This window comes from Natronococcus sp. CG52 (assembly GCF_023913515.1).
In the GTDB taxonomy this organism is placed as follows: domain Archaea; phylum Halobacteriota; class Halobacteria; order Halobacteriales; family Natrialbaceae; genus Natronococcus; species Natronococcus zhouii.
This window is the reverse complement of sequence record NZ_CP099392.1, coordinates 173,015-230,685: the sequence shown is the minus strand read 5'-3', so window position 1 is coordinate 230,685 and position 57,671 is coordinate 173,015. Positions and strand designations below refer to the sequence as shown.

Annotated in this window: 45 protein-coding genes and 7 pseudogenes (2 of these 52 running past the window's edge); 36 read left to right on the top strand and 16 right to left on the bottom strand. The window is 54.7% G+C overall.

Translation table 11 applies throughout. The features are described from left to right. Window positions 1-344 carry the 5' portion of a hypothetical protein gene (locus NED97_RS20720; RefSeq protein ID WP_252490699.1) on the bottom strand. 448 nt of this gene lie to the left of the window's left edge, so only the first 344 of its 792 coding nucleotides appear in the window; it begins with the start codon at window positions 342-344; the stop codon falls past the left edge of the window. A 247-nt stretch (window positions 345-591) separates the two neighbouring features. Here NED97_RS20720 and NED97_RS20715 point away from each other — a divergent pair, with 247 nt between their 5' ends. Next, the gene (locus NED97_RS20715) at window positions 592-1,602 is read left to right on the top strand and encodes an aromatic ring-hydroxylating oxygenase subunit alpha (RefSeq protein ID WP_252490698.1); all 1,011 of its coding nucleotides are present in this window, start codon (window positions 592-594) and stop codon (window positions 1,600-1,602) included. 83 nt (window positions 1,603-1,685) lie between these two features. Here NED97_RS20715 and NED97_RS20710 read toward each other — a convergent pair. Further along, window positions 1,686-1,850: pseudogene (locus tag NED97_RS20710) on the bottom strand (integrase core domain-containing protein); the annotation flags it as partial. Window positions 1,851-1,907: 57 nt separating this feature from the next. On the opposite strand from NED97_RS20710, the pseudogene NED97_RS20705 reads away from it, so the two are divergent. Both NED97_RS20705 and NED97_RS20700 read left to right on the top strand, forming a co-directional pair. Continuing rightward, a pseudogene (locus NED97_RS20705) lies at window positions 1,908-2,790 on the top strand (IS1595 family transposase). A gap of 628 nt (window positions 2,791-3,418) precedes the next feature. Next, window positions 3,419-3,745 carry a hypothetical protein gene (locus NED97_RS20700; protein ID WP_252490697.1) on the top strand — a complete coding sequence of 109 codons (327 nt, stop codon included), beginning with the start codon at window positions 3,419-3,421 and terminating at the stop codon, window positions 3,743-3,745. 412 nt (window positions 3,746-4,157) lie between these two features. Here the strand turns inward: NED97_RS20700 and NED97_RS20695 are convergent, their stop codons facing one another. The 3 genes from NED97_RS20695 to NED97_RS20685 all read right to left on the bottom strand — a co-directional run bounded on the left by NED97_RS20695 (window position 4,158) and on the right by NED97_RS20685 (window position 8,868). After that, window positions 4,158-5,489, bottom strand: a complete 1,332-nt coding sequence (locus tag NED97_RS20695) for a sulfatase-like hydrolase/transferase (protein ID WP_252490696.1) — start codon at window positions 5,487-5,489, stop codon at window positions 4,158-4,160. A gap of 224 nt (window positions 5,490-5,713) precedes the next feature. Beyond that, a complete protein-coding gene (locus NED97_RS20690) occupies window positions 5,714-6,829 on the bottom strand; it encodes a tyrosine-type recombinase/integrase (RefSeq protein ID WP_252490695.1) in 1,116 nt (371 codons plus the stop codon). A gap of 365 nt (window positions 6,830-7,194) precedes the next feature. Beyond that, on the bottom strand, window positions 7,195-8,868 hold the full coding sequence (locus NED97_RS20685; RefSeq protein ID WP_252490694.1) for a transposase: 1,674 nt from the start codon (window positions 8,866-8,868) through the stop codon (window positions 7,195-7,197). A 131-nt stretch (window positions 8,869-8,999) separates the two neighbouring features. Between NED97_RS20685 and NED97_RS20680 the strand changes: the two genes are divergently transcribed. Continuing rightward, complete coding sequence (locus NED97_RS20680; protein WP_252490693.1) at window positions 9,000-9,221, top strand: hypothetical protein; 222 nt, start codon at window positions 9,000-9,002, stop codon at window positions 9,219-9,221. 329 nt (window positions 9,222-9,550) lie between these two features. Here the strand turns inward: NED97_RS20680 and NED97_RS20675 are convergent, their stop codons facing one another. Then, window positions 9,551-9,700, bottom strand: a complete 150-nt coding sequence (locus NED97_RS20675; protein ID WP_252490692.1) for a hypothetical protein — start codon at window positions 9,698-9,700, stop codon at window positions 9,551-9,553. A 93-nt stretch (window positions 9,701-9,793) separates the two neighbouring features. Beyond that, complete coding sequence (locus tag NED97_RS20670; protein WP_252490691.1) at window positions 9,794-10,747, bottom strand: hypothetical protein; 954 nt, start codon at window positions 10,745-10,747, stop codon at window positions 9,794-9,796. 141 nt (window positions 10,748-10,888) lie between these two features. Between NED97_RS20670 and NED97_RS20665 the strand changes: the two genes are divergently transcribed. From NED97_RS20665 to NED97_RS20655, 3 genes are all read left to right on the top strand, one after another. After that, window positions 10,889-12,040 (top strand): RNA ligase family protein, encoded by a 1,152-nt coding sequence (locus NED97_RS20665; RefSeq protein WP_252490690.1) that lies wholly within the window; start codon window positions 10,889-10,891, stop codon window positions 12,038-12,040. Window positions 12,041-12,055: 15 nt separating this feature from the next. Then, complete coding sequence (locus NED97_RS20660; RefSeq protein WP_252490689.1) at window positions 12,056-12,337, top strand: hypothetical protein; 282 nt, start codon at window positions 12,056-12,058, stop codon at window positions 12,335-12,337. A 192-nt stretch (window positions 12,338-12,529) separates the two neighbouring features. Further along, window positions 12,530-13,624, top strand: a complete 1,095-nt coding sequence (locus NED97_RS20655; protein ID WP_252490688.1) for a hypothetical protein — start codon at window positions 12,530-12,532, stop codon at window positions 13,622-13,624. 119 nt (window positions 13,625-13,743) lie between these two features. On the opposite strand, the gene NED97_RS20650 is transcribed toward NED97_RS20655, so the two are convergent. Further along, window positions 13,744-14,277: a hypothetical protein gene (locus NED97_RS20650; RefSeq protein ID WP_252490687.1), complete on the bottom strand. Its 534-nt coding sequence runs from the start codon at window positions 14,275-14,277 to the stop codon at window positions 13,744-13,746. 936 nt (window positions 14,278-15,213) lie between these two features. Here NED97_RS20650 and NED97_RS20645 point away from each other — a divergent pair. Continuing rightward, window positions 15,214-16,488 (top strand): IS4 family transposase, encoded by a 1,275-nt coding sequence (locus NED97_RS20645; protein WP_252490948.1) that lies wholly within the window; start codon window positions 15,214-15,216, stop codon window positions 16,486-16,488. 31 nt (window positions 16,489-16,519) lie between these two features. Here the strand turns inward: NED97_RS20645 and NED97_RS20640 are convergent, their stop codons facing one another. Then, the gene (locus NED97_RS20640) at window positions 16,520-17,272 is read right to left on the bottom strand and encodes a hypothetical protein (RefSeq protein WP_252490686.1); all 753 of its coding nucleotides are present in this window, start codon (window positions 17,270-17,272) and stop codon (window positions 16,520-16,522) included. 448 nt (window positions 17,273-17,720) lie between these two features. Between NED97_RS20640 and NED97_RS23170 the strand changes: the two genes are divergently transcribed. The 4 genes and pseudogenes from NED97_RS23170 (at window position 17,721) to NED97_RS20625 (ending at window position 22,585) form a co-directional block, all read left to right on the top strand. After that, window positions 17,721-17,855, top strand: coding sequence for a hypothetical protein (locus NED97_RS23170; protein WP_256493425.1), 135 nt, complete (start codon window positions 17,721-17,723; stop codon window positions 17,853-17,855). A gap of 246 nt (window positions 17,856-18,101) precedes the next feature. After that, window positions 18,102-18,846, top strand: a pseudogene (locus tag NED97_RS20635) (IS6 family transposase). 357 nt (window positions 18,847-19,203) lie between these two features. After that, window positions 19,204-20,715, top strand: a complete 1,512-nt coding sequence (locus tag NED97_RS20630; protein ID WP_252490685.1) for an ATP-binding protein — start codon at window positions 19,204-19,206, stop codon at window positions 20,713-20,715. A 325-nt stretch (window positions 20,716-21,040) separates the two neighbouring features. Then, window positions 21,041-22,585 carry a glycosyltransferase family 39 protein gene (locus NED97_RS20625; protein ID WP_252490684.1) on the top strand — a complete coding sequence of 515 codons (1,545 nt, stop codon included), beginning with the start codon at window positions 21,041-21,043 and terminating at the stop codon, window positions 22,583-22,585. A 102-nt stretch (window positions 22,586-22,687) separates the two neighbouring features. Here the strand turns inward: NED97_RS20625 and NED97_RS20620 are convergent, their stop codons facing one another. Beyond that, window positions 22,688-22,963 (bottom strand): hypothetical protein, encoded by a 276-nt coding sequence (locus NED97_RS20620; protein ID WP_252490683.1) that lies wholly within the window; start codon window positions 22,961-22,963, stop codon window positions 22,688-22,690. Here NED97_RS20620 and NED97_RS20615 point away from each other — a divergent pair. From NED97_RS20615 to NED97_RS20605, 3 genes are read left to right on the top strand one after another with little or no spacing between them, the layout of a single operon-like run. Next, window positions 22,944-23,960, top strand: a complete 1,017-nt coding sequence (locus tag NED97_RS20615; RefSeq protein ID WP_345781244.1) for a UbiA prenyltransferase family protein — start codon at window positions 22,944-22,946, stop codon at window positions 23,958-23,960. The genes NED97_RS20620 and NED97_RS20615 overlap by 20 nt on opposite strands. After that, window positions 23,957-24,595: a PHP domain-containing protein gene (locus NED97_RS20610; protein ID WP_252490682.1), complete on the top strand. Its 639-nt coding sequence runs from the start codon at window positions 23,957-23,959 to the stop codon at window positions 24,593-24,595. The genes NED97_RS20615 and NED97_RS20610 overlap by 4 nt, the downstream gene beginning before the upstream one ends. Further along, window positions 24,592-25,572 carry a lysylphosphatidylglycerol synthase transmembrane domain-containing protein gene (locus NED97_RS20605; protein ID WP_252490681.1) on the top strand — a complete coding sequence of 327 codons (981 nt, stop codon included), beginning with the start codon at window positions 24,592-24,594 and terminating at the stop codon, window positions 25,570-25,572. The genes NED97_RS20610 and NED97_RS20605 overlap by 4 nt, the downstream gene beginning before the upstream one ends. A gap of 56 nt (window positions 25,573-25,628) precedes the next feature. Here NED97_RS20605 and NED97_RS20600 read toward each other — a convergent pair whose 3' ends face one another. Both NED97_RS20600 and NED97_RS20595 read right to left on the bottom strand, forming a co-directional pair. Next, entirely contained in the window at window positions 25,629-26,990 is a 1,362-nt protein-coding gene (locus tag NED97_RS20600; protein WP_252490680.1) for a DolP-mannose mannosyltransferase, read from the bottom strand. Window positions 26,991-27,175: 185 nt separating this feature from the next. Beyond that, window positions 27,176-28,264, bottom strand: a complete 1,089-nt coding sequence (locus NED97_RS20595; protein WP_252490679.1) for an NAD-dependent epimerase/dehydratase family protein — start codon at window positions 28,262-28,264, stop codon at window positions 27,176-27,178. A gap of 266 nt (window positions 28,265-28,530) precedes the next feature. On the opposite strand from NED97_RS20595, the pseudogene NED97_RS20590 reads away from it, so the two are divergent. The 5 genes and pseudogenes from NED97_RS20590 to NED97_RS20570 form a co-directional block, all read left to right on the top strand. Next, window positions 28,531-29,084, top strand: a pseudogene (locus NED97_RS20590) (malic enzyme-like NAD(P)-binding protein); the annotation flags it as partial. A 275-nt stretch (window positions 29,085-29,359) separates the two neighbouring features. Then, on the top strand, window positions 29,360-30,583 hold the full coding sequence (locus NED97_RS20585; protein WP_252490678.1) for a sulfotransferase: 1,224 nt from the start codon (window positions 29,360-29,362) through the stop codon (window positions 30,581-30,583). 240 nt (window positions 30,584-30,823) lie between these two features. After that, complete coding sequence (gene cysC, locus NED97_RS20580; protein WP_252490677.1) at window positions 30,824-31,681, top strand: adenylyl-sulfate kinase; 858 nt, start codon at window positions 30,824-30,826, stop codon at window positions 31,679-31,681. 25 nt (window positions 31,682-31,706) lie between these two features. Next, window positions 31,707-32,459, top strand: coding sequence for a YqcI/YcgG family protein (locus NED97_RS20575; RefSeq protein ID WP_252490676.1), 753 nt, complete (start codon window positions 31,707-31,709; stop codon window positions 32,457-32,459). Between the two features lie 172 nt (window positions 32,460-32,631). Beyond that, a pseudogene (locus tag NED97_RS20570) lies at window positions 32,632-32,973 on the top strand (ABC transporter substrate-binding protein); the annotation flags it as partial. Here NED97_RS20570 and NED97_RS20565 read toward each other — a convergent pair. Further along, complete coding sequence (locus tag NED97_RS20565) at window positions 32,938-33,093, bottom strand: hypothetical protein (protein WP_252490954.1); 156 nt, start codon at window positions 33,091-33,093, stop codon at window positions 32,938-32,940. The pseudogene NED97_RS20570 and the gene NED97_RS20565 sit on opposite strands and share 36 nt — an antisense overlap. On the opposite strand from NED97_RS20565, the gene NED97_RS20560 reads away from it, so the two are divergent. Then, window positions 33,083-33,406, top strand: coding sequence for a hypothetical protein (locus NED97_RS20560; protein ID WP_252490953.1), 324 nt, complete (start codon window positions 33,083-33,085; stop codon window positions 33,404-33,406). The genes NED97_RS20565 and NED97_RS20560 overlap by 11 nt on opposite strands. A gap of 91 nt (window positions 33,407-33,497) precedes the next feature. Here NED97_RS20560 and NED97_RS20555 read toward each other — a convergent pair whose 3' ends face one another. Beyond that, window positions 33,498-34,487 carry an asparaginase gene (locus NED97_RS20555; RefSeq protein ID WP_252490941.1) on the bottom strand — a complete coding sequence of 330 codons (990 nt, stop codon included), beginning with the start codon at window positions 34,485-34,487 and terminating at the stop codon, window positions 33,498-33,500. Between the two features lie 167 nt (window positions 34,488-34,654). Then, a pseudogene (locus NED97_RS20550) lies at window positions 34,655-35,651 on the bottom strand (IS630 family transposase). A 559-nt stretch (window positions 35,652-36,210) separates the two neighbouring features. On the opposite strand from NED97_RS20550, the gene NED97_RS20545 reads away from it, so the two are divergent. The 15 genes and pseudogenes from NED97_RS20545 to NED97_RS20475 all read left to right on the top strand — a co-directional run bounded on the left by NED97_RS20545 (window position 36,211) and on the right by NED97_RS20475 (window position 57,046). After that, window positions 36,211-36,669, top strand: a complete 459-nt coding sequence (locus NED97_RS20545) for a GAF domain-containing protein (protein ID WP_252490940.1) — start codon at window positions 36,211-36,213, stop codon at window positions 36,667-36,669. 193 nt (window positions 36,670-36,862) lie between these two features. After that, window positions 36,863-37,597: pseudogene (locus NED97_RS20540) on the top strand (IS6 family transposase). Between the two features lie 625 nt (window positions 37,598-38,222). Then, the gene (locus NED97_RS20535) at window positions 38,223-39,002 is read left to right on the top strand and encodes a TatD family hydrolase (protein WP_252490946.1); all 780 of its coding nucleotides are present in this window, start codon (window positions 38,223-38,225) and stop codon (window positions 39,000-39,002) included. Between the two features lie 2 nt (window positions 39,003-39,004). Then, the gene (locus tag NED97_RS20530) at window positions 39,005-39,880 is read left to right on the top strand and encodes a sugar phosphate isomerase/epimerase family protein (protein WP_252490939.1); all 876 of its coding nucleotides are present in this window, start codon (window positions 39,005-39,007) and stop codon (window positions 39,878-39,880) included. A 34-nt stretch (window positions 39,881-39,914) separates the two neighbouring features. Further along, window positions 39,915-40,838: a UbiA family prenyltransferase gene (locus NED97_RS20525; RefSeq protein ID WP_252490938.1), complete on the top strand. Its 924-nt coding sequence runs from the start codon at window positions 39,915-39,917 to the stop codon at window positions 40,836-40,838. A 110-nt stretch (window positions 40,839-40,948) separates the two neighbouring features. Next, window positions 40,949-41,800 (top strand): sugar phosphate isomerase/epimerase family protein, encoded by an 852-nt coding sequence (locus tag NED97_RS20520; RefSeq protein WP_252490937.1) that lies wholly within the window; start codon window positions 40,949-40,951, stop codon window positions 41,798-41,800. A gap of 478 nt (window positions 41,801-42,278) precedes the next feature. Beyond that, entirely contained in the window at window positions 42,279-43,466 is a 1,188-nt protein-coding gene (locus NED97_RS20515) for an inositol-3-phosphate synthase (protein WP_252490936.1), read from the top strand. A gap of 14 nt (window positions 43,467-43,480) precedes the next feature. Further along, complete coding sequence (locus tag NED97_RS20510; RefSeq protein ID WP_252490935.1) at window positions 43,481-44,896, top strand: alkaline phosphatase family protein; 1,416 nt, start codon at window positions 43,481-43,483, stop codon at window positions 44,894-44,896. Between the two features lie 921 nt (window positions 44,897-45,817). After that, window positions 45,818-46,819 (top strand): sugar phosphate isomerase/epimerase family protein, encoded by a 1,002-nt coding sequence (locus NED97_RS20505; protein ID WP_252490934.1) that lies wholly within the window; start codon window positions 45,818-45,820, stop codon window positions 46,817-46,819. Window positions 46,820-46,851: 32 nt separating this feature from the next. Further along, window positions 46,852-49,515 carry a PQQ-dependent sugar dehydrogenase gene (locus NED97_RS20500; protein ID WP_252490933.1) on the top strand — a complete coding sequence of 888 codons (2,664 nt, stop codon included), beginning with the start codon at window positions 46,852-46,854 and terminating at the stop codon, window positions 49,513-49,515. Between the two features lie 327 nt (window positions 49,516-49,842). Beyond that, window positions 49,843-50,937, top strand: a complete 1,095-nt coding sequence (locus tag NED97_RS20495; RefSeq protein ID WP_252490932.1) for a substrate-binding domain-containing protein — start codon at window positions 49,843-49,845, stop codon at window positions 50,935-50,937. Between the two features lie 49 nt (window positions 50,938-50,986). Continuing rightward, window positions 50,987-52,573: an ABC transporter ATP-binding protein gene (locus NED97_RS20490; protein WP_252490931.1), complete on the top strand. Its 1,587-nt coding sequence runs from the start codon at window positions 50,987-50,989 to the stop codon at window positions 52,571-52,573. Beyond that, entirely contained in the window at window positions 52,570-53,703 is a 1,134-nt protein-coding gene (locus tag NED97_RS20485) for an ABC transporter permease (RefSeq protein WP_252490930.1), read from the top strand. Before NED97_RS20490 ends, NED97_RS20485 begins: the two co-directional genes overlap by 4 nt. Then, window positions 53,700-54,755: an ABC transporter permease gene (locus NED97_RS20480; protein WP_252490929.1), complete on the top strand. Its 1,056-nt coding sequence runs from the start codon at window positions 53,700-53,702 to the stop codon at window positions 54,753-54,755. The genes NED97_RS20485 and NED97_RS20480 overlap by 4 nt, the downstream gene beginning before the upstream one ends. Before the next feature lie 302 nt (window positions 54,756-55,057). Continuing rightward, window positions 55,058-57,046 carry a multicopper oxidase domain-containing protein gene (locus NED97_RS20475; protein WP_252490928.1) on the top strand — a complete coding sequence of 663 codons (1,989 nt, stop codon included), beginning with the start codon at window positions 55,058-55,060 and terminating at the stop codon, window positions 57,044-57,046. Window positions 57,047-57,448: 402 nt separating this feature from the next. Here NED97_RS20475 and NED97_RS20470 read toward each other — a convergent pair whose 3' ends face one another. Further along, on the bottom strand, window positions 57,449-57,671 hold the 3' end of the coding sequence (locus NED97_RS20470; RefSeq protein ID WP_256493433.1) for a family 16 glycoside hydrolase. 2,075 nt of this gene lie beyond the right edge of the window; 223 of the gene's 2,298 nt are visible here — the last part of the coding sequence; its start codon lies beyond the right edge, outside the window — the gene reads right to left on this strand; its stop codon occupies window positions 57,449-57,451.

The following is a 57,671-nucleotide window of genomic DNA, read 5'->3' as shown; positions in this document are numbered from 1 at the left end:
TCGCGGGCCAGTTCCTCGTAGCGACTCACCACGAGTGCGACCTCGTGGCCGGCGCGAAGGTCCTCGACGACGTAGAGGTTGATCCGATCCCAGAAGTTCCAGGCGTACCCCGAGCGGACCAGTTCCCAGGCGGCCCACGCCGCGGTCTCCTCGTCCGATCGGCGAACCGCCTTCTGGAGTAGACTGGAGACCACGTACCGGTTCGCCCCCGACTTCGTCTCGTTTTCGCCGAGGTCGTCGCCGAAGTCGGTGCGTGCGTCGTCCGTATCCGACGATGCAGCGTCGTCGTCTTCGGTCTGTAGCTCTCCGCCGGATCCGAACGTGGCCTGCTTTCTGTCGCCCATATTCGCTTCTCGTGGCGGTCGATGGAAATAGCTGACTCCTCCGACCTGGAGGGACGCATAGCCGTCCGACGATGAGAGCCCTTCCTGCTTCGAGGTCGGGACCGCGGCCGGTCGAACGCGTGGCCCTCTCCGTTCGATCGCTAGACTCCTCTGGGTCTTCTTTCGGGAACGAAGTCCCCCCGGTATATAATGGGATTCTATATAACTGGTTAACCCTTTTTGCGAACTCTATCAATCGTGTTACTGTATGACGGAGTGGAACCACACTCAGGCGAAGCCAGTGAGTCCAGACATCACGGAGAAATCGAACGCGTTACCGGCCAAGTACTTCACCGAACCGGACACCTTCGAGATGGAGAAGGAGAAGGTCTTCGGCCAGTACTGGGTCTACGCGGGTCACGAGAACTGCATCAAGGAACCGGGTGAGTTCTTCACCCGGACCGTCGGCGGCCGCGGCCTGATCGTCGCCCGCACCGAAGACGGTTCGGTACGCGCGTTCGAGAACTTCTCGGCTCGAGCGGGATCGTCAGTGGTCCCCGAGACGCCGATGACTGACCCCGGGCGCGTCGATCCGGACGAACTCGAGCACGCCGAGGGCGTCCGCGTCGATAGCATCGGTCCGCTGGTCTTCGTGAACCTGAGCGAGGACCCGATGCCGCTGGCCGAGCAGGCCGGCGTGATGAAGGATCGCCTCGAGGCGCTCCCGCTCGGCGAGTACGAACACGCCTGTCGGATCAGTTCCGAGGTCGAGTGTAACTGGAAGGTCTTCGCCAGCAACTACTCGGAGTGCGATCACTGCCAGGCCAATCATCAGGACTGGATCAAGGGAATCTCGCTCGACGAGTCCGAACTCGAGGTCAACGACTACCACTGGGTGCTCCACTACACCCACGCGCAGGACGTCGACGACGAGATGCGGATCCACGACGAACACGAGGCGCAGTTCCACTACCTCTGGCCGAACTTCACGGTCAACATGTACGGCACCGCCGACGGCTACGGCACCTACATCATCGATCCGATCGATACGGGTCGATTCCGGCTCATTGCGGACTACTACTTCCGGGACTCCGAACTGTCCGACGAAGAGCGGGAGTTCGTCCGAACGAGTCGGCAGCTTCAGGAGGAGGATTTCGAACTGGTCGAACGCCAGTGGGACGGGCTCAAAACCGGCGCACTGGCTCAGGCTCAGCTCGGTCCGAACGAACACACCGTCCACAAGCTCCACCAGCTCGCCCAGGAGGCCTACGACTCGTAACTACCAGTCGCTCCTCATCGACAATCTGATATATGAACGATAATGTGGGTTATGTTACGATGGAATCACTGTTCCTGCACTGTCTAGTTTAGCACCTCCCGGCTGGTGTCTTCCATCGAGCGATTGATGCGGTCTCCGGCGGTTGTAGTAATGCACAAACTGTTCAATCTATTCGCGTGCGCTCGACCGACTGCGACCCACGAGTTACGGAAACGGTCGATGCGCATTTTGAGGGTGTAAAACAATTTCGCTCATCTCGATAAGCCGTAACATCCATTTGGTGGCGAATTAATGACCAGTCAACGATGGATGAGAAGTCCGCTTAGGTCTTCCTTCCGTCACGTGAACGGTGTTTTGAACGTCTCCGTCTCGCCCGATTCGGCGAGACGGTGACGTGTCTTCACTGCGGAAATGATAGCGTCCTCAAACGAGGAACAACGGGAAAAGACGCTCAGCAGTACTGGTACAAGAACTGCGAGATGTACTTCAACGACCTCACGGACACGATTTTCGGCCAGCACCGATTCGCTCTCGAAGAGATGTTCTACATCGTCAAGGAGATGCGATCTGAGTCGACCGCTCAGATCGCTCGTGACCTTGACCGTGACTACGAAGCCGTCCTCAACTTCGTCCACGAAGTCCAAGGCGCGAGTGGTGAAATCGACGAGTTCGAACTCTCCGAGGTGTGTGATGCCGACGAGATCTACGTGACTGCTGGTGAGAAGGGCGCGAAGATGAGGAATCGAGCCTGCGCGAGCGCGGACTCTCAAAAAGGGGCGCGGAGACTTCGACTCAGACAAACCACCAGTGCTGACACTCGTCCGTCATCCCGACGGACGAGTTCGGTTTCTCGTCTGTAAGGACCTGGAAGACGCTGACGAGGACACCGCTGAGTACGGCGATGACAGTGTCATCCTCTGTACCGACGATTATTCGATCTATGACGGAATCGAGGACAAGGAGGGGGTTGACGGCCATCTGGCCGTCACCCACTCCGACTCCTACGTCATCGGCGACGCTCACACAAACACCTGCGAGAACCGCCACAGCTTCCTTCGTCAGTGGCTGGCGAAGTTCAGAGGTGTCTCGAAGCATCATCTCCAGAAATATCTCGACCTTCCGTCACTAAAACTCAACTCACCTGACAACTGGTTCGAAAAACTCCTCTGTTACAATGTATCGGGATGAGCGCGAGACATTTCCATCTCGTCTCAGCGTCCCTGCCAGCTACCGCTACCCCGCGATTGGCACTCCTCGCGGATCTGCCACCGTTCGATCTGAGGAACAACCCGTCCAGCCCGACGGCAGCGCGAGTAAGCCCGGCCCACGCCTCGATGTCGGACACCCCGCCTGCGGCCCACAAGTTCGTAGACGGCACCGCTTCCGGAGCTAGGAACTCCGAACCACAAGCCAATCGATCACAGCAGACGTACAGCGGCGCATATCGCTCGCTCATCAAGTTTTTGCGACCACCAAGTCAAGATGGTCCACTGACAGCGACGACGCACAGTCTACCACCATTCAGACGCTGACAAACGAACTCCACGAGCTTCGCACGCGAATCGAGATCCTTGAGACCGAAAACCAGAACCTCAAACGCTAGGTCGAAACACAATCCGAACGGATCGCCGACCTCGAGGAGCGCATCGACAAGAACGACCAGATCCGAAAGGACCTCACAAAGAACGCCACCCAAGCAAAATCGGAAGCGGAACAGGCGAGGGAGATCGCCCGCTCTGCGAGCGCGAAAGCCTGCCAGGTCGAAGCCACCCTCGAAGAGGATACAACGAGAAACGGGTGTGAGGGGACGCCACAGTTGCCCGGCGACGTCGAGTCTTCCACGAGTCCGCTTGACTTCTTCGCGAACTGCCGTCAGTACAAGGTCAAGAAACGCTTTGTCGATGAGCGGAGCGAGCAGAACACCTACCGCGCGTTGCTTGTCGCCAAACGCGGGGAGGAGTTCGCGACCAAACGCACTACTGGCGACGGCGTCTTCTTCACCCGCGATGACGTGCGGGCGGCGTTGACCGCGATTATGGGCGAACAACCTCATGAGACGACCATCACACGAGTCTGGGAGTCAATGAAAAGGCTTGGTGGCGCCGACCTCGAAGAACGAACGCGCCAGGAGAGTCCGAAGTAATCCGCGAAGCAGATCTTGTCGATGGACCTCGAGACGGCGACCGGCCTACTCGAGGATCGGTACTGCCATTTGGATATCCTTGAGGAAGGTTCAGCGAGTGCTGGCGGTGTCACACCCGTTGTGACCCAGTCAACCGTCAGAACCGCGTGAGAACGACGAGAAAGACACCAACAAGATAGAAACACGGACATAAAGGGGCTTAGTCATCGACTCTCCGGTCGACGTCGCTGTCTATACTAGTGACACCTCTGAGAAGAACCCACCCCATTCAGAAGTAGTAGCAGTATGAGTAACGCAGGTTCGGCGGTTGGGCTTGTGGTGTCTCTCACAACGGGTGTGACTATACCTACACTGTAGAACGCAGGCTCCGTCTAAATGAAAACGTCACAACGCGTTTTGTCTGGACAGAGCTTCAAAAATAGCCGAGCTCCTCTAATCTCGCTTGGACTTCCTCTGAAACGTCTACAGTTGATTGCTGAGTGGCAGCTGGTCTTCCGATCGATTCCGTTATCTCCTGTAATTGTGTCTGTGCTTCTTCCGGTGTTGACGATCCATACTCTTTCCATCCTTCAAGCGTTTCGTACCCGTAGTAGTCATTCGGCCCAGCCAACCCTCGTAGTGGCCGGTCATACAGATTAACCAATTTGGAAGGATACTCCTTGTACATTCTTTCTAGACGAGTCGATCGGAGACCTTCATATTCGACAAGATATGATCGGTCATCAATCTCATCAAGTAAATTTTGGCCGCGAGAACCGTCGCTCAAGTCTAAAAGATCAAGGAGTGTTTGATGGATATCGAGGATGCTTACTGCCTTCTGACAATTTCCAGACATCCCGTTTCCGGAAATGACTAGTGGGATGTGCGTTAATTCGGGGTAAACACCATGCAGATGGCGCCAGCTACCGTGTTCGCCAAAGAGTTCCCCGTGATCGCTAAGCGTGATTACGTACTCGAATCGCTCTGTTAGTTCCGCGAAGATACGCTGATACTGATCAGCAAGGTAGTGGACCGAGCTGTCATATGCGTCGCGAACCGTCTGTCCGTCCGGTTCGCTGGTAGTCAACGTAGCAGCTACCTCATCGTATAATGCATTTGTCTCACGATACGGTACCGGGGGTGAATACGGGGCGTGGGCCTCCATCAAGTTTACAAAGAGAAAATCTGCATCGCGATACTGATTCTGCCGAAGAGATGCTAAGAACGTTGCTGCACCATCATCCTGGAGTGCACTTCCAAGAAGTGGTCCAGTCGACCAGTTTCCAAAACGCTTTCTCAGACCAGCCTTGATCGAGGGAAGGATCCGATAGTGGCCAGCAGGGGTCCCCTTCAGCAATGTTCTGTATTTTGCTATTCCAGAGCACCCGTTGTGAAGAAGCTCTCGCCATCCAGTGATCCCCTTACTGTTGACATTTATGCGCCATGTTCCCTCGAACGAGTCGAATCCACGATCAAACTCAAAAACTGGTGAGACTATGAGATTCGCACTGAACGCATGGGTCGTAAACCCAGCATCAGACAGAAGTTCAGCAAGAGCGGGTTCAGAGCAATCAAGTCCTTCAGACTTCGCATTCACACCAACCTCGCTCGCGTATTTGCCAGTGAACAGGGAGGCATGGGCGGGCATCGTCCATTTTGCAGTTGACCACGCTTGCTCGAAGCGGTAGCCGGGAAGCCAAGAAAAGTATTGCTCAAATGCGTCCTTTCGTAGTGTGTCAAGCACAACGAGTGCGACGCGGGTCATTGATTACTGCTATCTATTGTGTTGACCAAGAAGGGTAGCCCAATAGACCATGAGATACTCATAACTGTCAAATATGAGATTGATGAGAATACGCTCTATTCGACAGGTCCAGCGCTTATTGGACGTACCGGCCGCTGAAGCGCCGTTTTACACCAGAGTCTCTTAACTAGACAGTGCCGTTGAATTAGTAGGGTCAATAACGGTGAACTAGTAAACCGAGCAGATCACTCGTTCTCGAAGACCTCAGCCGTCTCTTCGGCCAACTCACTGGCTTCGATATGCGCGTACATCTGTGATGTTGTCCGCGGGTCGGCGTGCCGGAGCACTCGTTGTGCTGCCGCCGCGCCGTGCTCGCGATAGACAGCTTCACCGACGCCACGCCTCGCGCCGTGCGGTTTCAGGTAATCGCCGTCGACGTCGATCTCGGCGTCGTCGCACAGCCGTTTCAGGACGGACCGGCCGCCGTTCGTCGAGAGTGACGGCGGGACCACGCCGTGTTTCCGCTGTAACTCCAAGGGTTCACCCTCCGAGGGATCTGCGTCGTCTGGAAGGTTACTGTACAGCGAGGGCGCGTGACTCGTCACGAAGACCGGCCACTCCGGCGACGCCGGCTCGAGGGCTTGCTCGAGGCGTTCGATCGGGCTGTGAGCAAGCGGTGGGAGTTGGACTTCCTCGCGCTGCTGGTTCTTTCCGAGGACGTGTAGCTGGTTGTTCTCGAGGTCGACGTCCTTCCATCGAAGCCCGTTCCGTCGGTCGTCGCGTGGATCGCTCAGAACTTCGCCGCCACGAACCCCGGAGTATGCGAGGACGTACACGAGCGCGCGATCGCGAAGTTCCTCGAGGGCGTCGAAGCCTTTCTCGTCGACGGCCTCGTGAGCTCGACGGTCGGCGTACCGAACCAGTGCCGTCCGATCTTCGGGCGACCAGAACTGTTGGTCGCCGCTCTTTTTCTTCGGCCTCGGCGGCAGCTCGTCGAGTGCGATTCCTTTCTGTGCCGGATTCTCTTCAAGGTAGTCCCATCGGACACAGTAGGAGAGAAACGCCGAGACGTAGTCGTAGTACGTCCAGGCCGTCGCCGCAGAGATCCCGCCGTTAGCTTCGCGGCTCTTGCTAGCGTCAACGCGACGAGAGAGGTACTGCGCGTAGTTGGCCATGCTCCGTTTGCCGACTCGATCGACTGTTTCGACGCCGCGATCTTCGAGGTACTGTCGCCACTGAGTAAGCACCCGCTCGAGTGCGTCGCGGTAGTTCCCTGATTTGTTGCCAGACTCGAGAAAGTCGCCAATGGCCGTTTTGAGGGTGCTTCCCCCGGTATTAGCCCCGGAATCAGTGTGTTCCATCTGGTTGGATCACCGTACAGTGTGGACCCTCATAAATTCACAGTACATTACTGGACTAACGCACAGTAGAGTGTTAGTTCGATAATTCCGGTGTTTTCGGTGGTCTCGGGTAGTCTACCCTTCTAATCTGTGTTCTATAAATTTCATGTCGCTATACAGAATACGGCCGTCTGGAAGTTGAGACTACAGCGGGTTTAGCGGGCCTGTGATGCGGATATTTGATCGAATCAGTAAGATGGAACTGGTTCAGATCAGCTCTCAAGCATCAATTTTCGTTGGCCCAGGAACTATTTCGACGATATTCCGAGACTGGGACCAGCGTTGCCACTCGAAAACACGGCGTTTGACCGGACTGAGTGGGCGTTCTACCCGATTCCTGTCTCTTTCCTCAGCAACGTCAGCGTGTTATCGGCTGTTACAATTGGCGAATGCTCATACTCACCGGTCAGTTCGACCTGCACGAGCAGGTCGACGGCCCGCCAGATCGAGTACAGGAGGCACGCGAACGCGAAATAGAAGAACCGCAGCCCGAAATCTTTTGACGTTGTCGCGGCCATGAACCGCTTAATGGATTTGTAGCCACTCTCAATCTCCCACCGATACCCGTACTCAGTGATGAACCCGCTACGATTCGACATGAACACCGAATACTGGCGATAATCATCGTGTTCGGAGTTCTCTTTCCGACGGTAGATGAGCGTTGTCTCGTGCCACTCGTTGTTGCCTAGATGGAGTTTGCGGTCGGTTGTGTATCGATCCTGACCGCGTTTGAGAAGGCGCTTGGCCTGGGCTTTCTCGCTGGTCTGCATTCGCTTCGGAACGACGTACGAGAGTCCACGCTGGCTGATCATCTCCAGTATATGCTGACTATCGAATTCTCGGTCCATTAGCACGTTATCGACATGGACCATTTCCTGGGTTGAATTCAGGAGATCCTCAACGATTTCCTTTCGCGTCTCGCCTCGCCGGACCGGGCGAGCATCCAGCACGATTGGAACGGCGTTTCCGACCAGCTGCACCGTTGCCCACTGGTGGGCGTACTCGTCGGTAGCTTCTTTCGTCCCGATGATCTCATTTTTGTGGCCTGTCCTGTCTCCTGTGAACGGCGTATCTTCAGTGATGTCGATAGCGACGATCCCAGCCGGAAAGAACTTCTCTGTCTCCGCAGTCTCGTCCAAAAGTCTCCCTACTGCTTGCCGGTACATTGCTCGAATCTCCGGAATTGAGAGCTCCCGAAGGTGCTCGCGATGGGCGTGACCTAACGGCGTCCGGTCACGGGTTGATTCGTAGATGAAGCTGCGAGCCCCCTCGTTGGCAGCGAGACTCTCTCGAAGTCCGAGGTAGGTCTGTAAGTCCCAGTAGGCATTCTCGTGGATTTCACAGCCCTCTCCTCGGTCAAGCGAAAAGGCAGGGTAGACGATGCGACTAATGTGATTTGTGATCTGTTCCGCCTGTTCCAGCACTGTCTGGGTATCTAGATCCGGTTCTTCAGTGTCGTTATCTCGACGAGGAAATTTTCGATCTGGATCCCGCGGGACTGGGACACCAGCGTTCTGAGCTTTGATAAGGATCGTTCGTGCAACACTCTCGATTGTCTCACGAAGATCTGCGGTGAGTCGGTTGTGCCAGCTGCGCCACAGCGTCGACTGGTTCGGAATCGGCTTCAGACCCAATCGCTCGCAGAGATCTGGGCGGCGATCAAGGTACTCAACGAGTGCCGTCTCGTGGTCCCACCCGTGGAGTTCCTTCAGGACGAACATCCGAAAGAGCGTGTCCATCTCATACTGTGCCGAGCCCGTATAACAGTCGTGAGGATCGAAGCAAAAGTATGCCAATGGGAGTGAGCAAACGAGCTGATCGACCGAGTTGTGCTCGTCATGGGTGAACCACGGTTTCGAAACGACGCGAACATCTTCTTTCAATCCTCCAAGAGAGGTTCGATCGTACAGCGGTGTCGAGTCATATGCTGGCCACTCAACGTATGACCGTTGTGCGATCCGTCGAAAGATTGCGCGTCGAGACTCATACGTCGAAGTCACTACGAGATGCTGGCCACGACACGGTCAAGAATCCGTCTAACAGATCAGTGCAGATGAGGAACATATCGCTATTGTCTCGTTCTGCGGGTTCTCTGCGAAACGCTTTCCGAGGGCTGCCTCGTAATACAGATATGTCTACGACTGTTTCAACACCCGATCTAGACGAGAAATGTGCATACTGTGAGTCGCGTATTTTCTCTCACGACCCAATCTGTGTTCGTGACTGTACTGATGATTGTGGATCGCCAGCATACTTTTGTAACTATGCATGTCTCTCGGCGTATATCGACGACAACAGCCTTATGATGGACAATGCGTGTGATTGGACACCCGACGATGACGATTGTTGCTAATCGGTAATTGCGTTAGGTTCGCACTCTCCATGTATCGGCTATTCCAGTGAGAACCTCCTGAAACGAAGTGACGGAAGAAGTGCTACCTCATATGCATTGAGCGCAGCGGTCTCAACTCCTGCGGCCGTACCTATCCGAGAAACGCGATTTCTAACCGTAGGTAGACCAGTCTTTTCCAATAGACACTAATTGCAAGAAAGCCACTCGAAAACGAGCCTGTCGAAAGTGACGGTTACAAGAGTAGTTAAAGGGTAACAAACGAAAAAGAGAGTGCGACGAACACAGTCGGTACTAGCCGGTCAGCGGGCGTCGGGGAGGAACAGCGGGCGTTAGTCGATCGGACGAAGGAAGTTCGCCACGATCACGGCGAAGGTCTTCGCCTTCAGCTGGGGTTTGGATTCGTACTTGATCCCCTTCCGCTCCTTGATCGTCCGATCGACGAGCATCCAGCAGTTGAACAGAAGGGACGCGTACAGCATGTAGAAGAGCCGAACGCCTGGGTGTCCGGATTTCGTGAACGCGAGGAAGTCCTTGACCTTCTGGAAGCCGTTCTCGATGACCCAGCGATTACCCTAGCCGCGATCGAGCCGGGCTCTCCGTTTGGCTTCCTCGCTCTCGCACATCTCTGGGTCTGGCCCTTGGAGAATCGTTCTGACGTTGGTGGCGTTGATGTCCAGCCGATTCGTACAGAACGCGACGCGGTCTTTAACAGGATCTTCGACTACGTCAACTCCGCGTTTCGGGAGGGCCACCAGGCTGGTCTCGCCCCATCCGTGATCCTGGTTGTGTTGTTTGAATCCCGTGATGATAGTGGCGTCCTTGTCGTTCTCGCCCATCCTCGTGACGAAGTCACCGTGCCCGGGCTCTTCCTTCAGCGCGGCCTTCTCGACGCGGTCCTTCTCCGAGATGTTCATCACGTACGGCATGTTGATGGTGTCCTCGGTACGGAACTGGTTCCCGTAGTGGAAGGTCTGGAAGACCGGGACCTGCGCGTACGCGGCGTCCATGTAGACGTCCGAGATCGGGACGAGTTCCTGGGCCCGATCGACGAACTCGCGGACGTGATCCTCGAGCCGTCCTTTCCCTTCCAGCGGCTTCATGCCGATGAACATTGGACAGATCGGGTGTGCGATGCACGCGGCTGCGAACTCCCACGCGTAGAGGAACTCGTCGCCCGACTTCGTCCCGCGGACGTAGCGGACGACCGCAGGGATCGATTCGGCAGCCTCGCGTTTTTCTGGATCGGAGAAGTTCGCGTTGCGGATGTCGTCTGCGTCTTCCCCGACCAGGCACTCGAGCCCCCACTTCTCGATCGCTGCGTACGTCTCCCGGCGTTTCGACTTGCTCCACTTGTGGTGTTCGGGGTCGGCGATCGACTTGAAGGTGACCCGTTTCCCGAACGCATCGCTTTCGACGGTCGTCGTGTCGATTGCGAGCGGGACTGCTTTGTTCGTAGAGGCCCTAGTTGCGGGCCGCGCCGATCTGGCTCTCGACGGCCTTGTCGAACATCTCGATTTGTTCGGCAAACGAGAGCGCCTTGATATGGTCGTGGAATAATCTCCGTCTCTCGAATAGGTACTAACACACTCTCTGGTGCACGCACTCTTCACAGAGAACCAGGTTAGCGGTGTGTCCCCGCTGTACCCAGGGCACATTCGGGTCAATATATGACGAACAAACAACGCAAGTACTTCCGCCAGGCCGTCTTCAGTGAAACGAACAACACCTGTCTCGTCCCGTGGTGCGACAGCGAAGCCGACGACGCCCACCAAATCATCGAAAGACCACTGTGGACCGACGGCGGCTACATCCCTCCGAACGGCGCCGCAGTCTGCAACAACCACCACCAGTACGCAGAAACGAACGATATTCCGCCGCAGGCGTTCTGGCTCTGGAAAGCCATCCTGAAAAGCGACATCTGCCCCAGCGAGTTCAGCGACTGGGACCAATTGAGTATCAATCACTCGCTGCCAGAGCAGATCGGCTCAAAGGACGTCAACAAGTGGGGAGACGCCTTTGACACCCCGCCGTGGAAAGAACATCGCGATCGGATCAAATATCCCTCGAGTCGGCATCTGCTGCCTCTGTACTGGTACGACGACGAGAGCGTTGCTCAAGAGCGCATCGAACATGACGATACTGGTCTTGAAAGCATTGAGGACTTCATTGGGATTCCGTTGGTCGTGACAGAGAAAACCGGTGGGTCGAACTGTATGGTGGTGAACGATGTGAATAACCCTGTGAGGGCTCGTAACGGGAAACAACCGTTGGAGACGATGAAGCCGTTGTACGGCGATGGCGGTCTCTACTGGGAGCAACAGGTGAATCAGAAGCTCCCAGATCGGTTCCAAGTGTTCGGAGAGTGGCTCCACGCAAAACATAGCATTCACTACGGATGTGACTGCGAATCGCCGTGTGAAGACGTCGGGCCGAGCCTGTCAGAATTGACTGGCGTTGACGACGAACGAGCCTACTTCCAGGTGTTCGGCGTCTACGACAAACAGATGTATATGTGGCTGTCGTGGCCGATGACACAGAAAGTGGCTGATGATGTGCTTGGCTTCCCGACTTCACCTGTGATCTATTGTGAGGACAGTGCTGACCAAGCGACGTTCGAGACAAAGGCTGAGGCTCGCCGCGAGCTGATCAAGTACGCCCGAGATGTGATCGACAACGGTGGTGAGGGGATCGTGGTTCGGACGAAATTCCCGATCCATTACGGTCAATTCGGGAATCGGCTTGGAAAATATGTGAGAGAAAACCACGTCAAGACCGATGAGCACTGGAGCCATCAAGAAGTAATTGAGAATAACGTCTAAAGAGAACAGCGAGATATGGACCGGTTTGTTGCGCTATCAGAAGGAAATCCTGGAGCTGCGACTGTTCTGGGAGCGATCGTGAAACAGCGGCCCGGTGAGGTGGAGCAAGTGATCGAGACGCTCGAGGAATTGAATATGGGTGGTCCGAGAATTTGGCTCGGCTATAAGGATTACTGTGAGCAGGATCTTAATCAGTTCGTTGAGTGTGTCTTGGAGGGCGATGACGAGATGTTTGAGCTTGTGAATGAACGGTCAGCGCCTGATGCACTAGAAGTAGGTTTGTGGCAAGAGCGGTGAATATTGGAGTACTCGGACGCGTGGGCGCGGTTTTTACTTGATCTGAGCAAGGTGTCTTGTCTGCTGATTCGAAACTAATTGGTAGAATATATCCCCGTACTATATTGTATCGAATAGTAATAGCTTTGCCGCGACTTTCATCTTTTATAGTATATCATAACAACCAATACTTTCACATTCCATTGGTAGTTTATGGAGGAAATCACCTCTACTAACAGAAGGGACGTATTAAAATCGCTATCAGTGACCGGTGCTGCTTTGACAGGGATATCTCCTGTCGCAGCCGGATCGGATGAGTTTACTGCCATTGAAACAGCCCATATTAATGGTGGTGAGAATATTTTCGACGAAGTTCCTATCGATTGGTTAAATCTGGTGAAGGAGGCGCAAAACGCCATAGAATCTCTTACGGATGACTATGGTGGCGCTGATTTTGTCGATTCAGTGTTCAGACATTCGTCGGAGGAAAGTATTCACGGCTTCAGAACCCCAAAAATTGGAGTCAGTGTTCATGATATAGCCTCCGACAAGGTAGACACGCTACCAGAGAAAGTAAACGGCTATAAGGTCCACGTTGAACCTGCTAAAGAACTTCATTTGGATGCTCATAATGAGGACAGCTTCTGTGAGGGTGGAGAAAGTTCTTCTGACACTCCACAGGGGGGATCGCGTGTTGTCACGGGTCATAGTAATAGGTTGTCCGCTCTCGGTCGAGTTGTCTATGGGGGTGAAGAATGTTGGGCAACTTCCACACACGGGTTTGAGTATCCAAGTGAGGGTGAACTCTGGTATGGTTACGATGATAGTGATCCTGATATGTATGTGGGGAGGGTACAAGAGTATTTATCAGAAGACGGATATGATATCGCGGTCGTTAGCGTTGAATCATATGGGATTGATGATGTTAGCTGTTCTATCCATGACACAACTAGAGATGTTTCTGGATATGTAACTGAAGGCGGTATTGAATATATGACCGATTATGATGAGACAGCGTATCACTATGGTGCAAAAACATGCCACACTGAAGGTCAGGTAGAAGGGTATAGAAGCAGAAATGGGGTGAGAGATGTTGAATTAACCACAGATGCTGCTGGTGGTGATTCTGGTGGGCCACATTATCGTAGAGTAAGGACCTCTACGTCTCCATATCAGGCAGCAGTTATTATCGGCATCCACAAATGGCATTCTGAAATCTGTGATTCTTTCACCTGCTACCATGAGCGTTCATATGCTCCTGCTGCCCACGACATCCAAGACAACCTCGATCTACAGTTTGGCTGTTAGATGGTCAATCTTTAGCTTTCAAAATATAAACCTCGTATCTGCAATAACACCGCTTTGGTGTAAACGGTCACAGGTGCGGTGACCCGTGGAACTCTCACTCGACCCGTTTAGATCTTCATTCAACCAGTAAGGTGGTTGAACTCAATATCTTCGGGTTTTTGGTCTTCATATTCAACAATAAGTCCGAAGGACATCATATCTATTACGTCATTAGGCGACTCTGGCTTATCAGTAGAACAAACATATATTTCTGGATTTTTGGGATTCTCACCTTCTATCCCAAGCATGTGGTGAATGCCCCAGTTTCCACGCAATGGGTTTTCTATAATCACTACGAATTCTTTATCAAAATCAACATCCTGAATGTTGTCTGAAATATCTTCTCTTTCCTTATATTGCTTTACTTCTTTTGGTTTAGTGAGAAGAACTACTTTATTTTCTTCTTCTTCAGGATATATCGGAGTGAAATCGAACTCTTCATAATTTAGTGGCGTTTCTATTTCTGGATCAGGACACCCATCATCGGCGTTATCCTTTGAACTGGAGTTACTGTTTTCGGATTTGTCTTGATTAGAAGAGAGAGCACCAAGACAACCTGCGATAGCAGCGGAACCACTAGTGGCAACCGTTGCAAGGACCGAACGTCGTTTCATATGTCTCCATTCTATCCCGTTTCCCATATGTTTTTTCACTATTCTTTTATTTGACTCAATCCCAGGCGAAAACTCGACTTCCGGGCCAGTGATGATACGTCTACTAATAGAAAGCGCGTATTTGTCACAAGAGCACCCTACGATAAGCCATCAAATATAAATATTATTAGATATTGGGGAATATGATGAAAATCACGCGCCGAAACTGGCTGAAGCAGAGTTCATCAATTGGGATCGTGAGACAAATACCATCACACGTGGATCACGCTTCGAGGAGATTCAGCCCCTCATCATATTGATGCAGGAGCATCAAGATGAGCTACCTGATGGCTGGCCATAATCATCTCCTTGATCAGTAAACAGCTCTATTATCAGCTATTTCCGTGAGAACTTCCTAAAACGAAGTGGCGAGATACGAGCTAATTCCATATGCATTGAGCGCAGGAGTCTCAACTTCTGGCGTCACCGGAAAGGTGAGAATCGCAACTGAGATCTACAACGGTGATACCGGCCGAGAATTAGCGATAAACAATAGATATTACGGATCTAAGGAGTGAACAAGTTCATTGATTTCTCCGTCATGAGAAGCCGACCTCACACATTCGTGACAAAGAAACACTGCAATTGTAGCATTACTTTGATATCTCATCGTCATGCGTTTAGCTCCGACTTCTCCACATCGTTTGCACGCCGTATGGATTCTATAGCATGCACCCCGTTAACACAATTGGGGAGCAAGTGGAAGTTTAGCGGACACGGGTACCGAACAAACAGGGTCGACCGGACATGGGAGCACACAGCGAGTGACCAATACGACTGGGCATTCGTCTTTAGCTAAGTGAGAAACCACGTGACAGCGGCGGCTTATCGAGGCTTCTATTCGAGAGGAATGAGGAAGCCGAGTCTGTGCACGACAACGGCTCCTCATCGAAGATCATGCGTCGGCTCACTCCTCTCTTTCCCTCCGAGTTCCTCGAAGAGCACGCCGAGGAACTCGGCGTGGTCGAACGCGACCGGAAGCTCCAGATTCCTGCCTTCGTCTGGGCATTCGTGTTCGGCTTCGCCGCAGGCGAAAGCCGAACACTCGCTGGCTTCAGGCGCAGCGACAACTCCACCGCCGACGAGACGATCTCGCCCGGCGGCTTCTATCAACGGTTGACGCCGTCACTCGCCGAGTGCCTCCGCGACCTCGTCGAGATCGTGCTCGACGAGGTCGCTGTTCCCGACGCTGTTAACGCTGACATCGACCGGCTCAGGGATGTGATGATCGCCGGTGGAACGGTGTTGCGGTTGCACGAATTTCTCTCCGAAGAGTACCAAGCCCGCCACGAGGAGCAGGCTGGAGCTTCGCTCCACCTGCTCCACAATGCCACCGATCAGACGATAGAACGGCTCGACGTGGCAGACGAGAAAGCGCACGACAGCACGTTGTTCAACACTGAATCGTGGCTCGACGGACGGCTTGTATTGCTCGACTTGGCGTACTTCGAGTACCGCCGCTTCGCGTTGATCGATGAGAACGACGGCTACTTCGTGAGTCGGCTGAAAGAGAGCGCGAATCCGGTGATAACCGAGGAGTTACGGGAATGGTGCGGCCGCGCCATTCCCTTGGAGGGCAAGCGGATCCACGATGTCGTGGAGGAACTCGACCGCAAGTACATCGATGTCGAGGTCGAAATGGAATTCAAGCGAGGGCCGTACAACGGAACACGGTCACTGGATACGAATCGATTCCGCGTCGTCGGCGTCCTCGGTGCGGGCGCCGACGACTATCACCTGTACATCACGAATCTGCCGAGAGACGAGTTCCTGCCGGCGGATCTAGCGACGCTGTATCGATGTCGGTGGGAAGTAGAGTTGCTGTTCCGTGAGCTGAAGATGCAGTACGAACTGGACGAATTCGACACGAGCAAGAAGCACGTCGTTGAAATTCTGCTGTATGCGGCGTTGCTCTCACTGTTGGTAAGTCGTGATCTGCTCGATCTAGTGACTGAGCAAGCGGACGATGACCTCGTGTTTCCGCCGGAACGCTGGGCGGCGACCTTCCGGTCGCACGCCCAGCTCATCCTCCACGAACTTGGCGAGTACCTCGGCTACTCACCACCACCGCTGTTGGAACGGTTGATCGAAGACGCACAGAAGATTCACCAGCAACGACCAGTGTTACAGGAGACGCTCGTTACCGCTACACAACTGAGGGCTGAGGCTTAGCTAAAGACGGATGCCGATCCCACATAGATCCCTATTCGGCCGCAGCCTCTTCGGCGCTCGTCGGGACGCCCTCGGGAACCGAGCGGTCCGGATCATCGTCGACATCGTCGGTTCGTCGCTCACCGCGAGTCCTCCTGCTGGAGGCGCTGGATTCGAAGCCGAGACTCGTCCCAGTGTACTCACCGTCGCCCAAGCCGTAGTCGGGCTCGTCGTTGTATGCAACATAATCACGGATTGAGTCGTCGGAGCCGACACAGCGGAAGGGGGCGATACCGTTGTTCTTGGCGTAGCATTTCTCGAACGTAACCGAGCCACTACTCGCAGTGGTGGACCAGTCGAAACCGTTGTTCGGCCATCCCAGGACATTGCAGTACCGGAAGGTGACATCACTGCCGGCCTCGTCGTGATAGGAGACCGCGGCGGATCCGTGGTCGCTCCCCTCCGCGGCGCCATCGCCGAGATAGACGTTCTCGACGAGCACCTCTCCATCGGGCGCCGAAATTGGGATTGGGAAGTCGACACCGCGGTACAGGCCTTTGAACCCGACGTTTCGGATTGCCGAACCGCCGCCGTCTACCACAAGCGCGATCGAGTCGTCCGTCGTGATATCGATGAGCGTATTCTCGAACGACTCCCCCTGACCGATCCGGATCGTCTGTCCGCTTGCCCTGATGACCTCGTGGTCCGAAGCCGCTACGGTCCCCATCGCGGTCAGGCCGATCTTAGTCACGCCAGCTGCAGTCGTACTCATCCTGGCGGCGGCACCTGCAATGATCGATCGCACGTACGACCGGCGCGTTACTCCCGCATCGGGCTTGGTTGTCGACGACTCAGTGCGGTCGGGAGGGCTGGATTGCTGCGCCATGCATTCGGCCAGCGAGAGACACCACCTGTAGTCTTTTTCATAGTTATAGTAGCACTTTCAGACATACGGTCGTTAGACACACAATCACCCGGAATATTATCATATACTGTGCAGTAATATTAACTGTTCCACGAGCGAAATTCGCGACCAACTAGCCCGCTCCCGCTGCAAACTTATCCGTTCGACTCGCTATTCCTGGTTTGACGTTCGCCAAAAAAGAAAGTGTGCGAGTAGAGTTACTCTCAGACGATAGCAGGTGGATAACGCTTCACGAACTTTTATCGGGGATCGTGTGACTTTCAGTGCCGAAAATCGAACTTCCAACCGATACCCGTGGGAGACAGGCGGCAGGGTCCGACAGTCGGTTGTGAGCGGCGAACAGTTCGTCAACCCAGAAGAAACACACGGGGAGACTGCGACGCTGATGGCCGTCGTCGCAGAGCGCGAGCGCCTCGAGTCGATAATCGCCGGGACAGGCGGTTTGATTTCGCCATCGATGTAGAAGGTGAGATAATAGGTGGGTTGAACGAGCGATTCAGTAGGCAGAAATAGAGTCTGTTGCCGTTGTATTCGGGCCCAGTTTTGCGATCGCCGACGACAAGGTCGCGATCTTCGCGACCGCTGACGAGGTCTCTGCTTAGTGAGCCGACGAGACGAAAACTGATTCTTTTCTAAGCGATTCTGGCTACGGCACTGTCTAGTTGAGCCAGTTTGAGAAGTGAGCAGATCGTTGAGTTGATTTGGATTAATGCTCACAGACCTGCTCAGCGAGCGCTACGACGCGGATTTAGAAGAATCTTGGGAGAACGAGCGGACGGTGACGCCCGTCAGGGCTTTCGCCGTCCGCCTCCATCAGACCGGGTATTCGCTTCGAGAGACAACAACGATTCTCACTGAATTAGGCGTTAAACGTTCTCATGGAGCGGTCTGGAACTGGGTACATCGGCTGGCTAACAGCGAACGCGACCCGCCGATGTCCACGAGAGCGAAGCTCTCGTGTGGCTAATCAGAGCGCGAAGCATTCTGAGGACGGCGTCGCCGTCGCGGGTCGCTGTCGACGAGACCGCTGTCAAGATTAACGGTGACTGGTCTTGGGTGTACGCTGCAATAGGCATCGAGACGAAGTTGATTCTTGACGTCGCGTTATTTGGTCAGCACGATACTGATCCGGCGGCTGCATTTCTGCATGGACTCCGCGAAAAACACGATCTCACGAACGCTGAGTTTCTCGTTGATCAATTCGGCTATCGGACTGCCCTTGCCCGATTAGGATTAAACGGTCGAGTGAACTCTACTGACCGAAACCTCATTGAAAAGTAGTTTCACACCCTCAACATACGCATCGACCGTTTCCGTAACTCGTGGGTCGCAGTCGGTCAAGCACACGCGAATGGATTGAACAGTTTGTGCATTACTACAACCGCCGGAGACCGCATCAATCGCTCGACGGAAATACGCCGGCCGAGGAGGTTCAGAACTATAGTGACAACTGAAATGATTTACACACCGATCGCACAGCTGTCGTGCGATCGGGTGTGCATTGACTTTCAGTGGCTACTATAGCCAGTGCCGGCTTTCTCTATCTGTCCCTGCCGTTCGAATATCGTTTTAGTGGAAACAGCTGTTCTGTCGAGTATACACGTTCATCACCAAGTTTGTTTCAGTGAGTCAACGTGGAGCGGTACGTACAGATACTATCCACTAATAACGGAATATACTCTGATAATTGTACGGTGGAAAAGTATGAGCGCGTATCTACCGCGAACCAGGTACATCCGGGAAATACGGACGCGAATCTCTCTCATCGCGTCACAGTACTATTATAAGTGTTCCTCTCTCGATTGCTGGTAATGGGCTTCTGGAAGTCGGTCGTGTCCAGCATTGGCGGGAGGCGAGCCGTTGTCGCCCTTGGGGCGCTGTACGTCACGCTCGCCGTCGGCTGGACATACGTGGAGGTCACAGGGGGCACAGCGGTGTCGAACGCCCTAATCATCTCCTTCTTTGTCGGCGGGCCGGGTACGATTCTCCTCTATGGCGGCTATCGATTGCCGCGAACCGATATCAACCCCAAATTTTATCCGTATATCACCGGCTGGTGTCTCGGCGCGATCACTGTGATGACTGGTCTTCTCACGCTTTACCACCTCCAGCCGGCCGCAAGTCTTAGCAACCCTGTCCGGGCGATGCTGATCATCACGGGGTTCGTCCTCGTCCCTGCTTTTGCCGGGGGAGTCAACGATGCACGGGCCAAGACCCATGCATTCGAACTCGAACGGGCACTCAATCTGCTCCATACGACCGAGCGCACTGCGGACGTCGGCGGCTGGGAGATCGATCCGGACACGAGGGAGGTGTTCTGGACCAATCACCTCTTCCATCTTCTGGGTGTCTCCTCCGACGAGGAACCGTCGTTGGACCAGGCCCTCGACGTCTACCACGAGGACGACCGGCCGATTATCGAGGACGCTATCGACGAGGCACTCGAGGCGGGCGACTCGTTCGACGTGGAGGTTCGGTTCCATCCGCCCAGCGGCGAGGTCCGCTGGCTTCGGGTCCAGGGGATTCCAGAGGCTGTCGACGGCGACGTCGTTTCGCTCCGCGGGGCGGCCCAGGACATCACCGGGCGCAAAGAGCGCGAGCGTGCACTCGAACGGGCAAACGAACGGCTTAAGGAATCGAACGAACGCCTCGAACAGTTCGCCTACGCCGCCAGCCACGACCTGCAGGAGCCGTTGCGGATGGTGACGAGTTACCTCCAGTTGATCGAGAACCGGTACGACGACAAACTCGACGAGGACGGCGAGGAGTTCCTCGAGTTCGCCGTCGACGGTGCGGATCGGATGCGCGAGATGATCGACGGATTGCTCCACTATTCGCGCGTGGAGACGCAAGGCGAACCGCTCGAACCAGTCGACCTGGACGCGGTCGTTGCAGACGTTCGCGACGACCTCAACGTACAGATCATAGAAAGTGGTGCCGAGATGAACATCGAGGAGTTGCCGCGTGTGAAGGGGGACGAAAGCCAGTTACGCCAGCTGTTTCAGAATCTCTTGAGCAATGCGCTCGAGTATAGTGGCGACGAGCCGCCGCGAGTGCGTATTTTCGCCGAGCGGAACAATCCGATGTGGAGGGTGTCAGTTCGGGACGAAGGGATCGGGATTGATCGAGACGAACAAGAGCGAATCTTCGAGATATTCCAACGTCTCCACTCCCCTGATAAACACCCCGGGTCCGGTATCGGACTGGCGCTGTGCAAGCGGATCATCGAGCGTCACGATGGGGAAATTTGGGTCGACTCCGAACTCGATGAGGGATCGACGTTCTCATTTACCCTCTTCCCAGCGGCTGAAAGCGACGAATGAGAAGGATACTGTCGGACTTCGGAACGCCGTTTGTGACGGATCCTGTACAAATACTGATCGGCTCGTTACATCGTTCCTCTGTCTGGGCCGCCGTTTCTGCTTGAGTGTCTCAGGAGTTCAGGCCAGCAATTCGTTACGCAGAGACGTTAGAGTTTCAGCAAGGGTCACCGTAACCCGACGCCCGCAGTAGGTGAACGCGACTGTTACAGCGTCTCGATCGCGGTCTCGTCGACGGCGGCCTGAGGCGGTTGATCGCTTGTCGAAGTAACTCAGGACCTCCGTTAACCGGCTAACATTCATACTCTGGGTCGTTGCAACTGAATGCATGTCGCTCTTCCCGATGATCGAGAAGGACGGGGAGACAAACGATAACCGTTCTCTGGCGGGTGTCCCAGTCGAACTGCTTCCGATTACTCTCCTCGCCGTTGTGCTTCGATTCTTTCGGTTGAGATCCGAGAGTTACTGGGTTGACGAAATCGTCTCGGTGACCATCGTAACGTCGAACACGCCGTACGAACTTCTGGTCAGTGTACCGGGGAACGATCCTCATCCGCCACTTTACTACCTACTCCTTTCTGCTTGGACGGCGATCTTCGGAACGACCGAACTGGCTACGCGGCTGCTGTCTGCCACCGTAGGAGTTGCCACTGTAGTCGTTCTCTACGGGGTTGGTCGACAGCTCTTCGACCGGGAAGTAGGGGCTATCGCAGCGTTGCTTGTCGCCGTCTCTCCGTTCCACATTTGGTACTCTCAGGAGGTGCGAATGTATAATCTGCTCGCGCTGCTGACCGCGCTCTCGTTCTATTGGTTCGGGCGAATACAGATGAGAAGACCATCCGACGAGGCCGGTGCCCGAGACGATATCGGGTACGTTGTCTCCACGGTCCTCCTCGGCTATACGCACGTTTTCGGGCTGTTTGTGATACTCGCCCAGAACGCGTACATCTTCTCTCGGCCTGTCACCCTGACCGTCCCCCGGTCGCGACTACCGTTACGCCGCTGGATCGCCCTCGAAGGGATAATCGCTCTTCTGCTCGCCCCGTGGTTGGTACGGTTATTCCGCCGTACGATGGCGGCACGCGGCGGCGAAACGACCAACGTTTCGTGGATTCCGCTGCCAACGGCCGAGACTATCAGACAGGTGTTCGCCGCGTATCTCGGCGGCTACCTGTTCGATGAGTCGTTACCGATTCTCGTCTCGCTCATCGTCGCGGGATGTATACTACTCGCGCTCTCGAGCGGCCAGGGTGCGGCGTCGGATACCGACCGCCAAGACACATCAATAAACAGCGTGTACCTCGTTGTCCTCTGGTTCGTAGTGCCGATACTCGTCCCGGTTGCCCTCTCACACGTCATCACGCCGATCTTCGTGGACCGTTACTCGATCGGGGCGTCGTTGGCGTTTTTCATCCTTATCGCGAAAGGCGTGCGGACAGTCTCTCTCCCGCCGCTTCGGTACGTTGTAGTCGGGTTGCTCCTCGTCGGTCTCGTGTTGCCGCTCCCGACGTACTATCAGGACGATCAGAAAGAACAGTGGCGGGAGGCCGCTACTAATGTCGAGTCGAACGTCGAGAACGACGACGTCGTCCTCGTCAGCAGACCATTCACGGAGAGGTCGTTCAGTTACTACTTCGACCGGTCGGACGTGACTGTAGTTCGGATTCAGCCCGACGCCTCAGCTGATGAAATACGAGCGTCCACCGAAGGACGCGGTGACGTCTGGGTCGTACTCTCGTACACTGATTCGTCGACGGATCGACGGATTCTACAGACGGTAGAGAATCGCTCTGAATACCGCGGCCCGGTTGAGGAAGAGCGGTACAACGGAATCACGGTGTTTCGGTTTGAGCGGACCTCACACGGTGGATAGAATCGCTGGCTATTGGATGGCGCTCGGTTCTCCACGAACAACTGTCGACGGAGTGTCCACTACCCGATCGCCGTCAGATCCGTCCGCTCCCCACAGCACGGATCACTCCGTCGACTGCCACCTCCTAAATCTCGTCTTTATCCCGTAGAGGGGCGTAGCCGTCCTGCGAACGATCACGTCTGCATCGTTATTTTCGCGGACGTCTAACCTCCGCTCTTTGTCCCGCACGTCGCCTTCGACAAAATCTATCCTCGCTGCGTCGTCTCCATTGTCGAACGGTTTTCGACTGAGGAGGTGAGTTCTCACCCGCTCAACAGGGTGTTGACACGCGTTAAGAACTGAGAACCCAGTCTCGCCTGTGACGACCGCGGATCTCATTGCTTTTCTTGGACGTTTTCCTCATCGTATCAGGCTAACGCGGGGAACATTTATCATTTTCATTCTCGTCCACAGAAGCACCTGTATGGCTGAGTCTCCGCGAACGATAAACCCGATATCAACCGTTATCGGTTTAATTCGAGAAATTCGGCCTTGGCAGTGGTACAAACAGGGCGTAATGCTGCTCGGCATCGTCTTTTCGAGGAGTCTCCTCGACGCGGATGCGTGGATCAACCTGCTCATCGGTATCGTAGCTTTCACCGCTATCGCGGGCGCGACGTACATCTTCAACGACATTAACGATCTCGAGAAGGATCGAAATCACCCGGAGAAACGACATCGACCCATCGCCAGCGGACAAGTCACCATCCCGGTCAGTATCGTCTTCGGGATCCTCCTCGTCGGAATCGGATTCGGAGCGGCGTACAGTCTCGGCCCGCTATTTTTCACCGTTTTACTCGGCTATATCGGCCAGAACGCCCTCTATTCGCTGTACCTGAAGCGAATCCTATTCGTCGATGTGTTGATCATTGCCACGGGGTTCGTCCTCCGTGCTATCGCCGGCGTTGTCGCTATCGATGTCTACCTGAGTCCGTGGTTAATCGTGAGTACCTTTCTCCTTGCGCTAGTTCTCGCTTTCGGGAAACGACGCCACGAACTCGAGGTTACGACCAATCCGCGAGAGACGCGGCACGTACTCGAGGAGTATTCCAAAAACGATGTCGATCAACTGCTCGTGATGACCATGGCGACGTTGTTGATGGCCTACTCTCTGTACACGTTCTTCCGTACCGATCCGATGATGATGACGACACTCCCCTTCGCGTTTTTTGGCGTGTTTCGATACCATCATCTCGTTCACACGACGGATATTGCGGGCCAGGCGAAGTACCTTCTCACAGACGTCCCTTCGATCGCGAATCTAATCCTGTGGGTTTGTCTGGTCGTCGTCGTCCTTTACGACGTCCCGGAGTTAGTAATCGAGGTGTTTCGGTGAAACGCTACGATCTGCAGGTCCACACCGACGCGTCTCCCTGTTCACGAGCCGCGCCCCGCGATGTCGTCAGTGCGGCTCTAGACGCCGGACTGGATGGTATCGCAATTACTAATCACGACACTCTTGATGGTTATGACGAGGTAAACTCCCTCGCCTCCGAAAGACTAACCGTCATTCCCGGCGTCGAGGTGACGACGACGCAGGGCCACCTTCTCGCACTAAACGTGAGCGAGGTACCTCCGAAAGCCGATCCGCTCACTGTAATCGACCGCGTCCATGAGCAGGGTGGACTTGCAATCCTCTCACATCCCTTCGATAGCCTCCGCGAACACTATACTGGGAATCTCGACGGTATTGCGGAGCGTATCGACGGAGTCGAGGTGACGAATTCACGGTGCGTTCTTCCGCAGTACAACCGTCGAGCACGGTCGTTCGCGGAGACGCACGGCCTCGCGGCTACGGGCGGAAGTGATGCCCACTTCGGGATGGAAGTCGGTCGGGCCTACACGATTTGTGACCGGCCCGTTCTGGACGCGATCCGCGCGGGTACTACACGGGCTAGCGGGCGCGGCGGCTACATCTCGGGACATATCGCTACCAAACTCAACGACGCCCTTTCGCTGATGAATATATGAGCGGTTTTCGTCGGGTACAGAAAGTCGCCCGAACACACGGGCTGTGGCTGACAGCAATCCTGACGGTCATCATCTTCTTCGGCCTCTTCGCGTTCGGCGAGGCGGACGAGGTTTCCGGGGCGATTCTCGCGCTCGAACGATGGCGGATCGGCGCCGTCTTCGGGTTAGTGACCGTGAGCTACGGTGTTCGGTTTCTCAAATGGGAGTACTACCTCCGGAAACTCGGCGTCGACGTTCCAATCGGTACGAGTCTTCTGGTGTTCGTCAGTGGACTGATGATGGTTATCACTCCGGGCAAAGCGGGCGAAGTCTGGAAAGCGTGGTTTCTGCGCGATCTCCGCGGCGTGCCCGTAAATCGGACCGCATCTATCGTCGGCGCGGAACGCATCACTGACTTGTTAGCTGTGTCCGCGTTCGCCTTCCTCGGAGTGATCGTCTACGATCAGTCATCGACGACGGTAATTGTCGTAACTGCTATCTTTCTGGGTGGACTAGCTTTCCTGCAGTGGCGAACAGCCTGTCTTCGGCTTTTGGAACGGCTGGAGTCGATTCCGATCGCTAGGTCGTACGCCGATGACCTCGGGGAGTTTTACGAGAACGCGTACGTACTCTTTCAGCCCCGCCCGCTCGGCGCCGCTGTAGGTATTAGCCTCGTTGCATGGGGCCTCGAGGGTTTAGCGCTGTGGCTCGTATTAGACGGATTTGCAACGGGCAGGTCGATACTTCTAGCTTTGTTCGTGTTCGGCCTCGGATCGATTATCGGTGCGGTTAGCCTGCTACCCGGGGGGCTAGCCGCCACCGAAGCCAGTATGGTGGGAATGTTGGTCATTTTCGGATACTCACGCACGGTCGCCGTTAGCTCGACGTTAGTCATCCGAATCGGGACGCTCTGGTACGGAGTCGCGCTTGGCACGACCGTATTCGTCCTCCACCGATTCGTTCGGGGCCGAAACGAATCCGCGAAATCGTACCGATGATCGATTTCGGCGTGGAATCTCTCGATAGCCGTTCAACCTGTTACGAAGTTGAACCACTAGCTACGATCGATTCGGTTCGGCCACGCGCCACACTCCTCTCTGTCCAATCGGTCGTCGGTCACCACGATCCACCGGATCTCGTTCCAACTCACCCGGTAGTGGCAAACCTCCGGCTTTATCTGTTCCCAGTAGATGGTCTGCATCGACGGAACGTCCGCATCCCTCGGCGACATCGGAAGGCTCTCGTCGACGTCGGCCTCCTGCTCCATCGTTTCGAGCGTCGACTTCGGCGGCGGCGAGCCGACGTACCAGCCCATCCCCGAGAGGATGAGCAGCCCGATGACGAGGGCGACGATCTTCCGATGGCGGGTCATCCGGATCGTATCGTGATCGCGGTGGTCTCCCGTCACTGACCGCCGCGCGGTCGCGCGTTCGACGGTAATAGCGACGCCGAGTGCGACGAAAACGAGCCAGAGGACTGCGTCCGTCGAGCCGTCCAAGTCGACGAACAGCACTTGGAGGCCGAATAGTAAGCCACCCGCCGATATCCACCATCGCTCCCGGAAATCGGCAACGACGGCGTATCCCCAGCCGTAAAGCGCCACCGGGAGGAGGACCGAACTGTAGCCGAACGCGAGCAGTACCCCGTAGACGCGCTCGGCCAGGGTATACGACGAGCCGGCGACCAGCGGCGCGACCACTGTTTCCACGACCATGGGGACGAGCGCTCCCACGGCCGCGAACGCGAGAACGACTACTCCGGTTACCGAACCGCCGCCAGCGACGGTCCAGAGCGCGCTCTTTCTCCCGGCTCGCTGGTACGCCATCCCGACGACCAGCAGCGCGAAGACGCCCCCCGGCTGCCACGAACCGGCGCTCAGTGCCGCGACGGCCCCGGCGAGAAACGGCCGGTCGCGGAGGGCGAGCGCGAGCGCGAGGGCGCCGAAAAAGAGGGCGTAAAACTGCGCTCGGATCCCCTCCGAAGGGAGGACGAACAGTCCCGGAATGACGAGCATCGTGAGGCCGGCGGCGACTGCCGCCGCGTCGTTTTCGGTCACGAAGCGTGCCATCCATCCGACGAGCAGCACACTCGTGGCGGTAACGACCACCGTGAGCATCACGCTGAGGCCGTACAGAACGAGCATGTTTCCGCCGGAGAGGACGGCGAGACCGGCCGCGATACCGAACGGCACAGGCGGGTTCACGTCCCAGACGTCGACGTACGGAACGCCGCCCTCGAGGATGTACCAGCCCGTGTGCTGGAAGAACGCCGGATCGGTCGCGATCGACGGCAAATCGCCGGGAGGGTACCTCGCCCATCCGACGATGACCAATCCGATAATGAACGAGACGGCGACGCTCAGGCCGACGATGGCGATCCAACCGAAGTGAGCCCGGAGACGTGAACGTATAGACATGGTGGCGAATTACACCGACCGTACCGTTACGGACAGCAGAGAGCCACCTCATTCTATCGGTCAATTTCACTGGGGAACTCCTATTGCACGTTACCGCCAGTTCTGGTTTTCTGGTAGAAGCGGTCGAGTTGAAATCCTAGTTTAGCGTACGGGAGTTTTCACTACCCTTTTCTACGGCGTTCCTTTCAGATTCGCTGTGAGACCTTCTTCGCAACGGTGAGGGCACCCTGATCCCACGCGACGCGGTGATCGAGGCCGGTCTCGTCGTCTTCCGTGTCGGCCTCGTAGTTCTCCAAGTACCACTCGTACGTCTCCACGAGCGCCTTCTGGTTGGAGTACTCGGGCTCCCAGCCGAGCCGCTCGAGCTTCTCGACGGAGACGTAGGAATCCTTGTGGGCGGTCTCGTAGACCCACGGGTACAGCGGAGAGAGATTCGCCTTTTCGAGCAGGCGGAGGACCGCGACCGTGAGAAAGGCGGGCGTTCCGATGGTTCGCTTCCCCGTCCCCGCGTAGTCGATGGGGGCCTGAAAGTCCTCCCTCATCGTGCCGAACTCGTCGGTGCCGACGTTGAACGTGTCGTTCACCGTCTCCTCGTCTCCGGTGAGCATCAGGTCGATGGCAGTGACGAGGTCGCGGACGTGTAGCAGCTGGTAGTGGTTGTCTCCCCGCCCGACGAGCGGGACGTTCGCACCGTCTTCGATCCAGTCGAACAGCACCTGGAACACGCCGAGTCGCTGCGGACCGATGAACGTCTTCGGACGGAGGATAGGGATGCACATTCCCATGCGGCGGAAGTCCTGGCAGATCTTCTCGGCCTGGATCTTGGCCTCGCCGTAGGGACCGACCCCCTCCAGCGGCGACTCCTCGGTGATGGGATGTTCGTCGTGGGTCCCGTACACCGCGGTCGAGGAGATGTAACAGACCCGCTCGATGCCATGGTCCCTCGCCGCCCAGAGTACGTTTCGCGTCCCGTCGATAGTCGTCTCGCGGATGCGGTCGGCGTCCCACAGCGGGAGTGCGGCCGCCGTGTGCACTACTGCGGTAGCACCGCTCTCCTCGAGCGCATCGGCGACGGATTCCTCGCTCCGGACGTCACCTTCGACGAAGGCGATTCCGTCCGTGTCGTCCTCCTCCCCGAACGGTTTGAGATCAAATGCGGCGACGTTCCATCCCTGGTCGCGGAAGTACTGGCACGTGTGAAGGCCGAGGAATCCGGTACCCCCCGTGACGAGAACTGAACCGCTCGAGTCGCCTGTCCGCTCACTATCGCTCATCGTGATGTCGGATTGAACGTCGATACGCCGATTTAATAGTGTAACGACGGTTAGCGTATTTTATACTGTCTACTGTTCATTCAGCCGAACAGGTACGCCCATTTCGGCGGACTTTCTTCTATAACGGCCCCTCTCAGTACCCCTGTATCTATAGAGGATTTGAATGGGGGTAACGAACGATTCTTGGGCTACGATCGTAGGGAAAGATCGCATTCGGATTCGGCGAGTGGCGTCTCGAACTCTGACGATAGTAGTGTCTCACAGATCTCGAGTCGGTGAACGTCACGTTCGCGGGCGCCGGCGCAGCAGCGGTCGCGACAGCCCGGTTTTACGTCTCACTGGGCGTCCGAACGGAGAATATTACGATGGTCGATATCGATGGCATCCTCACGACCGAGCGGGCGAATGCGGGTAAGCTAGATCCGTACGGCCGAGAGTTCGCTCGCAACGTCCCTGAAGGGGTCTGGCGAACGCGATCGCCGGTGCGGACGTCTTCGTCGGCCTGTCGGTCGGCGGGATCGTTGACTAGGAGATGATTCGGTCCATGGCCGACAATCCGATCGTCTTCGCGATGGCGAATCCGGATCCCGAGATCGGCTACGCGGAGGCGAAAGCAGCTCGCGACGATACTGTCATCACGGCGACCGGCCGCTCGGACGATCCGAACCAGATCAACAACGTGCTTAGCTTCCCGTTTCTCTTCCGCGACGCACTCGACGTTCGGGCGATCGGAATCAACGAGGCGATGAAAATCGCCGCCGCAGAGGCGCTCGCTGACCTTGCGAAGAAAGACGTTCTCGACGCCGTCCGAAAGGCCTATCTTCAGTAGGATGCCCAACTGGGTACGGATTAACTGGAGGCTCTACTAGTCTCCCTGCATATGAAGCCCGCATTCACTTCTCGACTCATCGCAAGAGTACGTCTATTCGTCGGCCTTTGCCAAATAGCGATCGATCACCCGTACAGACCCGCAATTGCTACTATGGTAATGGATGACAAATAGCAAACTATGTTGACGCGATCACGATTACTGAAATTGAACAGTCGATTACGACTATGGATCGATTCGGTAGACACAGTAGAAGGTGACAGCTGGTGAGTCTTGAAAAGCCTCCAAGCGATTTCCGCAAGCAGGCCAAAGAGAACTACGAATTCGTAAAGAGCGAGGTCGTCTCAGAGGAAAAACGATCGATTCTGTCAGAGTATCAAATTGACGACTTTGACAGCGTGTTGCTCATCACGTCGGCTCCGAGAGGGGGAAGTAGTCTCCTTTTCGATATCCTCCGGCACCACGAAGAAACGTGTAGTCTCGATGGCGAACACGACCGATGGTACACCCTAAACGGAATCTGTTACCCGACGTTCGAATCCGACGTCATTCCGGCTGACTTCGAGTCATTTGATAGAGAAAAGCTCCTAACGGATCTCCTCACCGAGGTCGGTGCAACCGAACCATCTGGCGATCAAACGCATCGTGTGGATAATACGGTTATCCGGCTTCCGTTGCAGTTCCCCGATCGAGAACTCCCGTACGAGGAGGTACGCGAAGAGTTGCTCGAAGGAGCGTCGCTCGATGAGATACTCGAGGAGCTCGGAATCTCACCGTTGCAGTACGACGAATATGCAGAACGAGACGCAAACGGTCCGTTCAAAACCGAAACGATCGAGGATCGACCGTTCGTTTCTTCGCACAGTTACAAGTGCGGTCTCACAGCTGACGACTTCGAGCGGACACTCGTCCTAAAAGCGAGCGGCGACGCATACCGGCTCCCGTGGATCCGCGAACAGCTATTTCCCGAAACCGATGTTAAAGTAGTTCATCTCACACGGAACCCAGCGGCGTCAATCAACGGTCTCTACGACGGATGGCGGCTGAACAGGGGGTTCCAAACCTACGACGTGGGTGATCTCGATCTCGACGGATACGATGGCTCGCTGTGGTGCTACGATCTCCCGCCGGGATGGATGAGCGAGGGAAAACTCATCGACGTCTGCTTGATGCAGTGGGCTGAAGCCCATTGCCATATCCTCGATGGCCGCGACACGTTCGAGAACGTCCTTCGAGTTCGATTCGAGGATGTTCTCACCGACACACGTTCCACTATCAAGGAAATCATCGATTTCACCGATCTCGGTGAGTCAGCACTGCTTTCGGAGAATGTTGAAAGTCCGAATAAAGTAATGACGACGAAGGATCCGAGACTCGCTCGCTGGCGAGACAGGGAGGACCTCATTACGAGCGCACTCGATCGAGCCGACGAGACGTATACCGAAGTAATCGAGGAACTGGGATACACGGAGGAGTCGGAATGGATCTGAGCGAAGCAGCAAGGAATAGCTGCGAGGTAACTCGCATCGCTCGTCGATACCAAGATCACGACTATCGAGACCGACGATGATGAATTCCACGAACATAGCCGACGCAGCAATGGTCATCTCTAACGACGCACCAAACGCGGCGTCGAAACTGGCCGAGGCATACAGTGTCGAAGCCACTCCCATCGATAAAATTCGGAACGAAGCGGATGGATGCACACGTCTCACGGAGGAGATCAATTGATGTCTGGAGAAACCATATGGCTCTTCGGACTGCCGTGTTCCGGAAAGACGACGCTCGCCGAGGGGTTAGTCGGTCCGAGGACAGTCCACTTAGACGGGGATTATCTTCGGGATACTCTCAATTCGGATCTCGGGTTTTCGAAGGAGGATCGAACCGAGAACCTCAGACGAGCCGCTGGAGTTGCACAAGCGTTGAACGAACAGGGGTTCGATGTCGTCGCGTCGTTCATCACCCCGTATCGGTCTCAGCGAGAACTGATCGCCGAGAAGATCGAGAATGTCTCGTTCGTCCACGTCAGTACACCTGTCGAAGTGTGTGAGGAACGCGATGTAAAAGGAATGTACGAGCAGGCCCGAAAGGGTGAGATCGAGGGTTTTACCGGTATTGATGCCCCGTTCGAGGAACCAGAGATAGAAGAGATCGGACTCGAAGTTCGGACGGCAACGCATTCGGAGGAAGAGAGTATCAAGAAGGTCAATACGGAACTGGAACTCAAGTCCGATCCGAGCCACATCTTCATCGGTCGCTGGCAACCGCTCCACGATGGTCACCGGACGATCATCGATTCAGCCGCTGATAACGGAAAAGACGTTATTATCGCCATCCGGGACACCGAACTCAGCGAAAAGAACCCACTCACCGCACAGGAGCGCCGAGAGCTAATTGAGGACGTCTACGAGGACCATCCGAATGTTAAAACGATGATCATTCCGGATGTCGATACCGTCGCTATCGGACGAGATGTTGGGTACTCGGTTGTCTCGGTTCCCGAGGAGGTTGCAGAGATCAGTGGAGCCGAAACGCGTGAAGAGTACGAGAAAAACGAGCTTCTCTCAGGACGACACTTTGAGGATTAAATGTCACCTCGAGTGATTTTTAACCATGAAGGGAACAGGATTACTATTTAATCGATCTGAATTGCAAGACGCGATAGAAGCGAGAGAGCTTATCGCGTGGAAGAAAAAGAGATATATCGAATTCAGAGAGACGATGCGGAGCGCTCGCTATCCATGTTACTTCGCGGTGAATGCTGAACGTAACGATACCGCTCGTTACCTCTTCGCGGGAGATGCTCGTGATCGTGATGCACTTCTCAAGGTGAGAGAGGGATTGCGACAATATCTCGAATGGTGTCAGTCGATAGCCGACCGAACGACCTTGGTAATATTTTTCAAACCACCTCAGAGGGATCAAAGCGAACAGGAATACCGTGATCAATTTTGGAGAGTTCTCGAGTTCCTAAACGAACGGGATCCGGAACCATGGCCCGGTGATATTCCTGAAGATCCAAACCATCCGGAGTGGGAATTTTGCTTCTCTGGAGAATCAATGTTTATCGTCGGCCGCGCTCCGTTCTATACGGAGCGAAAGAGTAGGTATACGCCGTACGGATTAGAGATAACAATCCAGCCACGGAAGATCCTCGACGATGTTAGTGGAGATACGATAGAAGGTCAACGTGCTCGCTCGGTCATCAGAGACCGGCTAGAGGAGTATGATGATGTTGCACCTCATCCGGACATTGGTGATTATGGTGATCCCAACACTCGAGAGTGGAAACAATATTTGCTTCCAGAATCGAATGAGGGGAGATTGCATGAATTTCCATTTGAAATAAACGCGGAAAGATCATAGAACGGCAAACGGCTCGTACAGACGGTGGCGCTTCCTGTAGGCGGCTGGAGCGTCGGGTGCGCTCGCGCTTGCCGGCTGTACCTCCGACATCGGCATTCTCGGCAACGATGGCACAGAGACGCTTCGCGTCATCAACTCGGCGTACGGGCCCGTCCAAGAGGAACTCCGAGAGATGTTCGACGAGTTCGAGGACGAGCACGACGTCCGCATCGAGTACGAACGCAGTGATTTCGCCGAGGCGCCACAGCAGGCCTCACAGGCCCACGCGACCGGCGATCCGTACGACGCCATGATGCTCGCCTCGCCCAGCAACAACGTCGCGGCGGCCCGAGAGTGGCTCATGCAGCCGATCAACGACCTGATCGACGACCGCGGCGAAGACTACTGGAACGAAGACGCCATGTTCCAGCTCGATGGCGACTACTACTTCGCCCCGGACCACGGCTCCGCGCTCAACCTGCTGGCCCGCAACGACATTTTAGAGGATGTCGGCGCGCCGCTGCCGCCGTTCGACTCGTGGGAGGAGTACCAGACGGCGGCCGAGATGGCCACCGACGAGGAGGAGAACCGCTACGGCCACCCGGTCTTCCTCGGGAACAACCCACTTCCACCCGGTCCATGTGATGTCGCTCATCCTCGGCAACGGCGGCAACCTCGTCAACACCGACGGCGAGATCGTCTTCGACTCCGAGGAAGTTGCCGAGGCGCTCGAGTTCCTCGACCAGCTGGACGAATACAGCGACGAGAGCGCGCACAACTCGGACATCCCGGGGATGCGCCCGCCGCTCTACCAAGGCCAGTACGCGATGACGTGGTACTCGACGAACTTGGCGCCGTACGACGTCGAGGAGTACAACCTTGATCTCGAGGATAAGACGCTGGAGACTGCATTCGACGCGCTCGTTGGGAAGATGCATCACTCTGCGTCGCTCCAGAGATCTCACTGAGAAGGGATCATGGGACGACTATCACGAGTGATGATCGAGCGCGGAGAACGATTTCACGAGGTCTTCTACGATCGAATTCAGGAGCTGTAGGTTACTCCGCCGTCGCGACGCCGCGCTGCTCTTCGAACGCCGTTCGAACATCCTCGAGCTTCTCATAGGCTGATAGCGCTAGCCCGAGTTTGATCCGGGCCTTCCAGGGCGGCAGATCACTGGCCGGGATCGTCCCGTGCTCACGGATTGTTCGGCTGCCGCCGGGCCCACCGTACCGGGCTGCCACTGCACCGTCGAAACAGCGCGTCGCAACGACAACCGGGACACCCGCGTCAATCGCGTCGGCGATGGTGTCACCGATCTCTGGTGTCGTGTTCCCGATGCCGCTCGCCGCCAAGACCACTCCGTCAACACCGTCAGCGACGGCACGCTCAAGTTGTCGGGCATCAACAGCCAGTCCGCTGGGGATCATTTCGATTCGGGCTGTTGTCTCGACGACCGGCAGAGACACTGACTCGCTGCTGGGCTCTCGTCGGAGCGCTATCCCATCAGCTGTGGCTTCTGCGACCGGACCCGCACCAGGCGAGGCATACGCTTCCGGCTGGCCCGCTCGCGCCTTCGACACCCACCTGGCCGCGTGAACGAGGTTTCCAAAGGCGACGTACGCGCCATCCTCGAACCGGTCGTCAGCCGCGACTTGGACCGCCTGCAGGAGGTTCGCGGGCCCATCCGCACCGGGGCTGTCCGCAGGTCGCTGCGCGCCAGTAAAAACGATCGGAACATCAGCGTCACTCACCAGATCGAGATAATACGCGGACTCTTCCATCGTGTCGGTGCCGTGGGTAACAACGACGCCATCGACGTCGTCGTCGGCCGCTCGCTCGACAGCGTGGACCAGCGATGTGACGTGCGAGAATGACAGGTGAAAGCTGAGTTCGTCGCAGACGAATTCGGTGTCTACACTCGCTACCTCCTCGAGTTTAGGAACTGCGGTGACAAGGTCATCACCATCTTCAGAGGGTGTCGCTCCGTTCGGACCGTCCGTCGATGCGATCGTTCCACCGGTGCTTAACACGCGAACGTGAGGCATGTACCGGTATTGCAACCGGAGCTACTTTGTTTACGTTGGCCGAGTATTCGGTTCACCTTGACCGGTTAGATCTCACGATCCGATCATCAACGCTTCCAGCCAGAGAACTCTTCCAGCCAGAGAACTTCGAAGCTGATCAGTGGATCGTCACCGTCTATAGTAGGGGGTCAGAAATAATTTCTCACTTTGGGTATAAAGAGTTGACCAAGAGTGGTATTGATCGCTGTTGTGAGTTCAGGAAGTGAGTCAAAGAACCGGTTGCTAAGCGCTGATTGGAGTTGTCTCCAGCACTCTTCGACCGGGTTTAGCTCTGGTGAGTACGTCGGCAATTTCACGAAGGCGGAGTCGTACGGGCCGCTAGGTCCGTGACGGCCGACGCCTGAAAGTACGGCGCTCCATCCAGTACAATGATCAGATCATCTTCAAATTCTTTGCATAGCGCGAGAATGAAATATTTCGCGTGCTCGGCGGTCATGTACTCTTCGAATCGTGAGAAAAAGCGATCACCGTCTTCGGTGATCGCGCCGAGTAGACATGTCCAGTCACGTTGTCCAGAGAGTTCGACGGCTGGCCGCGTGCCGTGCGGAAACCACGCGGCATGCGGCTCAACTTGCACGAATTTCTTGGTTTGATCGATACAGACTACTGTGGCGTCCATCTCCCGCCCCTTTTTTAGCTCCTCGCGGAACGTTTCTTGCTCCTCAGCTTCAGATTCGCCGGCTGTGCGGCGTGGTTTTTGAAAGCTTAATCCCGCTTCTTTGAGCAACCGCCGGCAACTCGGGATCGAGTACTCGACTCCGTAGATTTCGTCAAGATACTGCTGGACGAGTACCGGCGTCCACGCCGGCGCGTCAATTCTAACTTCCTCAGGTGATTCGTGGACAGCCTCTTTGAATTCTTTCTGATCTTTTTCTGAGAGCTTTCGTGTTATCCCAGATCGGTGCGCATCAGTAACTGCCTGCTCAAGCGACTCGTCGGTATCGAGTCGCTCGAGCCAGCTATAGATCGTCCGTCGCTGAACGTCGTACCACTCGGCTAGTTCAGTCTGCGTGACGCCGTTTTTGTACGCAATTGCCGCTAATAGCCGTTGTGTCGGCTTTTTCCCTCCACGTTGTCGAGAGAATCTTGCAATTCCTCGACAGAAACTTCCTCGAGATGATCCACTACGTTTGGCAACAATTCTTGAGTAGAAAGTTCTAACGGTTACTATAGAACGGATAGCCAGTCTGGGTACGGGTCCTCTTGTGCATACATCGAGAGGTCGAGGTGGCCGACCACCTCGACCGCGGTTGACGTCTCATCAAGGATCTCGTCAGCCTGCTGTGTCAGCAAAAGCTGTCCGCCAGCAAGTGGGTCGGCGTCTTCGAGTCGACAGCCGGCCGTGGGTCGGCGCTGCCGCAGGCAGCACCGACCCGGTCTGTGTCGTCTGTAACCACCCAGGTGACTGCTCAGGCCCGTTGGTCAGCCGTCCGAACTCTACTCCTGATCCCGTGCATAGATCCTGTCGTTCGCAACTCCAGAACGTCTATCTATAGGAGCTAATACGTCGAAGTGATCGTCTAACAATCTCTAACAAGGCGACGGAAAAGTAAAAGATATCGGAACGGTTTCTACGATTGCTCGAGATGTACGACGAGTGTACTGCTGAACCAATTAGTCCAAAACGATCGTATTAGATGGCCAAAAATTAAAATAGATGGTGCCAAATACTCTAGCGATACACATGGATGACAAGTGCACTGACTCTTCTACTTCCGTAGTGTCGGGAGCTGACGAAGACATGGCGGCGTTTCTTCGCGATACTGTCCAGGAGTTCGATTGCAGCTCCGGTACTCTCCATCGGAAGAAAGGCGACGAACTGAAGATTGTCGCTCACAAAGGTATTCCAGAGTCTGTCCTCGCCAGAACTGAGACAATCCCGATCGGAAAAGGGATGGCGGGACTGGCAGCGAAGCGAATGGAGCCGGTAGAAGTGTGTAACTTGCAGACGGACGACTCCGGGGTTGCTGAGTCTCGTGCACGTGACACGGGGATGGAAGGGTCGATCGCTGCTCCAATTATCGGACAAGATGACACACTAAAGGGAACGATCGGAGTCGCCAAACCAGAACCGTACGAATTCACGGCTGCAGAACGGGACCGATTGATGAATACCGCTGCGCAGATTGCACACCGGCTTTGAACTCAAACTAAGTAGCGCTGGGCGACTACAGACAAAAGTTTACTATTTACGTCACCTCTGTGTGTTCAAGATTTGAGATGTGTCTATCGAATTGATGGTAATCAGCCGCAGTTGTACCGCTCGTATCTAGTGATTCCATTAGATTCTATATGAGTCAGTTTGAGAAGTAAGCAGGTCGTGAAGTTGAGTTGGATTGATGCTCGCAGACCTGCTCAGCGAGAGCTATGAGGCGGATTTAGAAGAATCTTGGGAGAACGAGCGGACGGCGACACCCGTCAGGTCGTTCGCCGTCCGCCTCCACCAGACCGGTTGTTCGCTCCGGGAGACAACAACGATTCTCGCTGAATTAGGCGTTGAACGATCTCATGGAGCGGTCTAGAATGGGTACATCGGCTGGCTGATAGCGGACACGACCCGCTGACGGCCACGAGAGCGAAGCTCTCGTGCAGCCCATCAGAATACGAAGCGTTCTGAGGACGGCGACGCCGTCGCAGGTCGCTGTTGACGAAACCGCTGTCAAGATCAACGGCGAGTGGTCTTGGCTATCTGCCACCATAGACATCGAGTCAAAGTTAATCCTCGACGTCGCGTTGTTTGGTCGACACGGCACTGATCCGGCAGTTGCGTTCCTCCATCGACTCCACGAGAAACACGATCTTTCGGATGCTGAGTTTCTCGTCGATCAGTTCGGCTATCGGACTTCCCTCCGCCGATTAGGATTGACCAGTCAGGTCCACTATACCGACCGAAACCACGTCGAAAAGTGTTTTTATACCCTCAAAATGCGCATCGACCGCTTCCATGACTCGTGGGTGGCAGTCGGGCGAGCATCCGCAAGTGGCTTGAACAGTTCGTGCATTACTACAACCATCAAAGACCGCATCAAGCGCTCGACGGAAACACGCCAGCCGAGGAGGTTCAGAACTAGACAGTGCCATGTAATTCACTATTACGTGGTTTTGAATGATGGGAACCCCAATCTTTTTTATCTAGCTCTCAGTGATGATATTTGTAACTATGAAAGAGAGGACCTGTACGGTTTGTGATGGTAGATTGCACGAGGCAGAAGAAATTACGAGGATTCACGAGGGGGCAATCTACGAGTTCTGTTCGTCTGAGCATAAAAAAGAGTTCGACCGAATGGCTGAACGATACGCTTGACCGAATTAACTCTGATAAGTACTGTGTATTTCTATAGTGTATTTGCCACCAGATTAGTCCCAGTACAAATCAGTATCTGATCTGCGCCGTGAAACCTGTTCTCCGGTTTCGCTAAAATCGAGGTCCGTATTGAGAACTGTCTCTTCCGGGTGTCGCCACTCCTTCTCACAATCTTCGCACTGCCATACTTCGTAAGGGCGACCTCGCTCAGGTTCTTTTCGAACTGAATTAACAGGCTCACGACAGTGAGGACAGTGTTCTGGCATAGTAGCATACAATCGATTAGAAGGTATAATTCTATCCTCTTTTGTAGATGGCTCTATGAGAACACAACGTTTAATATATCATGTTTCAATATAGTGAATATGTCGATTCCGATAATTGATCCGCATATGCATATGGTCTCTCGATCGATCAACGACTACGAGCGTGCCCGGTTAGCCGGAATAGAGTGCTGTATCGAACCAGCATTCTGGAGCGGATCGGATAAGCAACACGCAGAGTCTTTTTTCGACTACTTTGAACGGCTTATCGGCTTCGAAACGAAGCGCGCTGAGCGAGCAGCCGGTATCGATCACTACGTTACGATCGGACTCGAGCCAAAAGAAGCCAACTACCCGGAGATGGCCGAGCAAGTAATGAACGATCTCGGCGAATACCTCGACCGAGAGAACGTCGTCGGTCTGGGTGAGATTGGCCTCGATCAAGGAACCGAAGAGGAGGAGTACGCGTTCAGACGGCAACTGCGGATGGCCGAGGAACGTGAGATACCGGTCATTGTCCACACGCCACACACGAGTAAACCGGAAGGGACCGAGCGTCTCGTGGAAATGATTCAAGACGAAGGCGTCACCGAAGAACGCATCATTCTCGACCATAACACAGCAAACACGATCGATATCTCGGCCGAGACCGACTGCTGGATCGGCTTTACGCTGTATCCAGGAAAAGTTACTGACGAGACAGCGATCGATATCCTAGAGGAGTACGGTACCGATAAAATGTTGCTCAATAGCGCTGCCGACTGGGACCCGTCCGATCCTCTCGCTGTGCCGAAAGCGCGTGACAAGATGCTCGACCGCGGCTGGGACCGCGAGGAGGTCCGAAAGGTCGTCTTCGAGAACCCGTTAACGTTCTTTAACCAGTCTCCGAATTTTAACTATGAGGCCTAACGATGGATTTTGCTTTCTCAATGAACGCGTTCCGTCAGCACAGTTTGAAAGACGGTATCGAAATCCTCGCCGACACCGGTTACGATGGCGTCGAAATTCTGCTCGATGAGCCCCACCTCTTCCCAGAGGACGCAGATGAAGGCGACGTTCAGCAGGTCAGAAGATGGCTCTCTGAAAACGACATCGACGTGAGCAATTGTAACGCGTTCATGCTCAGCGCGATCGATCTGAGCGAAGAGAGCAAGAGAGCCGAGTACGATCGCGACACCGAGGACTTTCACCATCCGTCATTTATCGAGCCCTCGACGGAGGATCGTCAAAAACGAATTGAGCACACGAAAAACGCCCTCAAGACCGCTAATGCACTTGGTGCCGATCACATCTCGATTACGCCCGGGGGGCCAGTCCCGAACGGAACGTCGCGAGAAGAAGCGATGGACGCATTCGTCGACGGCATCCGAGAAGTAATCCCGACAGCCGAGTCGGTCGGTGTCGACATCTTGGTCGAACCAGAGCCTCACCTGTTGATCGAGTCCTCCACCGAATTCCTCGAATTCGCCGATACGTTCGACTCGTCACGGATCGGCTGTAACTTCGATGCCGGGCACTTCTACTGTGTCGGTGAGGATCCGGTAGAACTGGTCGACCAGTTGGAAGCCTACACACCTCACTACCATCTCGAGGATATTCCGGCGGATCGTACCCATGAACATACTCAACTCGGTGACGGAGGGATGGACATCGACGGCTTTCTCGAGGCGATCGAAGCGAGTGACTACACTGGCTTCGTGACAGTTGAGCTCTACCCATACGAGGAAACGGTTGAGGAAACCGTACAGGAAGCGATGCAGTATCTAGAAGAGCATGGCTGGACCTAACGAGAACATTCGACGATAACTGCGTCTTCGTAGTATGAGCAAATCAACTATCAATGTATTCAGTCGGTCTCTCGTAGGATACGCGAGCTTAGTACGGCTTCCGAACCTCTTTACGGCGCCACCGGATATCGTGGTTGGTCTCGCGATCGCGACCGCTAGCGGGTACGCGATATCAACTAGTAACGCTATTGCGATTGGAATCGCGTCAATCTGCCTCTACGCAGCTGGAACGACGTTCAACGATTATTTTGACGTCAGCGAAGATCTCCGCTTTCGTCCGGAACGTCCAATCCCTGCGGGGGAGGTTTCCCGGCAAGAAGCGCTTCTATTAGGAAGCGCGCTGCTTATCGGAGGCATCTTAATCGCCTTCACTATCGCTGAAGCCGTTGCGGGAGTCGTTGCAGTCTGTCTCGCAGTGACGATTCTGCTCTACGACGGGCTGTTTAAGGGATCAACCGCTGGCTTCCTCCTCATGGGCGCAAGTCGAGGTCTAAATGTTCTTCTCGGGATAACGGCCGCCGTCTCGCCTAGTAAATTGTCTGCCTGGGAGTTCGTCGTACCGGCAATCGTAGTCACATACATCGCTGCAGTTACTTTTTTAGGGGAAAGTGAAACGGGTGAGAGTGATGGCGTCTCTGTTCTGGTTACGATTATAGGTGTAGTGGTCGCGTCGGCGGGTGTGATTGGACTCCTCGTTGCCCGCTCACCGCCGTTTTCGGAAACATCGCTCACAATACTTCTCCTTATCAGTTTCCTCATTTGGACGGGACGTGCCCTGAAAACAGCGTATACGGATCCGTCTCCGAGCACAATCGGTCACGCGGTCGGAACGTGCGTTCTCGGACTGGTGATCTTGAACGCGGCGTTCGCCGCCACAGTAGATTTTTTCTTAGGAATCATTACACTGTCATTCTTCATCCCTGCTATCGGTTTATCGGGTAAGTTTGATGTTAGCTAATCTAACTCCGAGGTACTACCGATTCTTCTCTGCCAAACAGTCGAAATGACTGATCATCAGAACTGATTTTACGGGACAATCTATAAATGTGAATCGATGAATTATAAAATATGGTTCAGCTTGCATTCTCTACTAATGCATATACACGGACCGACCTTCCAGATGCCGTTCGGCGAATCGCGGGTCACGAATACGACGGGGTAGAACTACTCGCCGACACTCCGCACGCTTTCCTTCCGGAATTCGATGAGTCGGATCAGAAAGAACTCGAAGGTACACTGAACGAGACGGGGATCGAAGTATCGAATATCAATGCGAATACGACAACCGGATACTATGACGATGCACCTCCATCGTCATTTTTCGATCCGACGATCATCACTGCGAACGATGAGGAGCGCGCATGGCGAGTCGATTACACGAAACGCGCAATCGACCTCGCATCAGCAGTGGATGCTCCGTCCGTCTGCATCGCGACCGGGCGGCCGTTACCGGGAAATCCACCCGAACGAGCGCGAGAATACCTGCTCGACTCACTCCGTGAAATCACGAACTACGCCGAATCGGTGGGCGTCTCGGTTGGAATCGAGTACGAACCAGAGCTCCTCGTAGAGAACACCGACGAAGTATTAACGCTCATCGATGAAATCGATACCGATGCTCTCGGCGTAAATCTAGATGTCGGCCACGCGGCCGTCTACGGTGAAGATCCGGCTGAGAGCGTTCGGCGGTGTGCTGGCTACATTACCGGAGTTCATCTGGAAGATATCGTCGGAGGCCGACGTGGTAAGCATTACCATCGAATACCCGGAGAGGGGGACTTAGACTTTGAAGCGATTTTTGCGGCCCTAGACGAGATCGGCTACGAGGGGTTCGCAACGTTAGAATTATACACCTATCCGGATACCCCGGATCAGGCGGCGGCAACGGCCTATGACGAATTAAAACAGTATCTCGTCTAATCGTATTCTGTTGCTTCCATGAATTGTATCCACTACTGTTTATTTAGATCCATCTGTATTTACTCACAACTACGATTTAACTGATTCGGATAGATACAATTCTTTTGCAACCCGGAGTCCAGTTATTACTCACTCAGTTTCATTATTAACGGAGGAGGACGAAGAAATTATTAAATTACAGTTGTACTATTGTAAAGAATTATGAAAGATTTGAAGAGATGATTCTGTATAATGGTAGTAAATTCATAATGGTATGGACTCCGGCAAGTGAGTCAATTACACATAATATTATACTCAAATGAATCGGGGAATTAGGAGTTGTCCCGATAACGTCGAAAATTACTTATGGGAAATCGAGTATATGTGCATGATTTAAAATCGGAATACAGTGTGAATCGGTACTGAACCTCGAGGGATTATTTGTCGGAATATCTATTCTAAGGAAAGCTTTTTAATCTCTTGTTTCAAGTTACATAGTATGACTACAGGAGTATGGTTAGTGGGTGCGAGGGGGAACGTCGCGACTATGTCGATCGTCGGAGCACGAGCTATCGCGAGAGGAGCTATCGATACAACAGGACTGGTAACGGCTCGAGAGCCGGCGGCGTCGCTTGATCTTCCAGAGATCGATCAATTAGTTTTCGGAGGACACGATATCCGAAGTCAGAGTATCGAGCAGACGGCCGCAGAAGCGCATCGATCAGGTAACGTTCCAGACAGCGAAACGCTGGAGACTGTTCGAGAGGATCTCCGCGAGGTTGACGACCGGATCAATAGCGGGACGGCTCGACGTTGCGGACAAGTCGTCGAGGATCTTTCCGACACTCGGTTAACTGACGATACGACAGTTAGCGAAATCGTTTCACAGATCCGTACGGATTATACGAGATTCGTAGAAAAACAAAATGTCGAGCGGTTGATTGTCGTGAACGTCGCCTCAACGGAACCACCGTTAGAATCACCCGACCGATACCAGACGCTATCCGATTTCGAGACTGCGATTGAGACGGATGATCGAGACTTGCCGGCTAGCGCACTCTACGCCTACGCTGCGTTAGTTGAGGGTCACCCGTACGTCAATTTCACACCCAGTACTGGATCTGCGTTAGGCGGGTTGTGTGAACTGGCCGATAAAGCCGAGGTACCGCACATGGGACGAGACGGGAAAACCGGCGAGACACTCGTCAAGTCTGCTCTCGCACCGATGTTCGCCGGCCGTAATCTACGGGTTCTCTCCTGGGAAGGGCACAACATTCTCGGAAATCGAGACGGACTCGTCCTCGAGGACGAGGCGAACGCAGCCGGAAAACTCTCGAGTAAAGGGGATGTGCTCGAATCAATTCTTCCAGAAATCGGGCACAATCGTGTCCGTATTGACTACACGCCATCGCTTGCGGACTGGAAGACTGCTTGGGACTATATTCACTTTGAAGGGTTTCTCAACACAGAGATGAAAATGCAGTTTACGTGGGAAGGATCGGACTCGGCACTGGCCGCACCGTTAGTACTCGATCTCGTTCGACTGGTTGCCCATGCTGACGAACACGGCGAAGGTGGGTTTCAGCCCCAGCTTGCGTCGTTCTTCAAGGCACCGCTCGGTGTTGACGAGCACGACTTCTCCCAACAGCTGAATCGATTGTACGAATACGCTGAACGGCACGAGTGATTTCGAGAGAAGAGATGACTGATTCAATAAACCGATCTAACGCTAACTGCGGCGCTGATAGTACGGACAAATCTGTCTCCGCTGGGCGAGTAATCGTCCTTGATATCGTCGGGCTTCAACCTAGTCATATCGACGCAGAACGAATGCCCGCGGTTCATTCGCTTTTTGCGGATACCCATCTGACCGATCTTCGGCCGCCCTTTCCCGCCGTGACAGTTCCTTGCCAGACGACACTATCGACTGGACAGTTCCCGCACGAACACGGGGATATTTCCAACGGCGAGTACGACCGCGAGCACGACACTGCCGAACTCTGGGAGCGTGATCGTGCAGACCGTACCCGGATTTGGGAAGCCGCTAGTGACGAGGCGGGACTAACTACTGGCGTCCTGTTTTTCCAACATCTGATCGGTACTACGGCAGATATCGCGGTTACTCCTTCGCCGATCGAGGACGAGGATAATAATATCCTCGAAATGAACTGCTGGACGAACCCCGAGGGATTCTACACCGATCTTCGCGAGAAGCACGAACACTTCCCGTTACACAGCTATTGGGGACCCGGTGCTAATGAAGAGAGCAGTAAGTGGATACTGTCAGCCGCACGTGAAGCGATCGACCAGTTTGATCCCGATTTACTCTGGGTGTACGTTCCGCACTTGGATTATGCCGGCCAGAGCGACGGTCCCTCTTCTGAAGCGTTCAACGATGAACTGGAGACCGTCGACGGGCTCCTAAACGAGTTTTTCACGTATCTCTCGAGCACTGATCGTTGGAATGAAACTGCTGTGAATCTCGTTAGTGAGTACGGCTTTCACGACGTCGAGCAGCCAGTCTTTCCAAATCGTGCACTCCGAGAAGCGGGTCTGCTCGTGACTGACGAACAAGGAGACGTCGATCTATCGCGATCAGATTCTTTCGCCATGGTCGATCACCAGATTGCTCACGTCTACGCTGACGGGAGCGCTCTCGAAGAGACGCGTGCTACCATCGATGGTCTCGAAGGAATTGACTCGGTACTCACGGAGTCAGAGAAGGGCGAATACGGGGTCAATCATCAAAACGCGGGCGAATTCGTTCTAATCGCAGACGAAACTGCGTGGTTCCAGTACTACTGGTGGAGCGACCGTGAGAACGCTCCGCCGTATGCATCAGATATGGATATCCACAAAAAACCCGGCTTCGATCCCTGTGAGCTGTTTTTCGGCAGCGACGGCCTTGTATCGCTTGATTCAACAAAAGTCAGCGGATCCCACGGCCGCGTTGACGAGTCCGCTTACGGCTGTTACGGATTAGGCGGTCCAGCGGCTTCTGCGTTCGAAATTGACGAGACTGTTGATGCGACCGCTGTGACTCCTACGATTGCAGATCTGTTGGGAATGTCAGATACTATCACGTTATCCTGTACTGGGAGTTCCTTATTCGAATAATTTTAACCACCTCTTGAATATGCGGTTCTAATTATCGTCTCGAATAGTAGAAGTAACGAACGCTAAAATTCTATCTTATAACTCACGTAGCGGTGAGGATGAAGGTGTTCACCAGGGCCAATTCGCTGTCTCGCTGAGTACGTCGCTAAGGAGATTGTTGACAGACATATGTTAGGTAGTTGGCTACAGATCAACTGTCGAGTGTTTCGTTCGGATAGGTACACAGACCGCATATAGGTGAATCGGCCTCAGTATCGTCGCCGAATATTATTCGGTGCATTTCATTCTGATAAAATATTATGCTTCGAGGAAATAATTTCCGGAAAATACGCCCCCTCTGGGAATACCGAACAAGAATTCGAGGTGCACGTGGTATGGAGTGTCGTCTCCCGTTTGATGATATCACTCACTCCTTTTACAGATGTATAGGTGTAAAATAGCGAAATAATTGGAACTTTGGTATTTGAATCCAATTAAAATTAAATATAATTAGATAATTCCAGAATATAATATTTTATGCTTATATAGTGGGATATATGTAAAACTACCGTCTAGTTGGCCGTAAACTAGTTCAGAGAGGGCTGAACTGGGAAAAGGTTTGAGCAACCGACCGTATTTCGGTAACGGCCAGAGATCAGAATTATACCATCAATCGATGTAGGTCGCTTCGAGACTACTGGGGTATTCGAACTGCTTAGCACCGAGCAATTCCGTATTCCGTTCGGAACCGGCTCCAGATGTTCTCAGGAGGCAACCGACGTCTATTACGAAACTAGTTGATACATGCTCTCAGTCGTCTCAGTTACGTTATAACAGAAAACGCCGGCAGTCAGCTGTAATCGATTATATAAAACCAATTGGTCTTATCACCGTATTCAACCCACCAAAGCGATTAAATACTTCGTCTGTAACACTTATCCTATGCCACGAAAGTCACGTGTGCAGGATAGTAGAAACAGCGAGGGCCTGAGTGTGAATCGCCGGCAGGTCTTGCAAAGTATCGGTGCCGCAGGCGTGGCGAGTGCTGTCACGGCGGGCTCGGCACATGCCGAAGAAACTCCCCAGGTGCAGGCCGACCTCGCAGAGGTAGATCAGAACAGGGAAATCCCGACTGGATCCCAGTTCTTTTCGTTCAACAACCTGGACGATTACTCGAACGCTGATCTGATCCGCCTCAGCGCTGAGGCTGGCCTCGATTCGTACGAGCCGTTCATGATCGACGATGTGGGCGACATGCTCGAGGCCGAAGATGATACCGGTCTGTACATGAGTAGCGCCCACGTTAGTATTGATGACGTCGAAAACGATCCCGAGGGGACAGCCGAGACGTACGAACAATTCGCTGAGGACGGCCGTAATCCCCCACTCGTTGAACCCGCGATCGGCGATGGATGGGATACAGAAGAAGGCGTCATCGAAATCGCACAGCGCGTCAACGAAGCCGCGGACCTGATGGCAGATCACGGTTTCGAATTTGGATATCACAATCACGATTGGGAGTTCGACTACCTCGATGACGCCGATGAGCGGGCATACGATGTATTCCTCGAGAATATCGAGGATCACGTCTATTTGCAGCTCGACGTGGCGTGGGTTTATGCGGGTGTAGACCGCCCGAATCCGATCGACTATATCATCGAACACGGCGATCAGATCAAGTCGCTGCATATGAAGAACTGGTCCGAAGAGGACGATCAGCTCACGGAAATTCACGAAGGGGATATCAATCAGCGTGCAGTCGCTACTGCGGCGCGTAACGTATCTCAAGTCGATCACCTCGTTTACGAGTATGACAACTCGCCACAGCCCTACGAATCTATCGAGCACGCTGGTGAGTGGCTCAATAAAATCAATCACCCGTGGGATCCCGATGGTATTCCCGGCATCCCCGGTGCCGATACTCACCCTGCAAAGCTTGAATGAAAACCCAGAGCAATAACGACAATAACACAATGATGGCTAACAGCGTAATCGAACTCGAGGCAGTAACCAGAACCGACGACGACCAGAACGGGCAGGGGCCACCGGACCACGCGGGCGAACAGGGTCCGCCGGACCACGCGGGTGAACAGGGTCCACCAGACCATGCGCCGGCACACGGGAAGAAGGGCGACGGTGACCTCGAGTACGCGTGGGTAGGGCTCGCACCAGAAGAGATCGAGGACGAGACGAATCCATCTCTTTCGTTGGTTGCTGGTGAAGAGTATACGGTCGAGTGGACGAACACGACTGAAACGGCCCACAACTTCGTCATCGTAAACGAGAACGGCGACGAGATCCTCGCATCCGATGGTACATCGGGGGAGGGCGAGACGGAGATCGTCGAGTTCACCGCGACCGAAGAGATGGCCGCTTACTACAGCGAATCCTACCCCGACCAGATGGCGGGGGAGATCGAGGTAGAGGCAGCCCCGGGTGCCTTCGAGGTGAGCGACCTCGATCCCACAGAGACGACCGTCGAAGAAGGAGCGTCCTTTGACGCCTCTGCGACGATCACCAATACCGGTGAAAGCGAAGAAACGCAAGAGATCGTCCTTCTCGTCGACGACGATGACGTCGACTCGCAGGAACTCACGCTCGACAGCGACGAGAGCGAGGTCGTGACCTTCGAAGGCGTTGAAACCGCCGATCTCGATCCCGGCGAGTACACCTTCACCATCGCCACCGAAGACGACGACGCGAGTGGCACACTCGTTATCGAAGAGGAAGTACTCTGGCATCGTGACCACGAGTGGTCCACGAATCCGGAGGAGGCAACCAACTGGGACAACTACCAGGTTCACAACCTCGGTGAAGAGGCCAGTGGCGAATTAATGGCGATGGATGTTGACCCCGAGGGACGCATCTGGTATATCGGTCGCGGTGCAGACTTCGTCTCTCACGGCGACGACGTGGCCGAGGTCTGTTACGTCGACCCCGATGACGGAGAACATCAAGTTGCGCTCGAACTCGACGTTATCGTCGGCGCAGAGGAAGTGACGGGTGGGAACGCTCGCGAGCTCGGTGGCCAGAGTGTCGCCGTCGATCCCGACTTCGGGCAGAACGGCTACGTGTACGTCTATTACCACCCCTCTAGCGACGATTTCGACCTCGTCGAGAATCCCTATCACGAGGACATTACGACGATGCTCCAGCGAGTCTCTCGATTCGAGATGGACGGAGATGTCCTCGATCCTGATTCCGAGGAAGTTCTCATCGAGATCCCCCTCCAGCTCGAGACGTGCTGTCACATCGGTGGACACCTCGAGTTCGGCACCGAGGGCAACCTCTATATTACGACCGGTGACGACTCCAACAACGTCGGCGCCCCGGACGAGGAGGTCAATTGGTCGATGACTGACGAACGCGAAGGATACGTCGGCGATCGGCCCGCCGCGGTCTCCGACGCCCAGCGCACGTCCGGGAACACGGCAGACTTCCGCGGAAGCGTCCTTCGGATCACGCCTACAGAGGATGGCGGTTACGAGATTCCCGACGGCAATCTCAAGGAGTGGTGGGAAGGAGAAACCGGTGAAACGTACGACGAAGAAGAGTTCCTGCCGGAACTCTACGTAATGGGGACGCGGAATCCCTTTACGATCACCGTCGACGAACACACGGGCTTCCTGTTCATCGGCGATTACGGCAACGACGCGACCCACTGGGATCCGGACCTCGGAACGGTGGGTCAGGGGACCTACCACTTGTTCGATAAGCCGGGCAACGTCGGCCATCCGTTCTTCAAGGGGTATTATCCGAACCGTCAGTACGACTTCGAGACCGGCGAGTCGGGCCAACCGTTCTGGTTCGACAATCTCCGCAACCGGTCGCGAAACAACACCGGGATCGAGAACATCCCGAACGTGACGCCGGCGATCGCCTGGCATCCCCAGAGCTTCGATACGTACACGGATGTACCGCCCTGGGCGGACATGCCACGCCCCGGTGAAATCACGTGGCCGCAGCTGGATGAGGGCGGCTCGGCAGACGCTGGTGTCGCCTACCGCTACTCCGACGACTATGGTGAAGGTGCTCTCGATCCGTACTTTGAGGGCAAGCAGTTCTTCATGAACCCGAGTAATGCGGACGTGATCCGCTACTTCACCTACAACGAAGACGGTAGCCTCGAGATCAACGAATTCCTCCCGGATAACGACATCGGCGGCGCCTACGACATGGACGTTCTGCCGAACGGTCAACTCGTCATCATGGGAATGTACTCCGGAATCCACGTAGTCGAATATCTCCCGGATGGAAGCCCCGACGACGGCGACGACGGCGACGACGATGACGACTCTATTCCGGACGAGGCGATCGAACCGGGCACGGCGATCGAATTCAACGGCCAAACGTCCGGTTGGGTCGGTATCGCGCCTGACGAAATCGATGGTGAACAGAATCCGACGCTCGTTCTCGTCGAAAACGAGGAGTACGAAATCGGCTGGACGGCCGGCGACGGCAGCGCCCACAACATTGCGATCAGAGACGAGGAGGGCAACGTCATCGACGACCTGGCCACCGAGATAACGGACGAGCCCGATAGTGATCAGTGGCTCCACTTCGAGGCGACCGCCGAGATGGCTGAGTACGTTTGCGAGCCTCACCAAGGAGTGATGGTGGGCGACATCGACGTCCAGTAAGACTCTCGGCCGCCGGTCTACGATTTATACGCGTCGAAGTGGTCTCCGAATTCAGAACCCACCGAGAAATGGACCTTCAGTTGATCTTCAACTGGATACGTCACCGACTGTCCTGAACAAAATGCAGCCGTCAACCGCGGAGGTGGAGAGGGTCATACTCACTGTCGGTACTGCCAGAGCACACGACCGGAAGCTGTACCCTCTACCTAGCAATTGTATATTTTGCATTTCTGAATGTTAAACCAATGATATCTGTATCGATGCGAATTCAAGATTCTTTCAGCGGTAAGTAAATTTATAATCTTTGGCCTCATTTGGACTGGTAGAATGAATTCCAAGAATGGTGTTATGCGTGATTCGCCAATCGTAGTCAACCGGCGAACATTTCTCGCGTCCGGTGCAGCTACTGTCAGTACTGCTGCTCTCGCGGGCTGTCTCGGTGACGAAGGAGAGGGTGGTGAAAACGAAATTGCGATCATTTCGAGTCCTGCTGGCTTCGACGATAACGCATTCAACGACGATGCAGTTCGAGGGCTCGAAGCGGCAACAGAAGAGTTTGAACTCGAGTATTCGACGATTGAGGCGACCGAAGAAGCACAGTACGAGTCGATACAGGCGGACGCTGCCGAGTCCGGCTACGATCTCATTATCTGTGTCGGAGACAATCACACCGATCCGCTAGAGATGAACGCTGAGGAGTATCCGGATCAGAACTGGATGCTCATTAATAATGTGATCGACGGTGCAGACAACGTATCGGGATGGATCGAGATGAACAACGAGATGTCGTTCCTTGCAGGTATCGTCGCCGGAACGATGACCGAAGAAGAGTTCGAGCACGAAGACTATGCTACCGATCCAGACGAATCTATCGTCGGGTTTGTCGGAGGAGAGGATATTCCGCTAATTAACGCGTTCGAAGAATCGTACATCGAAGGCGTCGAATGGGTGAACGACGACATTGACGTTCTCACCGGATACAGCGGTAGCTTTAACGATACAGGGCCAGCAAATAACATCGCTGGATCGCAGTTTGACGACGGGGCCGATATTATCTGGCACGCTGCTTCCGCAGGGGGGGCCGGTGTCTTTTCCGCTGCAGAGTCGGAGGGTCGATTCGCACTCGGCGTTGACGTCGACCAGTCCGTAGAGGAAGACCAGTATGCAGAAGTGATTCTCGGCTCCGCCGTTAAGGCCCTCAACGAAGCGACCTACGAGGTCGCAGAATCAGTAATCAACGGAGATTTTGCTGAGTACGCTGGAGAAAACAACCTCAGTATTGAGCAAGGAGGTATCGAGTTCGTAATTGGCCAGGAATTCGAAGGCGAACTCCCCGATTCAGTGGACGAAAACCTCGAAGAGGCCATGCAAGCGTACGAAAACGGTGAGATCGAACTGTCCTGCGGTCCGACCAGCTGTTAATTATCTGACGTTCTCCATCGTAATCGTTATCATATAATACTAAAATACAATGTCTGATAGTAACACACCACCTGCAGTTCGGCTCGAAGGAATCACCAAACGGTTCGGTGATGTCGTGGCTAACGATGATGTCAACCTAACGTTAGAGCAGGAATCGATACACGCCCTTCTCGGAGAAAACGGCTCCGGAAAAACGACACTGATGAGTGTCCTTTACGGGTTGTACGATCAGAACGAGGGGTCAATCTACATTAACGGTGAAGAGCAGAACTTCGAATCGCCTCGAGATGCGATGCGAGCGGGTGTTGGGATGATTCACCAACACTTCCAGCTCGTGAAGCCGATGACGGTACTACAGAACATTATTTTGGGTCACGAACCGACTGAAAGTGGACTGGTCGACGAGTCGTCCGCCAGGAGAGACATCGAGGACATTTGCTCGCGCTACAACTTCGATATCGATCAATATCTGGATACGCCTATCGAAGAACTCGACCTCGGTGCCCAGCAGCGCGTTGAAATCATCAAAAGTCTCTATCGTGGTACGGATATCCTGATACTCGATGAGCCGACCGCCGTACTCACTCCACAGGAAGTCGAGAGTCTGATGGAGGTGATGAGCGATCTCAAAGAGGACGCTCGGTCGCTTATCTTTATTACGCACAAATTGAACGAAGCGCTAGAGATAGCTGATCATATCACCGTTCTTCGGGATGGAGAAGCTATCGATACCGTGAACGCGGAGGACACTACCGAACAGGATCTGGCACGGATGATGGTCGGTCGTGAAGTGTCGTTCGATCGACCAGCACGGGAGGCGACCTCGGGTAAATCGATACTCGAAATTGATGACCTCCAAATGCAAGGAAACCGTGGCCGCGAACAGGTCAGTGGTGTTAGTTTCTCCGTCAGGGAGGGCGAGATCCTGGGGATCGCTGGTGTCCAAGGAAACGGGCAGACCGAATTGATTGAAGGGATTACCGGACTTCGCTCCGTCGAAACGGGTACTGTCACGTTCGACGGGACGGATATCACCGAGACGAGTCGCCGATATCGTATCGAGGCCGGGATCTCGTACATTCCCGAAGATCGACAGACGGAGGGAGCGGTACAGAACTACAACCTCGTTCGGAACGCGCTACTCGGAAATCAAACTCTTGAGCCGTACGCCAGTAACAGATTCGTCGATTGGACGACAGTCCGTAATCACACCGACGAGATTATCGAGGATTTTGACGTCCACCCACCGAACCCCGACACCAGTGCAGAGTCGCTATCCGGAGGGAACCAGCAGAAATTCATCGTGGGTCGAGAGATCGGACACGATCCGGACGTCCTGGTGGCGGCACATCCGACCCGTGGAGTAGACATCGGTTCGATCGAATTCATCCACAATCGGCTGATCGAACTTCGCAACGAAGGACTATCGATTATCGTCGTCTCATCGAAACTCGAAGAGATCCAGAAACTCTCCGACCGGATCGCAGTTATGTACGAAGGCGGGTTTATCGATACGGTTGATCCGGAGAACGTAACTGAAGAAGAGCTCGGTCTATTAATGGCCGGGAAAAAGCTCGAAGAGAAAGAAGAAGATGAAATGGATGCAAGTCAATCTGATAGAGGTGTACAACCATGAGTAGTTCCGACTCGGGTCGAGTCCGTGCAGTACTCGACTACGCCGCTGCTCGCATGCTTGATGCGACGGTACTCGAGCGGATCGGCATCGCAATAGCGTCGACAACGTTGGCACTTCTCATCGGTCTCATCATCGTCGCAGCGGCCGGACATAATCCAATTCGATTCGCCAATCAACTGGTCGTCGGTTCGTTCGGCAGTGAACGAGCGATCGCACGGACGTTGCGCTATTCGACGATTTTCGTTCTCGCGGGTATTGCCGTGGCGATTGCGTTCCGAGCTGGCGTGTTCAATATCGGCGTTCAGGGCCAATTTATCGTCGGCGGCATCGCGACGGTGATCTCGATCATTTGGCTCGCCCCGCTATTACCCGACGGGATGATCGGCGGTGCCGTATTAATACTCGTGGGGACTCTCGCAGCCGTTATTAGCGGTGGCCTATACGCCGCATTACCCGGTGTGCTGAAGGCGTACGGCGGTGCGAACGAGATTATTACGACGATCATGTTGAATTTCATCGCCATCGGTTTCGTCGGATGGCTCGTTTCGAGTCCATTCAACGATCCCGAATCAACCGCGACACGGACCGAACGACTCCCGGACAACGTCTCACTGCCTTCGATCGTGTTCGAAGATCCGAACCTCTCGATCGTCGGCCTTATCGTCACGATTGCTGTCGTCGCGTTCGTTGCTATCGTCATGACACGAACTAGCTTCGGCTACGACATGGTGACGAGCGGTTACCAACAATCCGCAGCCAAGTATTCCGGCGTCGACGCCAAACGAATGATCGTTTCGACTATGACCTTTTCGGGAATCGTCGCCGGGTTAGCGGGAGCAGTTTTCGTTATCATGATCCAAGGATATTACACCGATCCATCCGGCGTCGGAAATTACGGATTCGACGCGATCGCCATTAGCTTGCTCGCAGCAAATAACCCTATTGGGGTCATTCCGGCAGGAATACTGTTTGGCGGACTCGAGTCCGCTAGCTCGCACATTCAGATCAATAGCAACGTCCCCGTTCAACTGATCGACGGGGTCGTCGGTCTCGTCGTCCTGTTCGTCGCCGTCCCGGAGCTCTTTCGGATGATCGCTCGACGAACCGGTCTCGGAGGTGATGACCGATGAGTGTCGCCGATTACACGACGCAGAAGCGAGTTCAGATCGGTGGTCTCGCTGTGGTCGCGCTGATCGTTCTCGGTGCGTTACTCACCGTGTGGTTCGACGTGGCGCTCGACCGTCTCTTCACGGGTGGCTACGTCAATCGCTCACTACAAATGGCGACGCCGATCGCACTCGCAGCTGTCGGAGGACTATACGCGGAGAAGAGTGGCGTCTTCAACATCGGTCTCGAAGGGTTCATGATATTCGGAGCGTTCACGTCAGCAGCGACGATGTACCTTCTCGGCGGTACTTCGCCCTCTCAGGGGCATATCTGGCTCGCTATCGTCGTTGCAGTTATCGTTACGATGCTATTCGCCGCGCTCTTTGCCGTCTTACTAATCCGGTATAAGGCAGACCAGATCGTGGCTGGTTTGGCTGTCTGGTTCATCGGTCTCGGATTCGCGCCGTTTTTGGCGGCTATCCTCTGGGGGAGCAGATCCAGTCCGGGTCTCGCGAGTATTAATTACTTAGCCGTCCCCAACCTCGAGGAGATACCGTGGTTCGGTTCGGCTCTCTTCACGCAGTCTCCGTTAGTGTTACTTACCGTTCTTATAGTACTCGTCTCCTGGGTCTTGCTCTATCGTACTCGATACGGGTATTGGATACAGGCGGCCGGCGAGAACCCGGAAGCATTAGACACCGCCGGCATCGACGTCAATCGCGTCCGATACGCAGCAGTTATTTTCTCCGGTGCGATGGCGGGACTGGGCGGTGCCGTGCTCCTCGCACACGCCGGTAATTTCGTCGGCACCGGAGAAACGATGGTCGACGGCCGCGGATGGATCGGTATCGTCGCTTACTTGTTTGGCAACTATAATCCGATCGGTGCGGCCGCTGCAGCGCTGCTATTCGGCGGATTAGATATGCTGAACTATCAGTTGCAAATGGTCGGGATCGAAGTTTCGGCACGACTCGTCAATCTCTTCCCGTATATCGCTGTGATCGTAGTACTCACAGCGTGGGGGAAAACGCGAGTACCCTCGAGCGTCGGTGAACCGTACGAGAGCGAAGAGTAACCCTCTAAAATCTACCCGTTTTTTACTTCACTTCGTACAGCAGTTCTAATTTCTACCCTGTCTCTTATCTAAATATCCTACTCATATAAATCACAATTAGTAAAATACTTTTTAACATGGCTTTAAAATATATCCTACGCTAATATAATCCGTGGAAAGATATTAATACTAATCGAAGGATTATCCGTGTGGAACAGATATAGATGACTGATAACTATCACCAGGATGACGCGGATATGAGCGATCAAGCATCAGACAATTCGGGCATTGGTATTTCCGCGCTATCGTCGCGACGAAATGTTATGAAAGCAGCCGCTATCGCCGGAATTACCGGCATGAGTGGTGTGGCCAGTGGTCGGGACGGTATTAGTGATGAGGTAATCGAACTCGAGGGAGAGATTACGGGCTGGACCGGAGTTTCGCCAGAAGAAGTGAAAGGAGAGACGAATCCCACTCTTTCGTTAGTTGCAGGTGAGGAATACGTTGTCGAATGGACGAACGTCGATGGTTCTGCTCATAACTTCGCAATCGTCGATTCCGATAGTGATGAAATACTTAGCTCTGAGTTGCTCACCGGCGAGGGAGAGACGCAGACCGTCGAGTTCACTGCGACTGACGAAATGGCCGAATACCGCTGTCAGCCCCACCCCAACTCGATGGCGGGGAAGATCAGTACCGGTACCGACGACGAACCGGATCAGAATCCGGGGCAGAATCCGTCATCGCCCGACCTCGAGAAATACGTTCAGCCGCTACCGATCCCGGAAGTGAGAGAGCCTGACGGAAAGCGCAGAGGTGCAGATTATTACGACGTTCCCATAACAGAGTTCACACAGAGCCTCCACCCGGATCTTCCGGATACGAGGCTCTGGGGCTTCGACGGCGTTTTCCCTGGACCGATTATTAAGGCTTCGCGGAATCGACGGGCGAAGCTACGTTTCGATAACAGTGATCTTCCCGAGGACCACCTCCTCAATGTTGACGAACGGATCGGAGGAACCTCTCCGGAAGATTACCCCGACTACGACGGACCGGTTCCGGAGGTTCGGACGGCGACCCATCTCCACGGACTGAACATCGAACCGGAGAGCGACGGGCAATCACGTGCGTGGACGTCTCCTGGCGGAGTCACGGGTCCAGAGTTTGCCAAGGAGGTACAAGACGTCCCGAATCGTCAGTCCCGGATGTCGTCAGTGTATCACGATCACGCGCGTGGTATCACTCGGCTCAACGTCTACGCTGGACTGGCCGGCTTCTACTTTATCGAGAGTCAGAAAGAAGAGCAACTCAACTTACCGAGCGGAGAATACGACGTCCCGCTTCTCCTGCAAGATCGGACGTTTAACGAGGATGGATCGTTGTACTATCCCGAATCCTTCGTCTCGGAGTTCGCCGGCGACACCGCCGTCGTCAACGGCGCCGTATGGCCTTATCTGGAGGTTGAGCCTCGTCGCTACCGCTTCCGTATAGTCAACGGCTCGAACGGCCGCGCGTTTGGTCTCCGACTCGGAACTGAGTCCGATACCGACGCTCCACTACTGTACCAGATTGCTCCAGATCAAGGGTTCTTAGAGAGCGTAGTTCCGATCGGGTCGCGAGGAAACCTCGAGTCGCTCGTCCTCACTCCGTTCGAGCGCGCAGATGTTATCGTCGACTTTTCTGACTACGCCGGCGAGACCTTCACCGTCACTAATAGTGCCGAGTTCCCGTACATGGGTCAAAACGAGGGAAGCGATCTCGAAGAACTCCTCCAGATCAGAGTCTCCGAATCGGATGCGGGTGTAGAGGATACGAGCTCGGACCCGACGGGATTAGCGTTGCCGTCTCGCCGGGAATACACCGAAGAGTCCGCAAAGGAAGTCCGAAAGATGACTCTCGACATGTCCATGGACGGCGATCTACCCGTGAATCTACTAAATAATACGAGGGGACACGACGAAGATGCCGTAGTGAAACCGCAATTGGGAACGACTGAAATCTGGGAGCTCGAGAATAACACCGGTCACACGCACCCGATTCACCTTCACTTAGTCGGATTCGAAATCCTCGGGCGCGGCCCGGACGGAACCGATGATCCCGGTCCGAACGAACTGGGAGAAAAAGACGTCGTTCGCGTCGATCCAGACGAGACGGTGCGAATCATCACACAGTTCGGAGATTTTTCCGGACGGTACCCGTGGCACTGTCACATCCTCGAGCACGAAGACCACGATATGATGCTTCCGTTCGAGGTCGTTCGAGGGAAGTCTCATAATAAGGGAAAGAACGGGAGATCGAACGGAAATAAATAGCACACGATGACGGGTAGTTGAGCGTTCGAATTCGAGGGGTTCCTATTTCCCCCGAAGAGCGAGTTGACCCGGAGTACGAGACGGATCGCTCCGATATCTCCCCTCCGATCCTCTAAACCGGCGGAAAGTGGTCGCTCGATACCTCGGTAGCCGCTCTATATTCGATGAGAAGAGGGCAGCGTCGGATGCTCGAGTGACGATCGTCGTGCGAGGTTCAAAGTCTCAGGTGTAACGGACTGCTTCGAACGCGACGAGAAGGCCGTCAGACGGTGCCGTCACTCGCGAAACTCGTGTGTCCCAAAGCGTGTCCTCGAAGCAGGAAACCCACCCTCGAGGAGGTGACGGCATCAGCCGCGAGTGTGGGCAGGAGAGGTTCGCCGAGAGTCGGTATTCCCTACCCGGTCAGTCGAGCGAACGCGCCCACGTGTTTCGGAACTGTACTCGGCTGGTGCCCTCTTGAAGGCGGAGCGGCAGTTCGGACGCGTGTTCTTCGTACTCGCCGAGCGTGCCGTCGGCGTTCGGTCCATCGACCGAGAGCCGCGTCTGGACGGCGACACCGTTGAGCAGCGCCGTCACCTGTGCCGGGCGGACCTCGTCACCGTCGAAGCGCGGCCCCTGCCAGAGA

Excerpts from the sequence above, each read along its gene's own strand:
- NED97_RS20715 (WP_252490698.1), top strand. The coding sequence starts at position 592 with ATGACGGAGTGGAACCACACTCAGGCGAAGCCAGTGAGTCCAGACATC.
- NED97_RS20695 (WP_252490696.1), bottom strand. The coding sequence starts at position 5,489 with ATGACCCGCGTCGCACTCGTTGTGCTTGACACACTACGAAAGGACGCA.
- NED97_RS20690 (WP_252490695.1), bottom strand. The coding sequence starts at position 6,829 with ATGGAACACACTGATTCCGGGGCTAATACCGGGGGAAGCACCCTCAAA.
- NED97_RS20680 (WP_252490693.1), top strand. The coding sequence starts at position 9,000 with ATGTCTACGACTGTTTCAACACCCGATCTAGACGAGAAATGTGCATAC.
- NED97_RS20675 (WP_252490692.1), bottom strand. The coding sequence starts at position 9,700 with ATGCTGTACGCGTCCCTTCTGTTCAACTGCTGGATGCTCGTCGATCGG.
- NED97_RS20665 (WP_252490690.1), top strand. The coding sequence starts at position 10,889 with ATGACGAACAAACAACGCAAGTACTTCCGCCAGGCCGTCTTCAGTGAA.
- NED97_RS20660 (WP_252490689.1), top strand. The coding sequence starts at position 12,056 with ATGGACCGGTTTGTTGCGCTATCAGAAGGAAATCCTGGAGCTGCGACT.
- NED97_RS20655 (WP_252490688.1), top strand. The coding sequence starts at position 12,530 with ATGGAGGAAATCACCTCTACTAACAGAAGGGACGTATTAAAATCGCTA.
- NED97_RS20650 (WP_252490687.1), bottom strand. The coding sequence starts at position 14,277 with ATGAAACGACGTTCGGTCCTTGCAACGGTTGCCACTAGTGGTTCCGCT.
- NED97_RS20645 (WP_252490948.1), top strand. The coding sequence starts at position 15,214 with ATGCGTCGGCTCACTCCTCTCTTTCCCTCCGAGTTCCTCGAAGAGCAC.
- NED97_RS20630 (WP_252490685.1), top strand. The coding sequence starts at position 19,204 with ATGGGCTTCTGGAAGTCGGTCGTGTCCAGCATTGGCGGGAGGCGAGCC.
- NED97_RS20625 (WP_252490684.1), top strand. The coding sequence starts at position 21,041 with ATGTCGCTCTTCCCGATGATCGAGAAGGACGGGGAGACAAACGATAAC.
- NED97_RS20620 (WP_252490683.1), bottom strand. The coding sequence starts at position 22,963 with ATGAGATCCGCGGTCGTCACAGGCGAGACTGGGTTCTCAGTTCTTAAC.
- NED97_RS20605 (WP_252490681.1), top strand. The coding sequence starts at position 24,592 with ATGAGCGGTTTTCGTCGGGTACAGAAAGTCGCCCGAACACACGGGCTG.
- NED97_RS20600 (WP_252490680.1), bottom strand. The coding sequence starts at position 26,990 with ATGTCTATACGTTCACGTCTCCGGGCTCACTTCGGTTGGATCGCCATC.
- NED97_RS20595 (WP_252490679.1), bottom strand. The coding sequence starts at position 28,264 with ATGAGCGATAGTGAGCGGACAGGCGACTCGAGCGGTTCAGTTCTCGTC.
- cysC (WP_252490677.1), top strand. The coding sequence starts at position 30,824 with ATGTCTGGAGAAACCATATGGCTCTTCGGACTGCCGTGTTCCGGAAAG.
- NED97_RS20575 (WP_252490676.1), top strand. The coding sequence starts at position 31,707 with ATGAAGGGAACAGGATTACTATTTAATCGATCTGAATTGCAAGACGCG.
- NED97_RS20560 (WP_252490953.1), top strand. The coding sequence starts at position 33,083 with ATGTCGCTCATCCTCGGCAACGGCGGCAACCTCGTCAACACCGACGGC.
- NED97_RS20565 (WP_252490954.1), bottom strand. The coding sequence starts at position 33,093 with ATGAGCGACATCACATGGACCGGGTGGAAGTGGGTTGTTCCCGAGGAA.
- NED97_RS20555 (WP_252490941.1), bottom strand. The coding sequence starts at position 34,487 with ATGCCTCACGTTCGCGTGTTAAGCACCGGTGGAACGATCGCATCGACG.
- NED97_RS20545 (WP_252490940.1), top strand. The coding sequence starts at position 36,211 with ATGGATGACAAGTGCACTGACTCTTCTACTTCCGTAGTGTCGGGAGCT.
- NED97_RS20535 (WP_252490946.1), top strand. The coding sequence starts at position 38,223 with ATGCATATGGTCTCTCGATCGATCAACGACTACGAGCGTGCCCGGTTA.
- NED97_RS20530 (WP_252490939.1), top strand. The coding sequence starts at position 39,005 with ATGGATTTTGCTTTCTCAATGAACGCGTTCCGTCAGCACAGTTTGAAA.
- NED97_RS20525 (WP_252490938.1), top strand. The coding sequence starts at position 39,915 with ATGAGCAAATCAACTATCAATGTATTCAGTCGGTCTCTCGTAGGATAC.
- NED97_RS20520 (WP_252490937.1), top strand. The coding sequence starts at position 40,949 with ATGGTTCAGCTTGCATTCTCTACTAATGCATATACACGGACCGACCTT.
- NED97_RS20515 (WP_252490936.1), top strand. The coding sequence starts at position 42,279 with ATGACTACAGGAGTATGGTTAGTGGGTGCGAGGGGGAACGTCGCGACT.
- NED97_RS20510 (WP_252490935.1), top strand. The coding sequence starts at position 43,481 with ATGACTGATTCAATAAACCGATCTAACGCTAACTGCGGCGCTGATAGT.
- NED97_RS20505 (WP_252490934.1), top strand. The coding sequence starts at position 45,818 with ATGCCACGAAAGTCACGTGTGCAGGATAGTAGAAACAGCGAGGGCCTG.
- NED97_RS20500 (WP_252490933.1), top strand. The coding sequence starts at position 46,852 with ATGGCTAACAGCGTAATCGAACTCGAGGCAGTAACCAGAACCGACGAC.
- NED97_RS20495 (WP_252490932.1), top strand. The coding sequence starts at position 49,843 with ATGAATTCCAAGAATGGTGTTATGCGTGATTCGCCAATCGTAGTCAAC.
- NED97_RS20490 (WP_252490931.1), top strand. The coding sequence starts at position 50,987 with ATGTCTGATAGTAACACACCACCTGCAGTTCGGCTCGAAGGAATCACC.
- NED97_RS20485 (WP_252490930.1), top strand. The coding sequence starts at position 52,570 with ATGAGTAGTTCCGACTCGGGTCGAGTCCGTGCAGTACTCGACTACGCC.
- NED97_RS20480 (WP_252490929.1), top strand. The coding sequence starts at position 53,700 with ATGAGTGTCGCCGATTACACGACGCAGAAGCGAGTTCAGATCGGTGGT.
- NED97_RS20475 (WP_252490928.1), top strand. The coding sequence starts at position 55,058 with ATGAAAGCAGCCGCTATCGCCGGAATTACCGGCATGAGTGGTGTGGCC.